This window comes from Streptomyces sp. NPDC002838, from assembly GCF_040295365.1.
Taxonomy (GTDB): domain Bacteria; phylum Actinomycetota; class Actinomycetes; order Streptomycetales; family Streptomycetaceae; genus Streptomyces.
Map to the genome: position 1 here is coordinate 1 of NZ_JBEOVF010000025.1, position 56,159 is coordinate 56,159.

The 56,159-nt window shown below is 72.4% G+C and carries 53 protein-coding genes and 3 pseudogenes (1 of these 56 running past the window's edge); 30 read left to right on the top strand and 26 right to left on the bottom strand.

The window, feature by feature from the left end; genetic code table 11:
* Positions 1-770 precede the first annotated feature (770 nt).
* From ABT063_RS28435 to ABT063_RS28445, 3 genes are all read right to left on the bottom strand, one after another.
* Entirely contained in the window at positions 771-1,532 is a 762-nt protein-coding gene (locus ABT063_RS28435; protein ID WP_351062046.1) for a hypothetical protein, read from the bottom strand.
* A 179-nt stretch (positions 1,533-1,711) separates the two neighbouring features.
* Positions 1,712-2,248 (bottom strand): MarR family winged helix-turn-helix transcriptional regulator, encoded by a 537-nt coding sequence (locus tag ABT063_RS28440; RefSeq protein ID WP_351062048.1) that lies wholly within the window; start codon positions 2,246-2,248, stop codon positions 1,712-1,714.
* Between the two features lie 34 nt (positions 2,249-2,282).
* Entirely contained in the window at positions 2,283-3,371 is a 1,089-nt protein-coding gene (locus ABT063_RS28445) for a PP2C family protein-serine/threonine phosphatase (RefSeq protein ID WP_351062050.1), read from the bottom strand.
* 169 nt (positions 3,372-3,540) lie between these two features.
* Between ABT063_RS28445 and ABT063_RS28450 the strand changes: the two genes are divergently transcribed.
* Both ABT063_RS28450 and ABT063_RS28455 read left to right on the top strand, forming a co-directional pair.
* Entirely contained in the window at positions 3,541-4,062 is a 522-nt protein-coding gene (locus tag ABT063_RS28450) for a nitroreductase family deazaflavin-dependent oxidoreductase (RefSeq protein ID WP_351062052.1), read from the top strand.
* A gap of 848 nt (positions 4,063-4,910) precedes the next feature.
* On the top strand, positions 4,911-5,447 hold the full coding sequence (locus ABT063_RS28455) for a hypothetical protein (RefSeq protein ID WP_351062055.1): 537 nt from the start codon (positions 4,911-4,913) through the stop codon (positions 5,445-5,447).
* Positions 5,448-5,859: 412 nt separating this feature from the next.
* Here ABT063_RS28455 and ABT063_RS28460 read toward each other — a convergent pair whose 3' ends face one another.
* Complete coding sequence (locus ABT063_RS28460) at positions 5,860-6,504, bottom strand: class I SAM-dependent methyltransferase (protein ID WP_351062057.1); 645 nt, start codon at positions 6,502-6,504, stop codon at positions 5,860-5,862.
* Positions 6,505-6,618: 114 nt separating this feature from the next.
* Here ABT063_RS28460 and ABT063_RS28465 point away from each other — a divergent pair, with 114 nt between their 5' ends.
* The 5 genes from ABT063_RS28465 to ABT063_RS28485 are packed head-to-tail and all read left to right on the top strand — an operon-like array spanning position 6,619 to position 12,019.
* Complete coding sequence (locus ABT063_RS28465) at positions 6,619-7,734, top strand: radical SAM protein (RefSeq protein WP_351062059.1); 1,116 nt, start codon at positions 6,619-6,621, stop codon at positions 7,732-7,734.
* Positions 7,727-8,662, top strand: coding sequence for an Rv1678 family membrane protein (locus tag ABT063_RS28470; protein WP_351062061.1), 936 nt, complete (start codon positions 7,727-7,729; stop codon positions 8,660-8,662). Before ABT063_RS28465 ends, ABT063_RS28470 begins: the two co-directional genes overlap by 8 nt.
* A gap of 5 nt (positions 8,663-8,667) precedes the next feature.
* The gene (locus ABT063_RS28475) at positions 8,668-9,561 is read left to right on the top strand and encodes a putative selenate ABC transporter substrate-binding protein (RefSeq protein WP_351062063.1); all 894 of its coding nucleotides are present in this window, start codon (positions 8,668-8,670) and stop codon (positions 9,559-9,561) included.
* On the top strand, positions 9,558-10,304 hold the full coding sequence (locus ABT063_RS28480) for a phosphonate ABC transporter ATP-binding protein (RefSeq protein ID WP_351062064.1): 747 nt from the start codon (positions 9,558-9,560) through the stop codon (positions 10,302-10,304). The genes ABT063_RS28475 and ABT063_RS28480 overlap by 4 nt, the downstream gene beginning before the upstream one ends.
* On the top strand, positions 10,301-12,019 hold the full coding sequence (locus ABT063_RS28485) for a PhnE/PtxC family ABC transporter permease (protein ID WP_351062066.1): 1,719 nt from the start codon (positions 10,301-10,303) through the stop codon (positions 12,017-12,019). Before ABT063_RS28480 ends, ABT063_RS28485 begins: the two co-directional genes overlap by 4 nt.
* Before the next feature lie 114 nt (positions 12,020-12,133).
* On the opposite strand, the gene ABT063_RS28490 is transcribed toward ABT063_RS28485, so the two are convergent.
* Positions 12,134-13,000: a potassium channel family protein gene (locus ABT063_RS28490; protein WP_351062067.1), complete on the bottom strand. Its 867-nt coding sequence runs from the start codon at positions 12,998-13,000 to the stop codon at positions 12,134-12,136.
* 117 nt (positions 13,001-13,117) lie between these two features.
* Entirely contained in the window at positions 13,118-14,017 is a 900-nt protein-coding gene (locus ABT063_RS28495; protein ID WP_351062069.1) for a universal stress protein, read from the bottom strand.
* Positions 14,018-14,163: 146 nt separating this feature from the next.
* Between ABT063_RS28495 and ABT063_RS28500 the strand changes: the two genes are divergently transcribed.
* The 4 genes and pseudogenes from ABT063_RS28500 to ABT063_RS28510 all read left to right on the top strand — a co-directional run.
* Positions 14,164-14,442: a hypothetical protein gene (locus tag ABT063_RS28500; RefSeq protein ID WP_351062071.1), complete on the top strand. Its 279-nt coding sequence runs from the start codon at positions 14,164-14,166 to the stop codon at positions 14,440-14,442.
* Positions 14,443-14,632: 190 nt separating this feature from the next.
* Positions 14,633-15,087 (top strand): annotated as a pseudogene (locus ABT063_RS28505) (hypothetical protein).
* Positions 15,088-15,172: 85 nt separating this feature from the next.
* Positions 15,173-15,628, top strand: a pseudogene (locus ABT063_RS52320) (amidohydrolase family protein); the annotation flags it as partial.
* Positions 15,627-15,777, top strand: a pseudogene (locus tag ABT063_RS28510) (4-hydroxy-2-oxovalerate aldolase family protein); the annotation flags it as partial. The pseudogenes ABT063_RS52320 and ABT063_RS28510, both read left to right, overlap by 2 nt.
* Positions 15,778-15,856: 79 nt before the next feature.
* On the opposite strand, the gene ABT063_RS28515 reads toward ABT063_RS28510, so the two are convergent.
* The 4 genes from ABT063_RS28515 to ABT063_RS28530 form a co-directional block, all read right to left on the bottom strand.
* A complete protein-coding gene (locus ABT063_RS28515; RefSeq protein WP_351062266.1) occupies positions 15,857-15,991 on the bottom strand; it encodes a hypothetical protein in 135 nt (44 codons plus the stop codon).
* Between the two features lie 64 nt (positions 15,992-16,055).
* Positions 16,056-16,670 carry a dihydrofolate reductase family protein gene (locus ABT063_RS28520; protein ID WP_351062073.1) on the bottom strand — a complete coding sequence of 205 codons (615 nt, stop codon included), beginning with the start codon at positions 16,668-16,670 and terminating at the stop codon, positions 16,056-16,058.
* A 126-nt stretch (positions 16,671-16,796) separates the two neighbouring features.
* Complete coding sequence (locus tag ABT063_RS28525; RefSeq protein ID WP_351062074.1) at positions 16,797-17,945, bottom strand: Glu/Leu/Phe/Val family dehydrogenase; 1,149 nt, start codon at positions 17,943-17,945, stop codon at positions 16,797-16,799.
* Positions 17,938-20,856 carry an FAD-binding and (Fe-S)-binding domain-containing protein gene (locus ABT063_RS28530; protein WP_351062075.1) on the bottom strand — a complete coding sequence of 973 codons (2,919 nt, stop codon included), beginning with the start codon at positions 20,854-20,856 and terminating at the stop codon, positions 17,938-17,940. The genes ABT063_RS28525 and ABT063_RS28530 overlap by 8 nt, the downstream gene beginning before the upstream one ends.
* A 153-nt stretch (positions 20,857-21,009) precedes the next feature.
* Between ABT063_RS28530 and ABT063_RS28535 the strand changes: the two genes are divergently transcribed.
* The gene (locus tag ABT063_RS28535) at positions 21,010-21,930 is read left to right on the top strand and encodes a LysR substrate-binding domain-containing protein (protein WP_351062077.1); all 921 of its coding nucleotides are present in this window, start codon (positions 21,010-21,012) and stop codon (positions 21,928-21,930) included.
* Between the two features lie 33 nt (positions 21,931-21,963).
* Here the strand turns inward: ABT063_RS28535 and ABT063_RS28540 are convergent, their stop codons facing one another.
* Positions 21,964-22,878 carry a LysR family transcriptional regulator gene (locus ABT063_RS28540; RefSeq protein WP_351062078.1) on the bottom strand — a complete coding sequence of 305 codons (915 nt, stop codon included), beginning with the start codon at positions 22,876-22,878 and terminating at the stop codon, positions 21,964-21,966.
* Positions 22,879-23,053: 175 nt separating this feature from the next.
* On the opposite strand from ABT063_RS28540, the gene ABT063_RS28545 reads away from it, so the two are divergent.
* From ABT063_RS28545 to ABT063_RS28565, 5 genes are all read left to right on the top strand, one after another.
* Positions 23,054-24,229, top strand: a complete 1,176-nt coding sequence (locus ABT063_RS28545; protein ID WP_351062080.1) for an NAD(P)/FAD-dependent oxidoreductase — start codon at positions 23,054-23,056, stop codon at positions 24,227-24,229.
* Positions 24,230-24,280: 51 nt separating this feature from the next.
* Complete coding sequence (hglS, locus tag ABT063_RS28550) at positions 24,281-25,678, top strand: 2-oxoadipate dioxygenase/decarboxylase (protein ID WP_351062082.1); 1,398 nt, start codon at positions 24,281-24,283, stop codon at positions 25,676-25,678.
* Positions 25,675-27,204 carry an L-piperidine-6-carboxylate dehydrogenase gene (gene amaB, locus ABT063_RS28555; RefSeq protein ID WP_351062084.1) on the top strand — a complete coding sequence of 510 codons (1,530 nt, stop codon included), beginning with the start codon at positions 25,675-25,677 and terminating at the stop codon, positions 27,202-27,204. The genes hglS and amaB overlap by 4 nt, the downstream gene beginning before the upstream one ends.
* A 571-nt stretch (positions 27,205-27,775) precedes the next feature.
* On the top strand, positions 27,776-28,336 hold the full coding sequence (locus ABT063_RS28560) for a hypothetical protein (RefSeq protein WP_351062086.1): 561 nt from the start codon (positions 27,776-27,778) through the stop codon (positions 28,334-28,336).
* A gap of 215 nt (positions 28,337-28,551) precedes the next feature.
* Positions 28,552-29,214 (top strand): protein-L-isoaspartate(D-aspartate) O-methyltransferase, encoded by a 663-nt coding sequence (locus ABT063_RS28565; RefSeq protein ID WP_351062088.1) that lies wholly within the window; start codon positions 28,552-28,554, stop codon positions 29,212-29,214.
* Positions 29,215-29,284: 70 nt separating this feature from the next.
* Here the strand turns inward: ABT063_RS28565 and ABT063_RS28570 are convergent, their stop codons facing one another.
* The 6 genes from ABT063_RS28570 to ABT063_RS28595 all read right to left on the bottom strand — a co-directional run bounded on the left by ABT063_RS28570 (position 29,285) and on the right by ABT063_RS28595 (position 34,488).
* Positions 29,285-30,046 (bottom strand): PP2C family protein-serine/threonine phosphatase, encoded by a 762-nt coding sequence (locus tag ABT063_RS28570; RefSeq protein WP_351062090.1) that lies wholly within the window; start codon positions 30,044-30,046, stop codon positions 29,285-29,287.
* A 135-nt stretch (positions 30,047-30,181) separates the two neighbouring features.
* A complete protein-coding gene (locus ABT063_RS28575) occupies positions 30,182-30,979 on the bottom strand; it encodes a VOC family protein (protein ID WP_351062091.1) in 798 nt (265 codons plus the stop codon).
* Between the two features lie 214 nt (positions 30,980-31,193).
* The gene (locus ABT063_RS28580; protein ID WP_351062092.1) at positions 31,194-31,592 is read right to left on the bottom strand and encodes an SseB family protein; all 399 of its coding nucleotides are present in this window, start codon (positions 31,590-31,592) and stop codon (positions 31,194-31,196) included.
* A gap of 119 nt (positions 31,593-31,711) precedes the next feature.
* On the bottom strand, positions 31,712-32,749 hold the full coding sequence (locus ABT063_RS28585) for an NAD(P)/FAD-dependent oxidoreductase (RefSeq protein WP_351062093.1): 1,038 nt from the start codon (positions 32,747-32,749) through the stop codon (positions 31,712-31,714).
* Positions 32,746-33,261: an isoprenylcysteine carboxyl methyltransferase family protein gene (locus ABT063_RS28590; RefSeq protein WP_351062094.1), complete on the bottom strand. Its 516-nt coding sequence runs from the start codon at positions 33,259-33,261 to the stop codon at positions 32,746-32,748. Before ABT063_RS28590 ends, ABT063_RS28585 begins: the two co-directional genes overlap by 4 nt.
* A gap of 9 nt (positions 33,262-33,270) precedes the next feature.
* Positions 33,271-34,488 (bottom strand): type III polyketide synthase, encoded by a 1,218-nt coding sequence (locus ABT063_RS28595; RefSeq protein WP_351062095.1) that lies wholly within the window; start codon positions 34,486-34,488, stop codon positions 33,271-33,273.
* A 46-nt stretch (positions 34,489-34,534) separates the two neighbouring features.
* Here ABT063_RS28595 and ABT063_RS28600 point away from each other — a divergent pair, with 46 nt between their 5' ends.
* From ABT063_RS28600 to ABT063_RS28610, 3 genes are read left to right on the top strand one after another with little or no spacing between them, the layout of a single operon-like run.
* Positions 34,535-35,395: a UbiA family prenyltransferase gene (locus ABT063_RS28600; RefSeq protein ID WP_351062097.1), complete on the top strand. Its 861-nt coding sequence runs from the start codon at positions 34,535-34,537 to the stop codon at positions 35,393-35,395.
* Between the two features lie 53 nt (positions 35,396-35,448).
* The gene (locus tag ABT063_RS28605) at positions 35,449-35,598 is read left to right on the top strand and encodes a hypothetical protein (RefSeq protein ID WP_351062099.1); all 150 of its coding nucleotides are present in this window, start codon (positions 35,449-35,451) and stop codon (positions 35,596-35,598) included.
* Positions 35,595-36,560 (top strand): D-2-hydroxyacid dehydrogenase family protein, encoded by a 966-nt coding sequence (locus tag ABT063_RS28610; protein WP_351062100.1) that lies wholly within the window; start codon positions 35,595-35,597, stop codon positions 36,558-36,560. Before ABT063_RS28605 ends, ABT063_RS28610 begins: the two co-directional genes overlap by 4 nt.
* Positions 36,561-36,720: 160 nt before the next feature.
* On the opposite strand, the gene ABT063_RS28615 is transcribed toward ABT063_RS28610, so the two are convergent.
* Entirely contained in the window at positions 36,721-37,623 is a 903-nt protein-coding gene (locus tag ABT063_RS28615; RefSeq protein WP_351062102.1) for a LysR family transcriptional regulator, read from the bottom strand.
* Between the two features lie 181 nt (positions 37,624-37,804).
* Between ABT063_RS28615 and ABT063_RS28620 the strand changes: the two genes are divergently transcribed.
* The 6 genes from ABT063_RS28620 to ABT063_RS28645 all read left to right on the top strand — a co-directional run bounded on the left by ABT063_RS28620 (position 37,805) and on the right by ABT063_RS28645 (position 43,355).
* On the top strand, positions 37,805-38,344 hold the full coding sequence (locus ABT063_RS28620; RefSeq protein ID WP_351062104.1) for a nuclear transport factor 2 family protein: 540 nt from the start codon (positions 37,805-37,807) through the stop codon (positions 38,342-38,344).
* Positions 38,345-38,425: 81 nt separating this feature from the next.
* Positions 38,426-39,007, top strand: coding sequence for a TetR/AcrR family transcriptional regulator (locus ABT063_RS28625; protein WP_351062106.1), 582 nt, complete (start codon positions 38,426-38,428; stop codon positions 39,005-39,007).
* A gap of 10 nt (positions 39,008-39,017) precedes the next feature.
* The gene (locus ABT063_RS28630) at positions 39,018-40,220 is read left to right on the top strand and encodes a GDSL-type esterase/lipase family protein (RefSeq protein ID WP_351062108.1); all 1,203 of its coding nucleotides are present in this window, start codon (positions 39,018-39,020) and stop codon (positions 40,218-40,220) included.
* A 251-nt stretch (positions 40,221-40,471) separates the two neighbouring features.
* Positions 40,472-41,545 (top strand): FecCD family ABC transporter permease, encoded by a 1,074-nt coding sequence (locus ABT063_RS28635; protein ID WP_502990903.1) that lies wholly within the window; start codon positions 40,472-40,474, stop codon positions 41,543-41,545.
* A 14-nt stretch (positions 41,546-41,559) separates the two neighbouring features.
* Positions 41,560-42,327 (top strand): ABC transporter ATP-binding protein, encoded by a 768-nt coding sequence (locus ABT063_RS28640; RefSeq protein WP_351062110.1) that lies wholly within the window; start codon positions 41,560-41,562, stop codon positions 42,325-42,327.
* Between the two features lie 32 nt (positions 42,328-42,359).
* Complete coding sequence (locus tag ABT063_RS28645) at positions 42,360-43,355, top strand: ABC transporter substrate-binding protein (RefSeq protein ID WP_351062252.1); 996 nt, start codon at positions 42,360-42,362, stop codon at positions 43,353-43,355.
* 26 nt (positions 43,356-43,381) lie between these two features.
* Here the strand turns inward: ABT063_RS28645 and ABT063_RS28650 are convergent, their stop codons facing one another.
* On the bottom strand, positions 43,382-44,236 hold the full coding sequence (locus ABT063_RS28650; RefSeq protein ID WP_351062111.1) for a LysR family transcriptional regulator: 855 nt from the start codon (positions 44,234-44,236) through the stop codon (positions 43,382-43,384).
* Between the two features lie 68 nt (positions 44,237-44,304).
* On the opposite strand from ABT063_RS28650, the gene ABT063_RS28655 reads away from it, so the two are divergent.
* The 4 genes from ABT063_RS28655 to ABT063_RS28670 all read left to right on the top strand — a co-directional run bounded on the left by ABT063_RS28655 (position 44,305) and on the right by ABT063_RS28670 (position 49,256).
* A complete protein-coding gene (locus ABT063_RS28655; protein WP_351062113.1) occupies positions 44,305-45,213 on the top strand; it encodes an EamA family transporter in 909 nt (302 codons plus the stop codon).
* A gap of 147 nt (positions 45,214-45,360) precedes the next feature.
* Positions 45,361-46,833, top strand: coding sequence for a family 43 glycosylhydrolase (locus tag ABT063_RS28660; protein WP_351062115.1), 1,473 nt, complete (start codon positions 45,361-45,363; stop codon positions 46,831-46,833).
* Between the two features lie 54 nt (positions 46,834-46,887).
* On the top strand, positions 46,888-48,309 hold the full coding sequence (locus tag ABT063_RS28665) for a family 43 glycosylhydrolase (protein WP_351062254.1): 1,422 nt from the start codon (positions 46,888-46,890) through the stop codon (positions 48,307-48,309).
* A 50-nt stretch (positions 48,310-48,359) separates the two neighbouring features.
* Positions 48,360-49,256, top strand: coding sequence for a polysaccharide pyruvyl transferase family protein (locus tag ABT063_RS28670; RefSeq protein WP_351062117.1), 897 nt, complete (start codon positions 48,360-48,362; stop codon positions 49,254-49,256).
* A 215-nt stretch (positions 49,257-49,471) separates the two neighbouring features.
* Here ABT063_RS28670 and ABT063_RS28675 read toward each other — a convergent pair whose 3' ends face one another.
* From ABT063_RS28675 to ABT063_RS28705, 7 genes are all read right to left on the bottom strand, one after another.
* Positions 49,472-50,368, bottom strand: coding sequence for a glycosyltransferase family 2 protein (locus ABT063_RS28675; RefSeq protein WP_351062119.1), 897 nt, complete (start codon positions 50,366-50,368; stop codon positions 49,472-49,474).
* On the bottom strand, positions 50,365-51,231 hold the full coding sequence (locus ABT063_RS28680) for a glycosyltransferase family 2 protein (RefSeq protein WP_351062120.1): 867 nt from the start codon (positions 51,229-51,231) through the stop codon (positions 50,365-50,367). Before ABT063_RS28680 ends, ABT063_RS28675 begins: the two co-directional genes overlap by 4 nt.
* Positions 51,232-51,245: 14 nt before the next feature.
* Positions 51,246-52,247, bottom strand: coding sequence for a glycosyltransferase family 9 protein (locus ABT063_RS28685; protein ID WP_351062122.1), 1,002 nt, complete (start codon positions 52,245-52,247; stop codon positions 51,246-51,248).
* Positions 52,244-53,623 carry a D-glycero-beta-D-manno-heptose 1-phosphate adenylyltransferase gene (rfaE2, locus tag ABT063_RS28690; RefSeq protein WP_351062124.1) on the bottom strand — a complete coding sequence of 460 codons (1,380 nt, stop codon included), beginning with the start codon at positions 53,621-53,623 and terminating at the stop codon, positions 52,244-52,246. Before rfaE2 ends, ABT063_RS28685 begins: the two co-directional genes overlap by 4 nt.
* 128 nt (positions 53,624-53,751) lie before the next feature.
* A complete protein-coding gene (locus tag ABT063_RS28695; RefSeq protein ID WP_351062126.1) occupies positions 53,752-54,333 on the bottom strand; it encodes a D-sedoheptulose-7-phosphate isomerase in 582 nt (193 codons plus the stop codon).
* Positions 54,333-55,550, bottom strand: a complete 1,218-nt coding sequence (locus ABT063_RS28700) for a glycosyltransferase (protein WP_351062128.1) — start codon at positions 55,548-55,550, stop codon at positions 54,333-54,335. The genes ABT063_RS28695 and ABT063_RS28700 overlap by 1 nt, the downstream gene beginning before the upstream one ends.
* Positions 55,547-56,159, bottom strand: the 3' portion of a protein-coding gene (locus ABT063_RS28705; RefSeq protein WP_351062130.1) for a glycosyltransferase. It continues 338 nt past the right edge of the window; only the last 613 of its 951 coding nucleotides appear in the window; its start codon lies off the right edge, out of view; it ends in the stop codon at positions 55,547-55,549. Before ABT063_RS28705 ends, ABT063_RS28700 begins: the two co-directional genes overlap by 4 nt.

A 56,159-nucleotide genomic window follows, 5' to 3' on the forward strand; every position in this document is an offset into this window, starting at 1 on the left:
CGGCCTTCGTCTCGTCCGACATCCCAGGCCGACCCAGTCTCGCCACGCAAACCGTCCTCAACCAGCACTGTTGCTCCGACCGGTTGAATCTAAGCGAGCTGGCTTGAGGTTCGCCTCAACGGCAAGGGACAGCGCCTGCAACGCGCGCAGACTTGACACAGAACGGCGATGTCCAGCAGCCCGTACGCCATCCCTACGAACCGGTCGTCCACGCGGACGCGCCGGCCGCCGTCCTCGGCGGGCGGGTAGATCACGATGGGCTGCGCGCTGGCCATGGCACCAGCGTGCGGCCGGGGGCGCCTGCCCGCATGCGGAGCTGTCGCGCCACCCCCAGCCTGGTGCAGGAACTCACTCCTCGTGACCTAGGCCGGCGCTGCGACCTGCGGCTTCTACGGCTGTGTCACGGCTGGCCGGAGGTTGGCACGTCCTCTGGTGCCGGGCTACGCGTGTCGGCTGACGTTGTAGATCGTCCGGGAGGCGGGAGCCGGGTGCGGGGTGTTGTGCCGGCCGATCTCCTCGGCGCGTTTCCCGATGGCCTCTCGTGCAGCTTGAGCCGCGGCTTCGTCCTCAAGGAAGGCACAAGAAGGCAAAAGGCAGTCCGTTGCCAGTTGCGGGATCGATGAGGTGATACGCACCGTGGACGCCGGGCACGGTAGCGGCGGCCTCCAGCACCCAGTCACGGTCATCGGGCGGCATCGGTTCCCAAACGGCACGACGTCCACTCCCAGCCCGACCGCGGATGATCACCGCAGAGCGGCTCTGCCGCCCTGTCACGGTTCCGCCGGGGAATCCGGGGAGGCAGGAGGGCCGGATGCCGTGTGGGAGATCCGGTAGGAGCGTACGACCGCGACCACACACCCGGCGATGAGTGCCGCAGCCCAGCCGCCCAGACCACGAAGGGGCCCCGACAGGGACATGCCGGCCTCCACGCCGCGCGGCGGCACCCGTCCTTTCGAGTCGTACACGACGGCGAGCGCGTCGCCCGGGCGGGTGGCGTGTCCGCAGCCCCGCCAGATGCGGACTTTCAGGGGTTCGCCGTCACGGTCGGCCACCGAGCAGAGATAGCGGCCGCGGCCGGATACGGCTCCGGGTCCGCCCTCGACCGATGTCACCACCACGGACTCCACGCGCCCCCGCTCCGCCAGCACCAGGCCTGCGGCCGCCTGGGGCGCCTGCAGCGCGAGGCAGACCCCGAGCAGCGCGACGATGCCGACCAGCGCCCGTCCGGCCCGCACCACGCAGAGGTAGAGAGCGAGCGCGGCGGCGCACACCAGACCGCCCTCGCCGTCCGCCAGCCCGGGAACCCCGTACCAGGCACCGGCGACCGCGGCACCCACGATCGCCCCCACTCCCACGCACCCGGCAACGAGTCCTTCCGCGGCCAGCCACCACGGCGGCAGGCCGACGAACTCGGCCGGCCCCCACACCATGGTCCGCAGATGCGCCATCAGGTGCGGTTCCGGCGCGGGCAGGGGTCGACGTCGTCGGCGCATGCGCGTCTTCCCTCCCCGCATCGTTCCGCGTTCGGTCATGGCTCCGCATCCTGACGTGACAGGCGGGTGGTCCGCACTGCTCTCGGCCGGACACGCATGGGCGGCCTGCCTTGCCGGGATCAGGCAGCCAGGCCGCACCCGCACAACTCCCTTGCATTATGCAAAAGGCGCTGGGGGGTGGAGAAGGGCGGTCCGAATCCGACAACGGCCCCGGCGGTTCAGGCGTCGCGGGCCACCGGGAGGTCCACCGCCCAGCCAAGCGGGTGCGGCTCCGCATCGTCCAGCGCCGGCGCGAGGGGCTCTCCTCCGGCCTCGTTGAAGGCAGCGAGGGCCTCGATGAGTGCCAGCCGCTGCAACGGGGTGAGCCGCGCGACGATCGCGGCGATCTCGGCGCGACGCCGGGCGGTGACGTCCTCGACCGTCCGCCGGCCTTCCTCGGTGAGTTGCAGCAGGGTCTCGCGGCGATTGGCGGGATTGAGGTGCCGGTCGGCGAGCCCGGCCGCGATCAGCCGGTCGACCATGCGCATCGCGGTGGACGGCGCGACCTGCAGCAGGTCGGCGAGCGCGACCAGCTTGGTGGCCCCGCGCGTGGCCAGCACCACCAGCATCCGGAACTGCGGCAGCGTCACCCGGTCCTCGACCTCGGCGAGGGAGCGGGCGGAGACCGCCACCAGCAGCCGGGACGCGGTCAGCACCGCACGGGTGACCGCGTCAACATCGTCCATGGCCCCCATGGGGGTCTCGCGCTCCGGCATGTGTCCTTTCTACCGTGCCGAAGTCGCTGCTCACTCACCCGATGGGGCCAGATTTTCCTTCCCCATGACCGTGATAGCGGAGCAGGAGCATCGCGGCGTCGTCGTGGGGCGGTCCGGCGGCGTGCTGGGCGAGGTCTGCGCGCAGGGCTTCCAGGGCGCGGTGCGCGTCGGGATCCTTGAGCAGGTGCGCGCGCTCGCCGACGGGATAGAAGCGGCCTTCCTCGTCGCGGGCCTCGGTGACACCGTCGGTGTACAGCAGGAGCTGCTCACCAGGCGCGAAGTCCACTCGATAGGGCTTCGGGCCCTCGCTTCCGTGGGCACCCAGACCCAGCGGAAGGGCGTGGGCGGGCGGCTCCGGGAAGTCAACGGCGCCGTCATGACGTACGACCATCGGGGCCGGATGGCCGTAGTTCAGGAAGACGGCCTCGTGGCGTGCGCCGATCTCGGCGAGGATCGCCGTGACGAACTTCTCGCCCTCCAGCTCCCGGGCCACACTCCGCTCCAGGCGTTCGCCGAGCCCCACCAGCTCCGGCTCGTCGTGCGCCGCCTCCCGGAAGGCACCGAGCACGACGGCCGCCGTCTCCACCGCGGCCAGACCCTTGCCCTGCACATCCCCGACGATCACCCGGATGCCGTGCGGCGAGGCCACCACCTCGTACAGATCGCCGCCTATACGCGCCTCGGCGACGGCCGAGGTGTACGACACCGCCGCCTGCAGCGGCCCCGCGGTCAACGGCACCGGCCGCAGCAGTACCCGCTGGGCGACCTCCGCGATCGACCGCACGCTGGCCAGTTCTCCCTCGCGGCGCGAGCGCATCACGGCCGCCGCGATGCCCACGCCCGTCACGCCCGCCACCGACGCCATCGCGGTGAACCCCCGACGCTCCTCGAACAACCCGTCGTACAGACCGAGTCCCACGCACAACACCAGCGCCACGAGGCCGATCACCGCCGTACGACGCCACCCCCCGACCAGCCCGGAGAACGCGGGGCCGAGCGAGACGAGCGGGAGGAACCCCACCCCCGGCCCCGCCACGATGTCCATCACCGCGACCACCGCCATCACCACGATCGGCATGCAGGACAGCATCGTCCAGGTCGATGACGGCTTCTGGTCGGTCATGACGTACTCCAGCGGTAGCGCGGCGCTCGAGAGCCGCCCCTGGTCCTTCGCAGGCGCCCCTCCCCCACCTTTAGACTATGCAAAGGTCGCTCTCGTGAGGCGGCTCTCAACCCCGGTCCTTACCCAATCGAGGCCGAGAGCCGACATTCCCGGCCCGCGGAAGGTGATCATGACAGACAGAGACACCGCACCCCACCGCCCCCAACTCCCCACCGGATGGCGGCGCCTGGCCCTGCGGCTGCCGATCCTGCTCTTCCGCGCAGGACTGGGGCCCCTCTTCGGGAAACGGCTACTCCTGCTGCACCACATCGGCCGCGTCAGCAGGCTCGACCGCATGGTGGTCCTGGAAGTGGTGTCCTACGACCCGGCCGCGGGGAGCTGGACCGTCGCCTCCGGCTTCGGGGCGGAGGCCGACTGGTACCAGAACCTGCGCGAACAGCCGAAGACCCTCATCCAGTTCGGCAACCGCCCTCACGCCGTCACCGCCCACTTCCTCCCGGCCGAAGAAGGCGCCGAGATCATGGCCGGCTACGCGCGCCGACACCCGCGCACGGCCCGTCGCCTGTGCGCGTTCATGAGCCTTCCCGTCGACGGCGGCGAGGCGTCGTACCGCGAGGCGGGGCGAGCCATCCCCTTCGTCCGGCTCGACGCCGCCGAGCGACACGCTCGGCACGGGCGCGGACACGCGTGACGCCGCGGACGAGGGCGTCCGGGGCGTCGGGCCGCGGCGGCCGCATTCCCTGCACCGCGGCTGTGCCCTCCATGCCGGATTCGGCGAGGGCGGGCAGTCCGGTGGCCGCGATGCTGCCCCCTGAGAAGCGACGGGGAAGTACGGCGATGCCAACCTCGCCGGTGAGCGTCGGCCTGCCGCGCGGGTCGGCGCGGTAGCCGGTGACGGTGGAGTTTCGGTGCCAGCGCGCAGCGGCTTCGGCCCCTTGGCAGTGATCCGGAAGCTCTGGACTATCCTGACCGCCCGCCTTCATGACGCAGGGCGAGGGTGCCGTGCACCGCGATGAGGTCACCGTGCCGCTGCCCGCCTTGACCGCGTGTAGGAAGACGGCCGTCGCCCTCCAACAGCGGCGGACGGAACCGGAGTCGCCGTGTGACGCGGGTCAGGGCGGATCCACGTCCGCGTCGGAGTCTCGTAAGGTCTGCGGCCCTTCGGTCCCGGGCATGGGGAGGCGACGCACCGTCGGAGCCATGGAGAAAAGTCGCGGAATGCAGCGAGCGGGTCTGGTGATCTCATTTTGCACTGTGCAATGATCGAGCGGGGGGGGCCGAGCCGACGGCCGACCGCCGTTCGGCGCCCAGGAGTGACATCGGCAAAGTTATGCGGCACGGAGCGGGATCCCGGCCGTCGGCGGGCTCCTCCCTTCCGCAGCCCTGCGGTCGCCTGGCCTGAACCCAGTCGCCTCATACTCGATGTCACAGGCCGGGAACTTGACCACAGCAGCCCGTCGATCACGGGTCACACGACACTGCCAGGGACGAGGCGGCGCCGCCCATGGCCCGTGAACAAGAAGGAAGATGAGGGGGACCGTGACCACCGAGGGGCCGGACAGCAAGGGCACGCCCGAAGTGCCGGACGGCACGCCGCCCAGCGCCGAGGATGTGTGGCTCAAGTTCCTCGCGGACAGCGAGCGGGCCATCCGCACGTCAGCCCCCAGGGAACCCTCCGCCCAGGAACGGGCACAGGGGTGGCTTCCCCGGCCCGTCGCCGCGGACAGGGCAGAGCAGCGGAGGCGGCGTCCGCGCGACGAGCCCGCGAAGGGCGGGACAGACGCGGTCGGAGAGCTGTGGCAGCCGGAGGAGCCGTGGGCCGGCCCGGCCTGGCGGGATCTGGACTGCCGAGCCAGACTCCGGCGCGTCGGCCGCGTCATCGCCACCTCCGCCGCGATCGTCCTGGCCCTTGGGGCCTGGTCGATGTTGTCCACACGCGCGGGCACGCCGAGCGACGGACCGGACGACACCACCGTGCAGCAGTTGGAGGAAGCCCCTGGCGAACTGCCCACGGCAACCCATCTCCCGCCCGGATTCACCGCCGGGCCGTCTTCGTCCGCGACCGCCGCGGGGTGAAGCGCCGGCTCGGCGGACAGCACTGTGCTGTCGTCGGCGTTGGCCCAACTCACTGTCAGCGCCACGACGGTGCACACTGCGGCGGGTCCGCGGCGGGAAGAGCCGGCTCTCTTGTCGGTGCTGGTGCTGGGCGGTGCCATCAGGCCCGCGACCGCGACGGCCGCGCCTCCGGCCAGAACCAGCGCGGTCGCGGCGCGGACCGGCACCTTGCGCACCTTCCACGCGGCGGCCGCGAACAGCGCCCGGGCGATGTCGTTCCAGAGCAGGGTGCGGCCGCGGTCCACGAGCATGCCGTCGGTGCGGACGGCGGTGACGACGGATGCGGTGAGCCCGGCGAGGGGAGCGGCGGTGACGGCGGTTCGGATACGGATTCCGACCACCGACTCAATTCCTGAGTGGCCCCTGCACCGGCTCAACGGCGTCGCATCAGTACCGCGGTGAACTGCTGGGAGGTGCCCCACGGGGTGAGGTGGTCCTCACCCGCGGTGTCGACGAGTTCGTAGCCGGGGAACTGGTCGGCGAGTTCGGCGTGGGTGTAGCGGACGATCGGGAGACCGCTGCACGTGGTCGGGCCGTCCGGGCCGAAGGTCGCCACAACGAGCCATCCGCCCGGTCGCAGCGAGCGCTCCAACGAGGCGAGGTAGTCGGCGCGTTCGTCCGGCTCGGTGAGGAAGTGGTAGACCGCCCGGTCGTGCCACAGTGCGTACTGGCGTCCCAGACGCAGGTCGAGCACGTCCGCCACGGTGAGGACGACGTCCGCGCCCGCCGGACCGAGCCGGTCGCGGACGGTCTGCAGGGCGGTGACCGACAGGTCGACCGCCGACAGGTCGCGGTAGCCGCGTTCGACGAGGTGGTCCACGAGCGTCGACCAGCCGGCGCCCACGTCGATGACGGGCTCGTCGAGTCCGAGCCCGGCCTTGTCGACCAATCCAAGGGAGAGTCCCGGGACCGACTGCCACCAGGAGACTCCGTCGGTGTCCTTACTGTGGTGGACCCCTTCCCAGAACTCCGTCCGGGTCTCGGCGTCGTCGGGGCGCGGGATGCCGTTGTCCGTCATGGCGGTGACGGTAGTCCCGGTGGGCCGGGCCCGGCAGTGCGGGCAAGCGGCGTCATGGTTCCGTAAGGAGCGAGCCCCTCCTTGCCGTGCCCGGTCGTGGCTACGGTGACCGCCATGGTCGAACGGACACTTCCCGATCCGGCGCCGACTCCGCTCGGCGAAGTCCAGGCGCTGGTCGACGGCGGCGACATGGACTGCGGCAGCGGTCTGCTGCTGCTGATCACGCGGGCGATGAGGCGGCTGGAACCCGGGCAACTGCTCGGTGTGCGCAGCGCGGAGGCGAGTGTCGTCACCGATCTGCCGGCCTGGGCCGGCCTGGTCGGGCATGACGTCGTCGGCGAGGTCGCCGAGTCGGCCGGTGGTCCGTGGTGGTTCGCCGTGAGCAAGGCGGGCAAGGCGGACAAGGCGGGGAAGCTCGTCGAGGCGGTCACCGTCTTCACCCGGGGCGAGCGGACGCCGGTGGGCCGACGGCTGTGGCTCTACACCAACTTCGACTGCAACCTCGCCTGCGGGTACTGCTGCGCCGAGTCCTCACCCAAGGCCACGGCCCGGCGTTTCGACCCGGACGTGGCGGCCGCGGTGTTCGAGGAGTTCGCGGCCCAGGGCGGCAGGGAGGTGTTCTTCACCGGCGGCGAGCCGTTCATGCACCCGCGGCTCGGTGCCCTGATCGCGGCCGCGGCCGGCCTGGAGCGCACCGTACTCACCAACGGAATGATCTTCGCCAGGGGGACCCGCCGGGAGACCCTGGAGAACCTGGACCGCGACGTGGTGCTCCAGATCAGCCTCGATTCGGCCACGCCCGAGCTGCACGACCGGCAGCGAGGTGCGGGGTCGTGGTCGCGGGCGCTCGACGGGATCACGCTGGCCCGTTCGCTCGGGTTCCGGGTGCGGGTGGCCGCCACGCTCTACGACGAGGACCCGAGGGGTGTGGACGCGCTGCACCGGCGCCTCGACGACGCCGGGATCGCCGTACCGGACCGGGTCATCCGGCCGGTGGCCCAGGAGGGCTTCGCCGACCAGGGAGTACACGTCTCCCTCGACACCCTGGAGCCGGAGCCGACGCTCACCGCGGACGGCGCCTGGTGGCACCCGGTGGCGGTCACCGACCCGCATCTGCGGATCGCCGATGCCCCGCTGCCGCTGGCCGAGGTATTCGGCGTCGTACGAGACACACTCGCCGTCCAGGACGCGGCAGCCCGGTCGGGGCGGGAGGTGTTCCGCTGTGCCTGAGCGAACCGTCTCCAGGAAACGACGGGCACGTTGGCTCCTCGCCCCGGCCACCGACCCCGTCCCTCGTGGGCAGGCGGGCGGCGCGGCCTTCCTCCGGGTGCTGCTCGGCCTGATGTGGCTGCACAACGTGTCGTGGAAGGTTCCCCCGGCCTTCGGGGACGCCGACGGAGGGCTCTACAAGTGGACCGCCTTCGCCGTGAGCCACCCGGTGTTTCCGCCGTACAGCTGGGTCGTGGAGAAGGCCGTCCTGCCGAACATCGAGGTCTTCGGCTGGGGAGTGCTGATCGCCGAGAGCGCCCTGGCCGTGCTGCTGCTGACCGGTGCCTGGGTGCGGGTGGCGGCGGCTCTCGGCGTGGGCATGTCGCTGTCCATCGGTCTGTCGGTCGCCGAGGCCCCGCACGAATGGCCGTGGGCCTACTGGCTGATGATCGGCGCCCATGTGGCGATCCTCTTCTCCTCGGCCGGGCGGGCGTTCGCCGTCGACGCGCTGCGGGCGGGCGTCGGCTCCGCCCGCCGGCTCGGCCTGCTCTGGGGCGTGATCGCGGTGGTCCTCGGCGGCCTCGGCGCACTGGCCTCGGCGGGGGACGATCCCCTCGCCACCAAGGGCCACTACCTGCGGGCCTGGGACCTGATGATCAGTGTCGGCCGGTACAACCTCGTCGGCAGCCTGGTGCTGGTGCTGGCCGGTGGCCTGCTGCTGGCCGCCGCCCGCGGCGGGAGTGCCGTCCTCGGCCGGGCGGCGGCGGCCGTCGCTGCCGGAGCCGCACTGACCCTGCACGCCCAGATCGGCTTCAACGACCCGCTGTTGGGCGGTACGGCGACCTCGGCGGCCTTCCTGCTGTCCGTCGCGCTGGTCGCCGCGGCCGTCGCCTCGAACAGCAACGCCGTCCACAGGAACCACAGGAACAAGGAGGTGTCGGGCCAGTGAGACCGATGACCCGACGTACGCTGCTCCTCGGCACTGGAGCGACGCTCCTGCTCAGTGCCTGCGGGACCGGGGCCGCGTCGGAGACGCGACAGCTCGGGATCTCCGCCATTCCCGACCAGGACCCCGAGTTGCTGAACCGGCTCTACCCCTCCGTGGCCGAGCGGTTCGCCGACGCGACCGGCCTGAAGGTGGCCTACCGGCCCGTCACCGACTACACCGCCGTGGTGCGGGCGTTCGAGATCGGCGACATCCACCTCGCCTGGATGGGCGGGCTGACCGGCGTCCAGGCACGCGCACGGGTGCCGGGTGCCAGGGCCGTCGCTCAGCGGGACATCGACGCCGAGTTCCACAGCCTCTTCATCGCCCACACCGACTCGGGCTTGCGGCCGTTCGCGAAGGTGGACGGGTTGCGCGGCCTCGCCGGGCACACCTTCACCTTCGGCAGCGAGACGTCCACCTCCGGTCGGCTCATGCCGCAGTACTTCATGCGGCAGGCCGGGCTGGGGCAGAGCGAGTTGCGGGGGAAGCCGGGTTTCTCCGGCTCCCACGACGCCACCATCGAGCTCGTCGCGGGCGGCAGCTTCGAGGCCGGGGCCGTCAACAAGCAGGTCTGGGACGCCACAGTCGAGGCGGGCGAGGCCGACCTCAGCAAGGTGGTCCTGTTGTGGCGCACTCCCGGCTACGCCGACTATCACTGGCTGGCCCGCCCGGATCTCGACAAGACCTTCGGTGACGGCACCGAGGAGAAGGTGCTGGACCTGCTCCTGCGTCTCGACGACCAGGACGCCGAGGACGCGAAGCTGCTGAAGCTCTTCGGCGCCAAGTCCTTCGTACGCACGAAGAATTCCGCCTACGACCGGATCGAGGACGTGGCCCGCGACCTGGGGCTGCTGCGGTGAGTGACTCTCCACCGGTGATCCGGCTGCGCGGAGCGGGGCGCCGGTTCGGCGCGCACGAGGCCCTGCGCGAGCTGGACCTCACCGTCCGTGCCGGGGAGCGGGTGGCGGTGCTGGGCACCAGCGGTGCCGGCAAGAGCACGCTGCTGTCTCTGGTCAACGGGTCGTTGGATCCGACCACGGGCAGCGTGGAGGTCTTCGGTGAGAACTCCGCACGCCTGACGGCCCCACGGCGGCGGCTGCTGCAGCGGCGCATCGGCTCGGTGAGCCAGGACCTCGCCCTGATCGAGCAGGTCCGGGTGGTGCACAACGTCAACGCGGGCCGGCTCGGCCGGTGGAGCACCCCCCGCGCGCTGGCCTCGCTGGTCTGGCCGCACTCGCTCGACGTGGTCCGCGACGCGCTCGAGCGGGTCGACCTGGGCTGGGCGCTGTACGAACGCACCGAGCGCCTGTCCGGCGGCGAGCGGCAGCGGGTGGCGATCGCCCGGCTCCTGGTGCAGGAGCCCGAGTTGGTGGTGGCCGACGAGCCCGTCTCCGGTCTCGACCCGGTGCGCGCCGCGAGGGTTCTCGGCCTGCTCGGCGCCTCGCCGACCGTGCGCACGCTCGTGGCCAGCCTGCACCAGCCGGCCCTCGCCCGCGCGCACTGCACCCGCGTGGTGGGCCTGCGCGAGGGCCGGATCGTCCTCGACGTCCCGGCCGCCGACGCGACCGACGAAGCCCTGCACGACCTCTACGAGCTCGTATGACGCTCCAACTCGACGCCCCGCCGACCCCGCCGACCGTACCCGCGCCGGGGCGAAAGCCTGTCAGCGGGCGGCGGATTCTGCTCCGCAGGCTCACGGCACTGGTAACGGTGGCCGGGCTGCTGGCCTGGGCGGCTGATCACGCCGTCCCGTCGGGCGGCGAACTGGTCAACCGAGGCGGCCTGGCCCTCCTCGACGACCTCGCGGCGACCGCGCTGCACCCCTCCCTGGACCCGGGCTTCCTCGGCGTGGTCCTGGAGGCGACGGCGACGACGGTCGCCCTGGCGCTGCTCGGGACGGCGGGGGCACTGGTGATCGGCCTGGTCGGCGGGCTGGTCCTCAGCGACGTGGCGTGGAGCGGCACGCTGCCATGGCCCTTACGTGCGGGGCGGCTTGTGCTGCGCGGCGCGCTGGTGGCCGTCCGCTCGGTGCACGAGCTGGTGTGGGCGCTGCTCTTCGTCAGCGTGCTCGGCCTCGACCCGCTCGTCGCCGTCCTGGCACTCGCCCTGCCCTTCGGCGCGCAGAGCGCCCAGGTCTTCGGGGAGACCTTCGACGCCGTGCCCGACGCGCCGCTGCGTGCGCTGCGCGCCGCCGGCGCCAAGCGTTGCCCGGCTCTGGCCTACGCCCTCCTTCCCGGCACGGCACCCCTGCTGCTGTCGTACTCCTTCTACCGGTTCGAGTGCGCCCTGCGGTCCGCGGTCGTGCTCGGCGTCGCCGGCGTCGGTGGCCTGGGATTCGAGCTCACGGTGAGCCTGCAGTCGCGTAACTGGGGCGAGGTCTGGACGCTGGTCGCGGCACTGCTGGCACTCGCGGGGGCGGTCGAGCTGTGGAGCCACCGCGTCCGCTCCGACGTCGCGGTGGTGACCTGCGCCGACTGGTCGGTCGGACACGAGCGTTCACGCGACGACGGCCGGTCGCCGCGTGGCCTGTCCCGCTCGACCCGCTGGTCCCTGGCCCTGGCGGTACCGGCGATCGCGGTCGCCTGGTGGTGGGTCGGCCTCTCAGCCGCCGGACTCACCTCGTCCCGCACCCAGGACCTCGCCGGTCGGCTGCTGTCCGACCTGTGGCCTCCCGCACTCCCCGAGGGCGGTCTGCGGGTACTGACCGGCGCCGTCCTCGACACCGTGGCCATGGCCGTCCTCGCCATGGTGGTGGCGGTCGTGATCACCCTGGTCGTGGGTCCTTGGGCCGGCCGCCCGCGCGCCGACCGGCGCGGCCCGACGTCCTGGGGCCGATGGGCCGTCTGGTGGACGGCCCGGCTGCTGCTCCTGGTGCTGCGGTCGGTCCCCCCGACGGTGTGGGCCGTCGTCGCGCTCCTGGGTCTCTTCCCGGGCGTCCTGCCCGGAGCCCTGGCACTGGGGCTCTACACCGGCGGCATCCTCGGCCGGCTGGTCGCCGAAGCCTGGGAGACCATGGACCTCGGGCCCCGGGAGTCCTTGCGCAACGCCGGTGTGCCCCGTGCGGTCTCGGCCGTCGTGTCCATGGGACCACCGTCCGCCAACCACCTGGTCACCTACACGCTCTACCGGTTCGAGATCTGCGTACGCGACACCGCCATCGTCGGCGTCGTCGGCGCCGCAGGTCTGGGTCGACTGCTCAGCGAGCGTCTCGCGGCCTTCGACTTCCCCGTGGTCACCGGCATCCTGCTGGCGTCATTGCTGGTCAGCCTCACCGTCGAGGTGCTGGGACGCCGACTGCGACGCGCGCTTCGGGCCTGAGCCAAGGTCGATGTACGTCTTCGTCAAGCGGCGGGCCCGGCTCTGAGAAATCACCGGAAGTGGTGGTCGGCCACTGCCCTCGCCATTGGTCCGCTCGGCCGCCGTAGGGCCGGCTCAGCGGCTGCCGTGGTCGCGGGCGTAGGCGGACAGGATCTGTTCTCGGGTGCCTTCGGTGTGCAGGAAGCGCTCGTCGAGTACGGCGGCGAGGTCGTCGAGTGAGGTGGCGAGCACTGCCGCGGCGAACCGGGCACCGGGGTGCTCCGCCCGTTGTGCCTGTTCGGCGAGATCGGCGGCATAGCCGAGGTTGAGGGCCAGCGAGGTGTCGCTGAGCCTGTCGTGGAAGTAGTAGGACTCGGGGTACTGGAGGAAGTCCACGCAGGCGCGTGCGATGTCGGCGGCGAGTTCGTCGAGCACGGCGGCCCCCGCGTCGGAGTCCGGATGACCGGCCGCCGGGCCGGCGCGGCGCAGCTGGGAGATGCGCAGTGCCAGCGCCCGCCGCCGGGCCAGGGCCGGAAAGATGCCGAGGATCCAGGAGACGGTGGCGGTCAGGAGCGCGAAGCCGACCAGAGCCTCCAGGGGCGCCACGATGCGCAGCCAGTCGGCCGAGGGTGCGATGTCGCCCAGGCCGAGTGTGGCGACGATGACCAGGGAGAGGTACAGGGCGTCCACCAACCCGGAATGCTCGGACGGCTTCAGCGTGCCGGAGAAGACGAACGCTTCCGGCATGTGCGGCCAGTACACCAAAGCCCAGCCCACGGCCATGGCGCAGGCCCACGTGGCCACCACGGCCACCATGCCGACGGGCCCGGCCAGCCCCACGGCCCTTTGGCCCTTGCGCCCCCGGGTGGACAGCCGCCACAGCAGGGTCATGACGAACCTGCTCAGTCCCCCGTGGCTGGTGGGGTGCCAGAGGGTGTGGAACACGTCCCGAAGGATGACCAGCACCACTGCCGCGCCGACCAGCGTGACCAGCCATTCCATGCGACCTCCCGGGGCGTGCCCGTCTCGGGTCCAGCGTGCGGCCGTCCCCGCCCAAGGCGATCAGGCAGGTGCTCGGCCTGTTTGCCCACCGCACCCGCGAAACGCCCAGTCGATGTGTCAGTCGTGGGGAACCAGGACGACCGGCTCCCGCACGTGGTGGATCAGAGCGTGGGCGACCGGTCCGGTGCGCGAACCGACCGCTGCGCGATTCCTGCGGCGGCCCACCACCAGCAGACCCGCTCCGGCCGCGGCACCGACGAGGACGTGGGCAGGGCGCCCTTCGCGCAGTTCTCCCTTGACGACGACAGAGGGGAACTTCTGACGCCACGGCACGAGCAGCTCCACCAGCTCCCGTTCCGCCGCCGTCCTGATCCGCGCGCGTTCGGCGGCGTCCGGGACGCCGTGCGAGAGCGGCGCGTGCCAGGCGTGTACGGCACGCAGCGGCGCGCGGCGCTTCTCGGCGGCGTGGAACGCGAACTCCAGCACCTCGTCGCACGGGCCGTCGATGTCGAGGGCGGCCGCGACGTCGCGGACGGGCCTGTGGGGTGACGGCTCCCTGTCGTCGTCCATCAGGTGTTCGTCCTCGGCCGTCTCACCGGCCCCTACGAGGACGAGCGGCCGCTCGATGCGGGCTGCGGTGGCCATGGCGACCGACCCTGAGAGGAATCCGCCGAGGCCGCTGGGGCCTTGGCTGCCAATGACGAGGAGTTCGGCGTTCTCCGCCTCGGCGACCAGTGCGGGAACGGGCGGCCTGTGCACCTGTTCGGCGGTGATGTGCAGCTGCGGATAGCGTTCGCTCAGCCGGTCGAGCACGCTGTGCAGCACCCGGCGGGCGTGGTACTGAGGGGCCCTGAGCTCGGGCAGAGCCGATTCGGCTTCACCCTCGGGCAGGCCCGCCTCCCAGGCGTGCACGAGCCTGAGCGGCAGTCCTCTCCGCAAGGCCTCCCGGGCCGCCCAGTCGGCCGCCGCCCGGCCCTCACCGGTATCGACCACACCGGTCACAACTGGCCTGATCATGACCGTCACCTCCCTGCCGGCTCCCCGTCTCGGTCTGCTGTCGATACCAGTGTCACGCCGCAGCGCACGCGGAGGCAGGGGCCACCAGGGCACGGCTGGGGGCCATTCGGCCCAGTCCAGGTCGCGCCGAGTCCCTCCGACTTCGCGTGCAGCCGTCGTACGGAGTCGTCCTCGATGCCGACCACCGCCAGTTCCACCCCGTCGGTGTGCCGGCGCAGCCGCAGGCGCTCGTGGCGCAGCAGTACTTCGACGTTCGGATGGCGGTCGGCGCCGTCGCGCAGGACCTGTTCCAGGGCGGGCTGGTGGATGAACATCTGCGGCGGATGACCATGACCGCGCGGGGTGGGGTGCGCGCTGAGGAAGGTGCGGCCGCGCGCGTCGAGTCGAGCGGCCGCTCGGCCGGCATGGCCCGCGCACGGGGGTAGATCTCGGCGTCGCGCTCCAGTACGACGCCCCTGAGGCCCATCGCACCTGCGTGGGTCTCGGCCCTGTCCCGGGGACTTCGCTCGGCTGTGCCCTTGGCACTGATCTCGCTCACCAGGCCACCTCACTGTCGTTGCATCGGCTCTTGCTGTAGCGCTTGTACAGACGCCGCGCGGGAAGCGCGCGAACGGGGTGGCGTCGCGGCAGCGCATCCTCGACGCCACTGTGGAGATCGCGGGCGAGCGCGGGTGCCCGGCGAGGACACCGGGACGCCGGCGGAGCGGGTGACGACGATGGCCGCGAACGTGGCGAAGTCGCTGATCGACGCGCCCGACTTTCTGCGCCTCGGCCTGATGCTCGCCCTGGAGCGGCGGCCCACCGAGCCCCGCGGCCGCACCGTCTTCCTCCAGGTCCGCGAAAGCGCCGGACAGAAGATCGCCGAAGTGGTAGAGGCGCTGTTCCCGGAGCTGGACGAGGCCGCTGTGCACACTCTGACCACCTACGCTGTCGCCGGCGCCGACGGTCTGTTCATCCAGCGGGAGATCAACGGCGACGCCGTCGACCTGGTGGCGTTGCTCGAGCTGCACGCACGACTGGTGTACGAGGCGACGGTCCGCATGGCGGCCGGGAGCGAGGGATGCCCCTGACCGCCGAGCAGCGCGCGAAGGGCGCACGGCTGCTGCGTACGGCCGAGCACGACCTGTTCACCCAAGAAGGCCAAGAGGTCGCCCCATGACCACCGCACCCCGCAGGATCGACGTCCACCAGCACCAAGTCCCACCCGTCTACCGCGACGCCCTCGCCAAGGCCGGGCATCGCCGACGCGGGCGGCCGGGCGCTGCCCGGCTGGAGTCCCGAAGCGGCCCCGGAACTGATGGACCTGCTCGAGACCGCACGGCGATCCTCTCCGTCTCCACCCCCGGCACCGGCTTCCTCGCCGACCCCACGGAGGCCGCCGACCTGGCCCGGCGACTCAACGACTTCTCCGCCGCTCTCGCCGCCGAACACCCCGACCGTTTCGGCTGGTTCGCCACGCTGCCCATGCCCGATGCCAACACGTCGGCCAAGGAGGCCGAGCGGGCCCTGGTCGGGCCTCGGCACCGAGGCCAGGACGCCCTGTGGCGGGTTCTCGACGAGCGCGGTGCCGTGGTGCTCGTGCACCCGGCCGACCTCCCGGCGCCGCCCGTTCCCCTTGATGGACGCCGCCGACGATCTCGTACGACCCCTGCGGGACCGCGAGGTACGGGTGGACCTCTCACGCCGAGACCGCCGCCGCCCGCTACGGGCTGGACACCCGCGGCATCCTGGTCGAGGTCGGCTGTCGCGGCATGGTCGGCGTCGTGCGGAGAGCGCCACCTGATCCGGGACGCCGGGTACCGGTCGCACGACGACGAGCAAGGTGGTGCCCCGTACGGCTCAGTCGTCCCCGTCGGCCATCCGCTGGGCCCGTGCACCGCCCCGGGTGCAGGTGATGTCGTACGCGAGGTCGTCGGCGTCTTCGGCGCTGGGCTCCGCCTCCAGACGGGCAACCCTGGCAGGGCCACGCTCCACGTCCCCAGGACCAGGCTCCTGGTCGATGGCGGGTCCGCCGGGGCCGGGCCTCATCCGTGCCCGGTCACTTCACGAAGCGGTACTTCAGGTGGGTGGCGAGGGGCGTGTCGACCACCCTGACCGGTTCGAGGTTCCGCCGCCCGGCGCCCAGTCCCTCGAAGAGCCGCAGTCCGTCTCCGAGGAGCGCGGGCACCACGTGCAGCTGCAGTTCGTCGATGAGCCCCTCCCTGAGGTACTGCCGCACCGTGCTCGCCCCGCCCGCGATGTCGACGTTCCTGTCCCCGGCGGCGGCCTTCGCCTGGTCGAGGGCGCTGTGGATGCCGTCGGTGACGAAGGTGAAGGTGGTGCCGCCCTCCTTGACCAGGGCCGGGCGGGGGCGGTGGGTGAGCACGAAGACCGGGGCCCTGAACGGTGGATTGTCGCCCCAGAACTCCTCGCCCGTGTCGTACATCATCCGTCCCATGACCACCGCTCCGGTGGCATCGAACCACTCGCGCATCAGCTCGGAGTCGCGGTTCTCCTCCCCGCCGGTCATACCCTGGCGCTGCCGCCAGCTCGCCAGGTCGTGGATCCACTCGAAGAGCGGCTCGGCGCCGTCGCCTCCCGGGTTGTCGAGGGAGACGTCGGTGCCGGCGACGTACCCGTCGAGAGAGATGGCCATATCCGCGGTCACGATCACGATGGGATGCTCCTGAGGTCCAGGGATGTACTGCCTTCACTCTCACGTCGATCGGGAACCGGCGCATTCGACATCCCCAGGGACACGAGACAGTCCCCGGAATGTCGCACACGCGTGAGGGCACAGTCAGTCGCGGGGTACCCGTCCCTTGCTCCGCATCGCGGTGAGGACACGCTGCTCGGCCAGGGAGCGGCCCGCGGCGTGTGGGGTGACGTCTCGGCGTTCGGCCTCTTCGAGGACGGTGACCGTGTTGGTTCGCAGCCTGGTCGAGATCGTCTCGAAGATGGCGACGGTGTCGGGCCGGAAGCCGGAGTGGCGGGCATCCATCGCGAAGGCGGCGGCGACGACGCCTCCGGCGTTGGCGACGAAGTCCGGGAGCACCGTGATGCCGCGCTGGGCGAGGATCGCCTGGGCCCCCGGCGACGTGGGCAAGTTGGCGCCCTCCACCACGAGTTGGGCCTTGATCTTCTGCGCGGTGCTGTGGTCGATGACGTCCTGCAGAGCGGCCGGCACCAGGACGTCACAGTCGACGGTGAGTTCCGCGCCGGAGGCGAGTGTGGCGCCCCGGCCCGGGAGGGTGACGAAGTGGTCGCCGTGCTCCTCGCGGGCGGTCAGGAGGTCGTCGACGTCGAGTCCGCTGGGGTCGTGCAGCGCGCCGTGGGCGGTGGAGACCGCCACCACGGTGGCGCCGAGTTCGGCGAACCGCCGGGCGGCCGCGCTGCCGACGGCGCCGAAGCCCTGGATGGCGACGCGGGCGCCGGACAGGGGCAGGCCAAGGCGCTGGGTCGCGGCATCGGTGGCCTCGGCGACCCCGTAGCCGGTGACGCCGAGCTTGTCGTACGCGACGCCTCCGAGGTGTTCCGGGGTGCCGACGGCGGCCCCGCGGTCGCCCAGCTCGTCCTGGATGATGGCGGCGTCGCTCTCGGTCAGGCCCATGTCGAGCCCCATCACGTACTCGCGGGGCACCTCGTTGTGCAGGGCCCGGGCGAAGGCGCGCAGGACGGCCTCCTTGTCGCGTGCGGCCGGATCGGCGACGATGCCGGCCTTGGCGCCGCCGTAGAAGAGGTCGACACCGGCCCACTTCCACGTCATGACCCGGGCGAGGCGGGCCACCTCGTCGACCGTCACGTGGGGGCTCATGCGGGTGCCGCCCTTGCCGATGCCCCGGGCGGTGTTGTCGATGACCAGCACGCCCTTCATGCCGGTGCGTCGGTGGGAGACGACGACGATCTTCTCGGGGCCCCAGTCGTCGACGAGGGAGAGTGCGTCAGTCACAGTCGTGATCCTTTGGTAGGGCGCGCGCGATGAGCTGGGCGAGGTGGGTGCCGGTACGGTCGGTGAGCTGGGCGATCTGGGTGCGGCAGCTGAATCCGTCGGCGAGGATGTCCGTGTCGAGGCCGGCGGAGCGCACGGCGGGCAGCAGGACCTGTTCGCCCGCGGCGACGGAGACGTCGTAGTGGCCGCGTTCGAAACCGAAGTTGCCGGCCAGGCCGCAACACCCGGATGCGAGCGTGGCGTTGTCGACACCCATGCGGTGCAGCAGGGCACTGTCCGCGCCGAAACCGGAGGTCGCGTGCTGGTGGCAGTGCGTCTGGCTGATCGATCGGGCTTCGACGCGCGGGGGCTGCCAGTCGGTGGCTCGGCGGACGAGGAGTTCGGCGAGGGTGACGGTGGCGTCGGCGAGCGCGCGGGCCTGGTCGCGGTCGTCGCCGTCAGTGTCGAGGAGTTCGGGCAGGTCGGTCCTGAGCGCGGCGGTGCAGCTGGGTTCCAGGCCGACGACCGGCAGACCGGCCTCGATCGCGGGAGTCAGGGCGGTGACGGTGCGCCGCGCGACGCGTCGGGCGACGCCGAGTTGGCCGGTGGTGATCCAGGTCAGTCCGCAGCACTGGGTGCCGTCCGGGACCTGGACGCGAAAGCCGGCGTTCTCCAGCACGGCGACGCCGGCTTGAAGGACCTCTGGTGAGAAGTGGTTGTTGAAGGAGTCGACCCAGAGCATCACCGGGCCGCGTCCGCCGTCGGCCGGCGGTGTGCGGCGGCGGAACCAGGTCAGGAAGGTCTCGTCCGCGAAGCGGGGAATCTCGCGCCGGCCGTCGATACCGCCGAGCCGCTTGACGATCGGCGCCGTCCGGGAGGCGGTGAGAGAGTTGACGAGTCGCGGCATCCTGGCGGCCAGGCGGGACAGCAGCGGCAGCCAGCCCATGGTGTAGTGCGAGGCGGGCCGGACGCGGCCTTTGTAGTGGTGGTGCAGGAACTCCGACTTGTACGTGGCGATGTCCACCCCGACCGGGCAGTCGGCGCTGCATCCCTTGCAGGACAGGCACAGGTCGAGGGCGTCGCGGACCTCGGTGGAACGCCAGCCGTCGGTGATCAGCTCGCCCTGGGTCATCTCGTACAACAGGCGGGCGCGGCCGCGGGTGGAGTCCTTCTCGTCGAGCGTGACCCGGTAGCTGGGGCACATGACGTCGCCACGATGAGCGGCGGTACGGCACTTGCCGACGCCGACGCAGCGGCGGGTGGCCTTGGCGAAGTCGCCGTCGTCGGCGTGGAAGGGGAGGATCGTGGTGAGGGGCAGCGAGGTGCGGTGCGGGCTGACGCGCAGGTTCCCGGCCACGGGCAGCGGCCGCACGATCATGCCGGGGTTGAGGCCGTTGTCAGGGTCCCAGATGTGCTTGAACTCCTCGAACAGGGCGATGATGTCGGGCCCGTACATCAGCGGCAGCAGTTCGGAGCGGGCCTGGCCGTCGCCGTGTTCGCCGGACAGGGAGCCGCCGTGCTCGGCGACCAGCTTCGCGGCGTCGGTGACGAAGGCGCGGAAGACGGCGGTGCCCTGTTCGGTGGTGAAGTCGAAGTCGATGCGCACGTGCAGGCAGCCTTCGCCGAAGTGGCCGTAGACCGGGCCCTGTAGGTCGTACCGCTTGAGCAGTTGGGTGAACCGGCGCAGGTAGGAGCCCAGTTGAGCGGGCGGGACGGCCGCGTCCTCCCAGCCGGGCCAGGCTTCGGAGCCGTCGGGGGTGCGGGTGGCCAGGCCCGCTCCGTCCTCGCGGATCCGCCACAGCCGTCGGGCCCGGGCGGGGTCGGTGATGACCTCGCTGCCGGTGCATCCCGTGGCCTGCCGGGCGGTCTCGGCGAGTTCCTTGCACCTGAGGGGCAACTCCTCTTCCGTGCCGCCGAGTTCGGCGAACAGCCAGGCCCGGGCGGCGGGCAGGGTGTCGATCGCGGTGCGGGTCTCGGGGCGGGTGACGATGTCGGTCAGCGCGTGGTCGAGGCCCTCCAGCGCCAGCGGCCGGTGCTCCAGCAGGGCGGGCACGGCGTCGGCCGCGGCGCCGGCGTCCTGGAAGCCGAGGACGACCAGGGCCCGGGCAGGGGGCGGGGAGATGAGACGGACGGTGGCCGAGAGGACCACGGCCAGCGTGCCTTCGCTGCCGACCAGGGCTCGGGCGAGGTTGAAGCGCCGCTCGGGCAACAGGTGCTCCAGCGCGTAGCCCGACACCTGCCGCGGGAACCGGCCCAGTTTCGTACGCAGCACGGCCAGGTCGCCCTGGGCGAGCCGGTACAGGGACGCGATCAGCCGTCCGCGGTCGTCATCGACGGCGATGGCCTCGTCGATCTCGGGCTGTGTCATCTCGCCGAGCCGGACCACCGTGCCCCGGTAGGTGACCACTTCGAGTTCCAGAACGTTGTCGGCGGTGCGTCCCCAGGCCAGGGAGTGCGATCCGCAGGCGTTGTTGCCGATCATGCCGCCGAGCGTGCAGCGGCTGTGGGTGGACGGGTCGGCGCCGAACAGCAGACCGTGGCCGGAAGCCGCCCTTTGCAGATCGTCCAGCACGATGCCCGGCTGCACCGTGGCCGTCCGCGCCTGGGGGTCCAGGGCGAGCAGCCGGTTGAAGTACCGGGAGAAGTCGAGCACGACGCCGGGTCCGACCGCCTGGCCGGAGGTGCTGGTGCCGGCTCCGCGCGAGGTGACCGGAACGCCCAGGCGGCGGCATTCGGCGAGGGCGTTGAGAACGTGCCGCCGCTCGCGGGGAAAGACCACGGCGAGCGGGATCCGGCGGTAGTTGGAGGCGTCGGCCGAGTACTGTGCCCGGCGGCCGGCGTCAGCGGCGACCTCTCCGCAGTCCCCTCGGCCGAGGGCATCGGCCACCGCTGCCGCGTCGGGGCTGCCGAGGTCCTGGACGGTCGTGGTCACTGTGCCCGCTCCTTCTGTCACGCCAGGCGCTTCGACCTGGCACTCCCACGATGTGGGCCGGGCGAGACCTCTCACAAGGACCAGCAGAACGAGAGAATTGACGCTCCAGGGCCACGAATGCTTATCCTCGCTCTCCCGCCCCAGGAGCCCGCCGTGCTGAAGCCACTGCACCTGCTCACGCTGAAGGCCGTCGTCCGCAGCGGGTCGTTCGCCGTCGCCGCCCGCGATCTCGGCTACACCGCGTCCGCGATCTCCCAGCAGATCTCCGCGCTGGAGAAGGAGACCGGTCTGATCCTGTTCGAGCGGGAAGCCCATGGGATCCGCCCGACGACCGCGGCGCACCGCCTGGTCGACCTCAGCGCGCGTGTACTGGCCGCCCTGGACGATCTGGACCACGAGGTGCGGGAGCTCGCGAGCGGCGCGACCGGCCGTCTGAGACTGGGCAGCTTTCCGACAGCGGGCGTCCGGCTGGTGCCCTCCGCCCTGTCTGCGCTGGTCGAAACCCATCCGCGCGCGCAGGTCCAGTTGGAGGAAGGCGAGCCGGAGGAACTCGTCGCCGCGCTCTGCGGCGGCGACCTGGATGTCGCGCTGGTCTACGAGTACGGGCTCAGCCCTCGCCAGTGGCCCGACGGACTGGCCCGCCATCCCTTGCTGCGTGAGGACCTCGTCCTGTTGCGCGCCCCCGACAGCGGCCCGAGCCCGAAGCTCGCGCAGCTGGCGCAGGCCCGCTGGATCACCAGCCGGGAGGGCACCGCGGGCGCCCGGTCGCTGGTCCGGCTGTGTGCGGCCGCCGGCTTCGACGCCCAGGTCGCCTTCAGGAGCAACAACTACGACGTCGTAAGGGAGCTGGTGTCCGCGAGGCTCGGTGTCGCGGTCGTGCCCGCCCTCGGTCATGTGCCGAGCGCGGGCATCGAGGCGACCCGGCTCACCCAGCGCTCCGCCCACCGCGACGTGATGGCGGTGCATCTGACCGAGAACAGCAATCCTCTGCTCGCCGGACTGCTGGACGCCCTACGACGGGCGGTGCCCGCGCAGGAGCCGTATCTGCACGCGGCCGCGTCGGACGCACGCTGATCTACGCGGGCCGCAGGGCGAGCGGTGCCTGTTCTACGTCGGCGTACCGCGCCGGGTTCCGGCCACCGCCCGCAGGACGTCGACCAGCGCGGCCACCGTGGGACGGTGCTCGGCGGAGGAGCGGAACACCACGACGATGTGCCGCTCGACCGTCTCGCGCAGGCGCACCACGTCGAAGTGCGAGGCGCGCAGCCTGAGCATCAGATCCGTGACGGTGCTGACCCCGATGCCCGCCTCGACCAGCGCCAGCGTGGCCGCGGTGTCCGTCACCTCGTGCTGGACATCGGGTTCGATGCCCGCCCGCCGGCAGGCGGTGCGCACGGCGCGGCCGTAGTAGCTGTCGGGCGACGGCAGGATCCACCCCAGGTTCCGGGTGTCGGACAGGGCGACCTCTTCGCGGCCGTCCAGCCACCCGGTGGGCACCGCCAGGGAGAACCGCTCCCGGTCCAGCTGCATCACCCGCAGGGCCGGATCACGGGGGATGGGCACATCGGGGTAGTCCAGGCCGAGCGCCAGGTCCACCGCGCCGGAGGCGACGGCGTCGTACACCTCGTCCACGTCCATGTCCCGGCTGTGCACGGCGAGTCGCGGGTGGGCCTCGCGCACCCGCCGCAGGGCCAGCGGCAGGATCTCGGCGGCGGCCGTGGCGAACAGACCCACCACCAGCACCCCCGATATCTCGCCCCGGCTGCGCTCCAGCGCCTCGACGGCTTCGGCCTCCGTGGACAGGATCCGCTCGGCATGCCGGGCCAGCGTCATCCCGGCGTCGGTCAGCTCCACCCGCCGCCCCACCCGCCGTAGCAGCTCCATGCCCGTGGTCTTCTCCAGCGCGGCGATCTGCTGGGAGACCCCGCCGGGGGTGTACCCGAGGGCCTGAGCCACCGCGGTGATGGTTCCGCGCCTGGTCAGCTCCACCAGGGAACGCAGCTGGGAACTCGTCCAGTCCATATAGGGACACTAATAGATCAGGTGCAGTAACTGTTCATGGACGTCAAAGGTCGGAGTGCGTCACGATGACGGGCAGACAGCTGATCAGCGTTTCGCCACTTACTGACAGCCCAAGCCGCGCCCCCGGGTCGATGCCTGTTCGGCTCTCGCGTCGGCCTTTGGAAGGGACGGCCTCTTGTCCTCCTCATCCACTCTCCGCTCCGTTCCGCCGACCGCGGATGTCGTGATCATCGGCGGTGGCGTGATGGGTGCCAGTGCCGCGTTCCATCTCGCCGAGGCGGGGGTGACCGACGTCGTCGTGGTCGAGCGCGGCGACCTGGCCTGCGGCAGCTCGGGCAAACCGATCGGCGGGGTACGCGCCCAGTTCTCCGACCCGCTCAACATCGAACTCGGCAGCCGAAGCCTGCGCGCCTACCAGGACTTCCCGCACCGCCCCGGCGCGGACATCCGCCTCGACACCGTCGGCTACCTGTTCCTGCTCACCACCGACCGGCAGGCCGCGGACTTCGAGGCCAGCGTCAGGACCCAGAACGCTCTGGACGTCCCCACCCGCATGGTCACCCCGGACGAGGCCCGCGTGTTGTGTCCTTACCTCGACACCGACGGACTCGTGGCCGCCGCCTACTCCCCCACCGACGGCCACGCCCGCCCCGGCCTGGTCGTCCACGGATACGCCGACGCGGCCGTCCGAGCCGGCGTCACCTTCGCCACGCACACCACCGTGACCGGCATCGACACCGCCGGCGACCGGGTCACCGCCGTCCACACCGACCGCGGCCGCATCGCCTGCTCCACCGTCATCTGTACGGCGGGCGCCTGGTCCGGGCAGATCGGCGACATGGTCGGGATCGACCTCCCGGTCAGGCCGGTGCGCCGCCAACTCGCCTTCACCGAACCGCTTTCGCCCCCGGCGCCCCGCATCCCCTTCACCATCGACTTCGCCTCGTCGGCCTACTTCCACAACAGCGACGACGGCCTCCTGTTCGGCCTCGCCGACCCCGACCAGCCCGACGGCTTCGACACCACCTGGACTCCGGAGTGGCTCGATCTGTTCCGGGACGCCGTACGGCAACGGGCCCCCGAACTCGCCGGCATGAGGACCGTCGACGGCTGGGCCGGCCTGTACGAGGTCACCCCCGACCACAACGCCCTCATCGGACGCTCCGGCGAGCTCGGCAACTTCCTGTACGCCACCGGATTCTCCGGCCACGGCTTCCTGCAGGGCCCCGCCGTCGGCGAGATCCTGCGCGACCTCTGCCTGGACCGAGAACCGTTCGTCGACATCTCCCCGCTCAGCGCCGACCGCTTCGGCGCGGGAGCCGAGATCCGCCCCGAAGCCCACGTGGTGTGAACACCCCGAACTCCCGATACCGAGCCCCCTGTTCGAAAGGCAGGCCCTTCCATGATCAGCCAGTGGCAACTGCGCGCCGCCTTCGCCGCCCGGCTCTCCGACATGTACGGCCGGGAGGTCCCCGCCTACACCACGCTCGTGGACGTCTCGCGCGAGGTCAACGAGGACGTCCTGCGCGCCCAGGGCGCCGATGCCGAGCGGCTCGGCTCCATCAGCCGCGTCACGGCGGAACGGCACGGCGCCATCCGCGTCGGCACCCCCGCCGAACTCCGGCAGGTCGCCCGTGTCTTCGGCGCCCTGGGCATGCACCCGGTCGGCTTCTACGACCTGCGGGAAGCCGCCTCCAGCGCGGTGCCCGTCGTGTCGACCGCGTTCCGTCCCGTCGACGGCGAGGAACTGGCCCGCAACCCCTTCCGGGTCTTCACCTCCCTGCTCACCCCGGCGGACCCGCGGTTCTTCGACGCCGGACTGCGCTCCCGCCTGGAGACGTTCCTCGCCGGCCGCGAGCTGTTCCCGCCGGAGCTGCTCGCGCTGGCCGATCGGGCGGAGGCCGAGCGTGAACTGCCCGAGGAGGACGCCGAACGGTTCCTCCAACTAGCCGTCGCCGCCTTCGAGTTGTCGACCGAGCCGATCGACAGGGCCTGGTACGAGACCCTGGAGCGGGTCTCCGCCGTCGCCGCGGACATCGGCGGCGTGCGCAGCACCCACATCAACCACCTCACCCCGCGCGTCCTGGACATCGACGAGCTCTACCGTCGTATGACCGAGCGCGGCATCGAGATGATCGACACCGTCCAGGGGCCTCCCCGGTGGAAGGGCCCCGACCTGCTGCTGCGCCAGACGTCCTTCCGGGCCCTCGCCGAACCCCGTGCCCTGCGCCTCGCGGACGGCAGCGTCACCCGCGGAGCCCTGCGCGTGCGCTTCGGAGAGGTCGAAGCCCGCGGCATCGCCGTGACCCGTGCGGGCCGCGCGCTCTACGACCGCCTGCTCTCCCTCGTCGACGAGCAGGCGGCGCTCCATCCCGGAGCGGACCGGACCGAACTCGCGCGCACCCTGTGGGCGGAGCACATCCCGGGCACCGAACGCGACCTCGCCGCCCAGGGGCTCGCGTACTTCACCTACCACGTCGCGCCCGACCGGCCGCAGGACGGCAGCCGCCCACCCGCAGCCCTCAGTGACCTGGTGGCACACGGCTGGGTGCGCCCCGAGCCCGTCGTCTACGAGGACTTCCTGCCCCGTTCGGCGGCCGGCATCTTCCAGTCCAACCTCAGCGACGCGGGCTCCCGGGACAACGACCAGCAGGGCACCGCCTACGACAGCGACTGGCTCTCCGGCGCCATCGAGCGAGAAGTCCTGGACCCCTTCGCCCTGTACGAGCGGCAGCAGAACGACTCCCTCGCCCAGGTCGCCAGGGAATTGCACCTCACCACCCTCAAGGGAGCATCATGACCAGCACCACCCTGCCCACCACCGAGGACCTGCGCGCCCGTGCCCGTACGAGCCTCGAACACATCGGCGTGACCCTCCCGGAAGGCACCGGCCTACAGGCCCGTACCCCCATCACCGGCGAGAACCTCTTCGGCCTGACCCCCGCGACCGACGCCGCCGCCGAGGAGGCCGTCGCCGCCACCCACGAGGCGTTCCTCGACTGGCGCACCACGCCCGCGCCCCGCCGCGGCGAACTCGTCCGCCGCCTCGGCGAGTTGCTGCGCGAACACAAGAGCGACCTGGCCGACCTGATCACCATCGAGGCGGGCAAGATCCGCTCGGAGGCGCTCGGCGAGGTCCAGGAGATGATCGACATCTGCGACTTCGCGGTCGGTCTGTCCCGCCAGCTCTACGGCCGCACCATCGCCTCCGAGCGCCCCGGCCACCGCCTGGCCGAGACCTGGCACCCCCTGGGCGTGGTCGGCGTCATCTCCGCGTTCAACTTCCCCGCCGCCGTGTGGTCGTGGAACACCGCCGTGGCCCTGGCCTGCGGCGACACCGTGATCTGGAAGCCTTCGGAGTTCACCCCGCTGATCTCCCTGGCCTGTGACAAGCTGCTGGCCCAGGCGGCCGAGGAGGCCGGCGCGCCCCGCGACGTACACCGACTGCTGCTCGGCGACCGCATCATCGGCGAGAAGCTGGTGGACGACCCCCGCGTCGCGCTCGTCAGCGCCACCGGCTCCACCCGCATGGGCCGCGAGGTCGGCCCCCGGGTCGCGGCCCGCTTCGGCCGCAGCCTGCTGGAGCTCGGCGGCAACAACGCCGCCGTCGTCGCCCCCTCGGCCGACCTCGACCTCGCCGTGCAGGGCATCGTGTTCGCCGCCGCCGGCACGGCGGGACAGCGCTGCACCACGTTGCGGCGCCTCATCGTCCACCGCGACATCGCGGAGACGCTCGTCGCGCGCCTGACGGCCGCGTACGCCAAACTCCCCATCGGCGACCCGTTCGACGAGGGCACCCTGGTCGGCCCCCTCATCTCCACGACCGCTCTCGACGCCATGCACGACGCGGTCGCCCGCTCGCAGGCGCAGGGCGGCAAGGTCCTCGCGGGCGGAAACCGGCGCCTGGCCGACTCGGCACCGCGGGCCGCCTACGCCGAGCCGGTCATCGTCCGCGTCGACGAACAGACCGACGTGGTCCGGGAGGAGACCTTCGCCCCCATCCTCTACGTCCTGACGTACGACACCTTCGAGGAGGCCATCGCCCTGCACAACGACGTCCCGCAGGGCCTGTCCTCCAGCATCTTCACCCGCGACCAGCAGGAGGCCGAGCGCTTCCTCTCGTCCGAGGGCTCCGACTGCGGCATCGCCAACGTCAACATCGGCACCTCCGGCGCGGAGATCGGCGGCGCCTTCGGCGGTGAGAAGGAGACCGGCGGCGGCCGCGAGTCCGGCTCCGACGCCTGGCGCGCCTACATGCGCCCGGCCACCAACACCATCAACTACTCCAGTCGACTCGCCCTCGCCCAGAACGTCAGCTTCCTGTAGGCCGTTCGGCGGGTGTCAGAGGCCGCTGGATCCGGAGGCCGGTCCGTCCTGGGTACACCTCACAGGGGCACCCGGGCACGGACGGTGGCGCCTACGCGCGCAGTCATGGAGCTGGAGAGCCTCGGGACCTCTCTCAAGAGCCGCCGCGACCGGGTCACGCCTGACTCACGCAGGTGCGGAACCGAGCACAAGAAGCCGTGCGAAACGTGTCGCGACCATGGTGGCGGCCGTCCTCGTGGCTCCGACCCTGGTGGCCGGTTGCAGCCTTCGCTGAGTTGGTGAAACAGCCTTGTCTCGCGATCGATGACGAGGACGCTGGGCCTACCAGGCTCAGCATCTTCGTCGAGGCGACGGAGACGCACTACAAGGGCAATCCCACGTCCTGCCAGTGGGGAGCGCGAGGCGGGCTGATGTCCTCGCGCACCTTCCTTAACTGACCGGTCAGCAGCGGGAGGGGTCCCGGCGGACGGCTGGGAAACTGCCGCCTGCGCTCACGCCCGCTCAGAACGCGTCAGACGGAGGTGGTGTCTGTGACCAGGACCCCGGGGGTACCGCCTCCTCGCGTCCGGCCTTGGTGCTGAGCATGATGCTGGCCCTGATCCTGGCCCTGGTGTGGGCCGGTTCCGCGCAGCCGACGGCTGCCGCCGCGATGCCCGCCGCGGCGCCGCAGGCCCTGCCGGATCCGGAGACCACCGAGGAACAGATGCAGGCGGCCAAGGAGTTCGCCGGACCGGACGGGAAGGTCTCCAGGAACAACGTCCTGGTCAAGCACTCGGACGGCGAGTACGAGTGGATCGTCCTGTGCGTGGGCCGGAAACCCGACGGAGCCACCGCGTTGATCGACAGCCACGGCCGCGTCCACGACGGCGGAATCGACGACTTCCGGGCGCACAACGACCTGCTCAGCGAGGACGACGAGATCACTTTCAACCGTGACATCGCATCCAGCACCCCGGGCAACCGCGTCAAGCTGGTCACGCTGTCCGGGCACACGGGCCGGGACTGGACGCCGTGGCTCATCGCGGGGAGCACGGTGGCGGTACTCGCCGGTGGCGCACTGCTTCTCGTACGACGTGCTCGCCGGGCCGCACGGGGCGGGCCGACGTCAACCGCCGGGGAGACGACCTGGTGACGAGGAGAACGCGTTGCCGACCGCGGAGGCCAACCGACGACGAGGTGGCGCGAGGGCCGTCCTCGCTGCGCCGACAAGCGGCACGCGACCTGTGCGGTCGTCGGCCTCGCCCTGCCGCTCCCCACCGTTGGCTGCGCGAGTGACGGTCAGGAGCCCTCCGCGTCTGCGGCATGATCCGCCGGACAGGCCTAGCCTGACAGTGTGGTGAGTCTCCCATGAGCTCCGTACCCAGGGAGCCCGAGGATCTCGTGCGGGCCCTCAGGGCCGCCGGGATCCGGGACGAACGGCTGCTCGAGGCCGTGCGGACGACGCCCCGGGCGCACTTCGTCCCGGCCGGTCAGGTGGCCGCCGCCTACCGGGACGTACCCGTTCCGATCGGGGAGGGGCAGGTCACCACCCAGCCGTCGCTGTCCGCCACGATGATCGAGAGTCTCGGTCTGGAAGGGCGCGAGCACGTCCTCGAGGTCGGTACCGGTCTCGGCTTCCAGACCGCGCTGCTCGCCCGGCTGGCCGCCGACGTGGTCAGCATCGAGATGTGGCCGGACCTCGCCCGGCAGGCACGCGGCAACCTCACGCGGCACGGGGTACGGAACGTGGAGCTGCGGGTCGGCGACGGCAGCGGCGGCGTGCCGGACCGCGCACCGTACGACGCGGTCATCGTGTCAGCCGCCTTCCCGGACGTGCCCGCGCCGCTGATCGCGCAGGTGCGGCCGTCCGGCCGCCTGGTGCAGCCGATCGGGCCGGGCGGGCACGAACAGGTGGTGTGCTTCGTGCGCACCGCGTCGGGGCTGGAGCGGCGGCGGGTGCTGACCGCGGCCCGCTTCGTCCGGCTGCACGGACGGTACGGCTATCCGCACAGCGATGCGGATTCTCTGTAAGGGGCGGCACGGATACGTCCGCACGGATAAGTCCGCACGGACACGTCCGAAGGACCGCAGAGGGCCTCCCCTACTCGTCCCCGGCCTCCTCCCCCACTCGCACGACCGCCAGCGTGATGTTGTCGGGGCCGCCCGCCGCGATGGCGGACTTCCACAGTTCGAAGACCGCACGGCCGTCGTCGTACTCCCGCATCACCTCGTCGAGTACGTCCTCCGTCAGCGGGTCGGTCAGACCATCGGTGCAGATCAGGTAGCGGTCGCCGGGCGCCAGGGATGAGGCCGTCACATGGGGAAGGACGGGGCGGTAGCCGGGGCTGCCGCCCAGGCACTGGGTGACGATGGACGTGGTGCGCTGCCCGGGTGCGAGCGGGGGGCTGTCGTCGACGCTCACCTGGCGCAGCCCGTCGTCGGAGGCCGCGAAGACCCGGCTGTCGCCCACGTTGAACGCCAGCAGCGAGCCGGGCCGTGCGACGACTCCGGCGACCGTCGTCCCCATCGTGGCGAGCTCGCTGCCCTCATCTGCGTCGGCGGCCTGGTACACGGCGCGGTTGCAGGCGTTCAGGGCGTCGCGGACGGCGCCCTCGCTGCTCAGGGCGGGGCCGATCGATGCGAGCCGGCGGACGACCAGGGTGCTGGCCACGTCGCCGCCGGGATGCCCGCCGAGCCCGTCGGCGACGGCGACGACGAGGGGTGTCCCCAGCGGGAAGACCAGGGTCTGCGGATTCTCGGTCACGGTGGCGCACAGGGTCCACGGTCCGATGACGAGGCTGTCCTCGTTCCGGTCGCGGAGCAGCCCGGGATGGCTGAGCGCACTCACAGCGACGTACGGCATGGAGCGCCACCGCCTTCCGCACCGGACACACCGCCGGGCCGGGCCTCCGCTCCCAGTCTAGGAACGGCGGCGACCGGCATACCAGGGGGCGCCGGCGACGGCCGCCTTGCCCGCACCGCCGGCCAGGCGGAGGGCTCAGCTCTCGGTCGGGGTGAGCACCACGAAGTCCGCCTGCGACGGGTCGAGGCAGACGGCCAGGCGGCCGACGCCCTCCGCGTCCTCCGGTCCCATCTGCACGCTGCCGCCGTTCTCGGTGACCTTGGCGACCGCGGCGTCGCAGTCGGTGACGTTGAAGACCGGGTGCCAGTACGGCCGCCCGCCGGCCAGGGCGAGGTTCTCCTTGGGGAGTTCCATGAGGCCGCCCTGCATGCGCTCCTCGGGAAGCCCGGCGGGGGTGATGAGGGTGTACGTGCCCCCGCCGCCCGGCAGCTCCATGTCGCTGTACTGCCAGTCGAAGACACCGCCGTAGAACTCCCTGGCCGCCGCGGCGTCGCTCGTGTACAGCTCGGTCCAGGACAGCGAGCCCGGCTTGTCCGCCAGCTCGAAGCCACTGTTCTTCCCCGGCTGCCAGACGGCGAACTGGCCCCCCGACGGGTCGCTGTACTGCGCCATCCGGCCCCAGTCGTCCAGGTCCCTCGGCGCCACCCGCACCGTGCCGCCCGCGCGCTCCACGGCCTGGGTCGTGGCGTCCGCGTCGGTGACGCTGAAGTAGATCATCCAGGCCGAGCGCGCGCCCTCCTCGGTGAGCTTGCCGAGCCCGGCGACGGTCTTGCCGTCCTTCCGGAACATCCCGCCCTCCATGTCCTCCCCCTCGCCCATGGACTCGTACTCCCAGCCGAGCACCGCGCCGTAGAAGGCCGCGGCGGCCCGGACGTCGGGGGCACCGAGGTCGAGCCAACAGGGGGAGCCGGGAGTGAGGTCAGTGGTGATCACGGCGATTCCCTTTCGCAGATCCTGTGTGACATCAGCGTGACACCCGGCACTGACAATCGCGCGTCGGCCGCTGTCCGTGTGGACCGGCGGTGTGGACCGGCGGTGTGGACTGAGCGGCGACCCGGATTGTCCGTCGCGCGAAGGGATACTCCGACGATCTTGGGGGTGGTACAGGTACTGGCGGCGTCGGTACCGCCTACAGGGGGCTTCGGGATCAGATGTCGTCGCGGTCGAACAGTTCCTTGACGCCGCGGGCCGTGAGCGCCAGCTGCTCCGGCGTGCCGGCATCGATGACCAGCGACAGCTGCTCCGACGGCCAGCCATGGGCGAGCGAACCCAGCACCGCGCTGCGATGACGGCCGACCTGCGGCATTGCCTGTTCCATGCGCGTCTGCGTGGTGAAGACCGGCACCACCTCGGTGCCGTCGTCGAGTTCGTACACGGGCAGGCTCAGCGCCATGGGATCCGGGCCGACCGCGTCCATGTCGGCGGGCAGCAGCACCTCGCTGCCGGCCAGCGTACGCAGTGCCGTCTCGTCCGCTCCCTGCTCGACGACCACGCGCAGGGCCTGCTGGACGGCGGCAGCACCGCTGTCGGATGGGGAGTCAGTCATCGGTCGTCCAATCGCCGTGCGGAACACATGTCTCCTGTCGCAGTCCCGATACCGGGTACCCAGGACTGCGGCCGGCATGTGCCACCCAGGTGGCCCTTGTGGCAGCGGCTGCCCAGGGCTCATGCCAGGGCGTTCACCGCTGCCGCGAAGAGCCGTGGCAGGCGTGCGGCCGTGGGCATGATGTGGGGGGCGAGCACGGGCTGCTGACGGGCTCTCACCAGCAGTTCCGTCAGGAGGCGGTGACGGCGGGTCGCGCGGCTCCAGTCGGTCTCGTAGCGGCTCGGTGTGCCGCGGCGCACGTTGGCGACCAGGGCTTCGGCGCCGGTGAGGGCGAGGGAGACGCCCTCACCGGTCAGCGCGTCGATGTATCCGGCGGCGTCGCCGACGAGCAGGACCCGCCCGTGGGCTCGGGTACGGGCTCTCTGGCGCAGCGGTCCCGCGCCCCGCACCGGGGTGACGGCCGCTTCCGGGGGGAGGCGGGCCGCCAGTTCGGGGAAGCCGTCCAGTTGGGTGGTGAAGGGGGCTCGCCGGGCCGTCAGCAGGGCGACGCCGACGAGGGCGGGGCCGAGCGGGGTGACGTACGCCTCCGCGTGCGCTCCCCAGTGCACCTCGACGTACGGCGACCAGGGGGGCACCGCGTAGTGCCGGCGCAGCCCGTACCGGGGTGCCCCGGCCCCCCGGGTCTTCGTCCCCAGGCCGAGGGAACGGCGCACGGGTGAGTGCAGGCCGTCCGCGGCGACCAGCCACCGGGCGCGCAGTCCGGTGCCGGGGACGGTCACGCCCGTGGTGTCCTGCCGTACGTCCTCCACCCGCAGGGGCACTACCGGCACCCCCGCGTCCTGGACGGCCCGGTGCAGGGCGCCGTGCAGGTCGGTGCGGCGCGCACCGAGCCCGGGGCCGTGCCGGAACGCGGCCTGGACCTGGCGGGGGCCCTGGATGTACCGGATGCCGGTGATGGGGTGGCCGGGGACCTCCAGGCCGAGGGCGGTGAGGGCGCGGACGGCGCCGGGCATCAGGCCCTCACCGCACGCCTTGTCGACCGGCGCCCGGCGTGGCTCGGCGATGACGGTGTCGAGACCGGCGCGCGCGGCGTGCAGGGCGGTCGCGAGGCCGGCGGGTCCGCCTCCGACGATCAGCAGGTCGTGGCCGCCGCTCACGCGGGCGCCGCTTGGGTGAGTGCCGCGTTCTCGCAGCGGATACGGACCGCGAGCAGCACCGCGTTGGCGGCGCTGAACACCGTCGCGGTCAGCCACGCCGAGTGCACCAGGGGCAGGGCGGCGACCTCCACGACGACCGCGACGTAGTTGGGGTGGCGCAGGAAACGGTAGGGTCCGGCGCCGACCAGGCGCGCTCCGGGGACCACGATGACCCGGGTGTTCCAGTACGGCCCGAGTGTGGTGATGCACCACCAGCGCAGGGCCTGGGCCAGCAGGGCGAGCGCCAGCATGGGCCACCCCAGAGCGGGCAGGAACGGTCGGTCGGCGAGCACGGGCTCGAGCAGGCAGCAGGCGAGCAGGCCCGTGTGCAGGGCGACCATGACCGGGTAGTGGCCGCGGCCGTGCTCCACACCGGCGCGGGCGATGGTCCAGGTCGCGTTGCGCCGGGCGACGAGGAGTTCGGCGACGCGTTCGGCGGCGACGGCGAGGACGACAAGCGTGTACCAGGGCATGAGGATCACTCACCAGCGCAACAGGACGAGTTCGGAGCAGAATCCCGGGCCCATCGCCATGAGCAGCCCCCACGTGCCGGGCTCGGGCCGACGGGACTCCCGGATGCTCTGCAGGATGTGCAGGACGGAGACGGAGGACATGTTCCCCACCGTCGCGAGGGAGCGCCGCGCGGTGTCGAGGGCGCCGCCGGGCAGGCCGAGGGCGTCGGTCACGGCGGAGAGGACCCTGGGGCCTCCCGGATGGCACACCCAGGTTCCGATGTCGTCGGTGGTGAGGGCGTGTTCGGCCAGGAAGGCGCGCAGGTGCCGGCCGAAGTGGTCCCGCACGATGCCGGGAATGCCGGCGTCGATCACGACGCGGAATCCGCCGGCGCCGATGTCCCACCCCAGGAGCCGTTCGGTGTCCGGATACAGGCGGCTGCGCGTGGTGACCACCGAGGGTCCGGCCGCGTCCGGCCCGGCGCGACCGCTGTCGCTCCCACCGCCGCCGCTCCCACCGCCGCTTCCGCGTGCGACGAGCGCGGCCGCCCCGTCACCGAACAGGGCGCCGGCGACGAGGTTGGCCCGGGAGTCGTCGCGCTGCTGGAGCGTCAGCGAGCAGAGTTCGACGGTGAGCAGCACAGCGGTGTCGTCGGGGTGCCCACGCAGATAGTCGTGCACCCGGGCGAGGCCCGCGGCGCCCGCCACGCAGCCCAGGCCGAACACCGGAAGTCTCTTGACGTCGGACCGCAGCCCCATGCGCCCGGCCAGCCGGGCGTCGAGCGACGGGGCGGCGACGCCGGTGATGGAGGCGCACACCAGCAGGTCGACGTCGGCCGGCTGGAGCCCCGCCTTCTTCAACGCGCCGGTGAGGGCTTCCTCGCCCAGTTCGAGGCCCGCCGCCATCCACGCGTCATTGCTCCGCCCGAAGTCGCCGAGACCGGCGTACCGCTCGATCGGCAGGGCGAGATGACGTGTGCGCACACCGGCGGACGCGTGCAGTCGGCGCAGCACGGCGCGGTCCGCCCCCGGGGGCAGGCACAGGTCGCCGATAGGCTCGGTGAGGTCGTCCTGGTCGTAACGGTGCGGCGGCAGCGCGGTGTGGACGGCGACGATCGTGGTCGCCGCGGCGGGCACGGGCGTCCGCCGCGGCGCGGTGGGCGGGGACGGGGACGGGGACGGGGACGGGGACGGGGACGGGGACGGGGACGGGGACGGGGCATGATCGACGATGGCGGAGACACGCATGTCGGTAATGTCTTCCTCACCCTGCGTGCCGGATTACCTTGCACACGTGTCTCTCCACCCGTCCGGGGTTCTCTCGCGTACGACACACCGTGTCCCGGCGCTGCTGCGCTCCTGCCACCTGGAGCCGGCGATCGCCGTGACGGTGTTCGTGACCGCCCTGGCCGTGGCGGCGGGCCGCGGGGTGGCGGGGTCGGCGGCGGTGGCCGCGGCCGTGCTGGCCGGCCAGCTCTCGATCGGCTGGTGCAACGACGCGGCCGACGCGCGGCGCGACACGGCCTGCGGGCGCCGCGACAAGCCCGTGGCCACCGGCGACCTCCCGCCCCGAGCGGCGGCTGTCGCGGCCGGCACGGCCCTGGGGCTGTGCGTGCCGCTGTCACTGCTGAGCGGCGCCGTCGCGGGAGCGGCACACCTGGGCATGGTGGCCGCGGGCTGGGCCTACAACCTGCGGTTGAAGCACACGGTGCTCTCACCGCTGCCCTATGCCGTGGCGTTCGGCGCACTGCCGGCCTTCGTCACCCTCGGTCTGCCGTCGCCGTCCTGGCCCGCCTGGTGGGCGGTGACGGCGGGGGCGCTGCTGGGTGTCGGCGCGCACCTGCTGAACGTCCTTCCGGACATCGAGAACGATCTCGCGACCGGCGTGCGCGGGCTGCCGCAGCGGCTGGGCCGTCCGGCCTGCCGGTGGCTGGCTCCGTTCCTGATGCTGGCGGCCGTGGGCGTGGTCGTCGCAGGGCCGCCCGGGGCGGTGGGGATCCCGGACCGGTTCCTGGCGGCGGCGGCCGGGACCGTCGCGGTCGCGGGTACGGCTGTGCCGTCCGGGGACCGGAGCCGGTGGCCGTTCCGGACGGCGATCGTGGTGGCCGGCGCGGCCGTGGCCCAACTCCTGCTGCGGGGCTCGGACATGGCCTGACACCGGGCCCGTACGACGCGGCCATGTCGGGTGTCAGGTCCGCGATGAGGGGGATGATCTTTCCACGTACAGCGGTCATGCTCACCGAGCAGTACACCGCGCCCGTACCCGGAGAGGACCGAAAGCACGTGATCACCGAGACCCCCGCCCCCGAAGCCGCGGCCGGCGGCACCACGCACCGCGAGGGGGGTGAGCCGGTATGACCCTGCGTTGCGCCGTACTCGACGACTACCAGGGCGCCGCCCTCACGCACGCGGACTGGACGCCCCTCGCGGGGAAGGTGGACGTACGTGTCCTCCGGGAGCACGTCACCGACCGGGAGAAGCTGGTCGACGCGCTCGCCGACTGCGACATCGTCGTGGTCATGCGGGAGCGGACGCCCTTCGACGCGGACCTGCTGCGTCGACTGCCGCGGCTGCGGCTGCTCGTCACCACGGGCATGCGCAACGCCTCCATCGATCTCGCGGCAGCCGCTGCCGCGGGGGTGACCGTCTGCGGCACGGCCAGCAGCAGCACCCCGCCGATGGAGCTGTCCTGGGCACTGATCCTTGGTTTGGCACGGCAGTTGACGGTCGAGAACCGGGCCCTGCGGGAGGACGGGCCGTGGCAGTCCACGGTGGGCCAGGACCTGCACGGCCGGACGCTGGGGCTGCTCGGACTCGGCAAGATCGGCAGCCGTATGGCACGCGTCGGCGCGGCCTTCGGCATGGAGGTCCTCGCCTGGAGCCAGCACCTCACCGCCGAGCGCGCCGCCGCCGAGGGAGCCCAACTGGCCGACGGCAAGGAGGACTTGCTGCGGCGCAGCGACTTCGTGTCGGTCCACCTCGTGCTGTCCGAGCGCACCCGCGGTCTGCTCGGCGAGGCGGAACTGCGTGCCATGAAGCCCGGCGCCTATCTGGTCAACACGTCCCGCGCCGGGATCGTCGACCGGGCGGCGCTGCTGCGCGCCCTGCGCGAGGGCTGGATCGCCGGGGCCGGCCTCGACGTCTTCGAGACCGAACCACTGCCCGCCGACGACCCCCTGCGTTCCTTGCCGAACGTCCTGGCCACGCCCCACCTCGGCTACGTCACCGAGTCCAACTACCGCACCTACTACGGCGAGGTGGTGGACGACATCACCGCCTACCTCGCCGGGGAACCGGTCAGGCTGTTGCGAGCGGGCTGATCACGGGGCGGACTTGGCTTGAGCAGCGCGGCGGTCATGGCGGGGGCCAGCAGCAGACCGTTCACGTAGAGCCCGAAGGGTGCCCGCCGAGCCCGCCGTGCCGCCGATGACGAGGGCATCCGGTCCGTGATCCCCGTCCGCCCCACCGGGACCGCGACCCTCACGGCCCATCCGCGAGCGGTCGTCCGAGGTCCTCGACCACGTCCACGAAGTCCCGGACCAAAGGGCTCAGGGGGCCACGCGGGCATGCGACGGCGATGCGGAGCGGCTCGATGTCGGTGACCCGGCGCCAGGTGAGTTCGGGGTGGGTGTAGTAACCCGCCATCGACTCGGCGCCGATACAGACGGCGCTGCCGGCGGCGACGTGTTCGAGCATCTCCTCGACGTTGTCGTTCTCCGGACCCCACAGGGGTGCCGATCCGTCGGGGCGGGGATTGACCGCCCACCAGTCGACCCACTCCCTGGGGGCCTTGCGGGTCCACATCAGGGGCTCGCTCCGCAGATCCATGATGCTCACCGCGTCGGCGGCGGCCAGGGGGTGCGTGACGGACATCGCCACCCATCGCGGCTCCGTCGCGACGACCTCGAAGCGCAGCCCGTCGAGATCCGCCGGCAGCCATACGAAGGCGACGTCGGCCAGCCCCTGCCGCAGTGCCTCCGCCTCGCCGCCCCAGTCGAACCGCTTCGGCTCCACCCTGATCCCCGGGTACCGCGAGGTGAACTCGGCGCGTGCCCGCCGGCCCAGCGCCCCCGCGCCGGTCGCCACGAACCCGATTCTCAACAGCCGGTTGCGCGCCGCTTCCGACGTCCGGACCTCCCGCGCCGCCAACCGCCATTCCCCCACCATCCGGTGGGCCGTGGGCAGCAGGTTCTCGCCGGCCGCCGTGAGCCGCACCTCTCTTCCCGCCCGGTCGAACAGACGGACCCCGAGGTCACTCTCCAGCCGCTGGATCTGCCGGCTCAACGACGGCTGGGAGACGAAGAGTTCCTGTGCGGCACGGGTGAAGCTCAGATGCTCGGCCACGGCCACGAAGTAACGCAGCACCCTCGTGTCGACATCCACGGCCGGCCTCCTCGATCCGCAGGCGGAACATCAGCGTCGGAGCACCATGCCGCATCGGAGCATCCATGCCTCAAACGTATGGACACAGGCATTGGACCGCATCGGGATCCGGCTGATTCCGTGAAAGCACGCCGAGGACGAGGTCCAGGCCGAGTACGAGGATGAAGACGAGGAGTGTGCGGTGGGCGAGTCGTTGAGCAGAAGCAGCGTGTTGCGGGGCGCGGGTCTGGGTGCGGCGGGACTGGCCGCCGCGATGCTGTCAGGAGCGGGGACCGCCGGGGCCAGGACGGCGGCCGGGGCGGGAGAACTCCCGCATGTGCGGCTCATCCGCCGCTATTACGAGGCGTACGCGTCGGGTGATCCCGACGCCCTGAGGCCGTTCTTCACGCCCGACATCCGCTGGACGATTCCGGGCCACCACCCGCTGGCCGGGACGAAGGAAGGCATCGAGGAAGTCCTCGCCTTCTTCCGGGAGTTACGGAAGTCCGGATTCCGGGCGGAGACGCTGTGCATCGCCGCCGACCGGGACTGGGTCGTCGATCTGCACCGGGGGTGGAGCACGACACCCGAGGGGCTCGACACCACATGGGCACTGGCCTTCAGGATCCGGAACGGCAGGATCGCCGAGGCGATCAACTTCGCCGGGGACCAGCACGCGGCCGACGCGTTCTTCTGGCGCGCCCATCCGCTCGCTCCGCTGCCGGATCGCCTCGCACCGTAGTCGGCTTCGTAAACTCGATGGTGTTTTGCCTAAAGGGGTTAGGCAAATGCATAATCGAGTAGGCCGAGCGGGAGGAACGGTATGGCGCGCGCGGGACTCACCACGGAACGCCTGACCAAGGCGGGTGCGGAACTGGCCGACGAGGTCGGCTTCGACCAGGTGACCGTCTCCGCGCTCGCCCGCCGGTTCGACGTCAAGGTCGCGAGCCTGTACTCGCACGTGAAGAACTCCCAGGACCTCAGGACCCGGATCGCCCTGCTGGCCCTGGAGGAGCTCGCCGACCGGGGCGCCGCCGCGCTGGCCGGGCGGGCCGGCAAGGACGCCCTGGCCGCCTTGGCGAACGTCTACCGCGACTACGCCCGGGAGCACCCCGGCCGCTACGCCGCGGCCCAGCTGAGGCTCGACCCGGAGGCCGCGGCCGCCAGTGCCGGCGGCAGACACGCCCGGATGACGCGGGCGATCCTGCGCGGCTACGACCTGACGGAGCCGGACCAGACGCATGCGGTACGGCTCCTGGGCAGCGTCTTCCACGGCTACATCAGCCTGGAGATGGGGGGCGGGTTCAGCCACAGCGCCCCCGACACACAGGAGACCTGGTCACGGATCCTGGACGCCCTCGACGCCTTGTTGCGGAACTGGCCCGCACCCCTCCACAACCCCTGAGGCCGACACCATGCACACCGGCAAGCACGACTGGATCACCACGCCCATCACCGCGGACCTCCTGCGCGGCGCCCTCGACGTGGAGCACACCGAGCACGGCGTACTGCCGCACCGGCTGCCCTCCTGGGCCCGCGCCCAGTACACCGACGGGCAACTGGCCATGGCCGAGTCCCAGCCCGCGGGCGTACGGCTGGCGTTCCGCACCCGGGCCACCGCCGTCGAACTGGACACGCTGCCCACCAAGCGCGACTACGTCGGCGCCCCGCCCCGCCCGGATGGCGTGTACGACCTGCTCGTCGACGGCCGCCTGGCCGGCCAGGCGAGTGTGGCGGGCGGCAACACCCTGACCATCGACATGACCACCGGGACCACCGAGCTTCGGCCCGGCCTGCCCGGCACTCTCCGCTTCACCGACCTGCCCGACGGCACCGAGGACGACGGCATCAAAGACGTCGAGATCTGGCTGCCGCACAACGAGACCACCGAACTCGTCGCCCTGCGCACCGACGCCCCCGTCGAGCCCGCACCGGACAGTGGCCGCAGGGTGTGGCTGCACCACGGCAGCTCGATCAGCCACGGCTCGGACGCCGCCAGTCCCACCACCACCTGGCCCGCGCTCGCCGCCTCACTCGGCGGCGTGGAACTGATCAACCTGGGCCTGGGCGGCAGCGCCCTGCTCGACCCGTTCACCGCCCGCACCCTGCGGGACACGCCCGCCGACCTGATCAGCGTCAAGATCGGAATCAACCTGGTCAACGCCGACCTGATGCGTCTGCGCGCCTTCACCCCGGCCGTCCACGGCTTCCTCGACACCATCCGCGAGGGCCACCCCACCACCCCGTTGTTGGTCGTCTCGCCCGTCCTCTGTCCCATCCACGAGGACACGCCCGGACCGAGTGCCCCGGACTTCAGCTCGCTCAGCACCGGCCGACTCCGGTTCCGGGCCATGGGTGATCCGGCCGAACGCGCGACCGGGAAACTGACCCTGGGTGTCATACGGGAGGAGCTCACCCGGATCGTGGCGCAGCGCGCGGCCGAGGACCCGCACCTGCACTACCTCGACGGCCGCGAGCTCTACGGCGAGGCCGACTCCGCCGAACTGCCGCTGCCCGACCAGCTCCACCCGGACGCCGCCACGCACCGCCACATCGGCGAACGCTTCGCCGAACTGGCCTTCACCGCCGACGGCGCCTTCGCGGACGGCGGTGTCTGAAACACCCCACCCGTTTGCTACGCTCCGGTCGCTGCCCCTGGGGGAAGTCCGGTGAGAGTCCGGCGCTGACCCGCAACGGTGTGCGTGGCGACCCGGTGGTCCGTCGCGTGAGCCCGATCGCCCGTGGGTGGTGCGACCCGTTGACTGCTCGCCGTGGACTGCGAGAGGGGACCGCGCGGCGTACCCGGCCGTACGGACTGCTCCTTGCTTGACGTCCGCCAGGCGGCCTCAGGCGAAGGACCGCCCCGACCGTGCGACGAAGCCCCGACCCGAACGCCAAGTCCAGCCCCAGCCGAATACCCGTCCTGCCACTGGCCCTCGGCCTCGGCGCGCTGCTCCTCGTATCACTCGTGGCCGGCGTCGGACTCGGCGCCGCCGGCATCGGCTGGGCGGAAGTCTTCCGGTTCCTCTGGGCCGGGCTCACCGGCGGGACCGTGCACGCCGGTGACATCGCCTCGTACACCATCGTCTGGGAGATCCGGCTGCCGCGTGTCGTGCTCGGCGCCGTGGTCGGGGCGGGGCTCGCGTCCGTCGGGGTGGCCGTGCAGGCCATGGTGCGCAACGCGCTCGCCGATCCGTTCGTGCTGGGCATCTCCTCGGGCGCGGCGGTGGGCGCCAACGCCGTGATCCTGCTCGGCGTGTTCGCGGGGCTGGGGGTGTGGGCGCTGTCGGTGTCGGCGTTCGGTTCGGCGCTCGCGGCCATGGCGCTGGTGTACGCCGTGGCCCGCACCCCGCACGGGCTCACGCCGCTGCGGCTGATCCTGACCGGTACGGCACTGGCGTACGGCTTCGAGGCGGTCACCACCGTGATGGTGTTCGGCGCGGCCCGCGGGGAGGCGGCGCGGTCGGCGATGATGTGGCTGCTGGGCAGCCTGGGCGGGGCGACCTGGGCCCAACTGCCGCTCGCCGCCGTGACCGTGGCGGCCGGGTGGGTGTGGCTGCGGGTGCGGGCCGAGGCGCTCAACGCGCTCGCCATGGGGGACGAGACCTCCGCCGCGCTCGGCGTGCGACCGGAGCGGCTGCGCCGGGAGTTGTTCCTCGTCACCGCCGCCGTGACCGGGACCGTGGTCGCGGTCAGCGGGGCCATCGGGTTCGTCGGGCTGATGGTGCCGCACCTCGTGCGGATGCTGGTCGGCGCCGATCACCGGCGGGTGCTGGCCGTGGCCCCGCTCGCCGGAGCCGTCCTGCTGGTGTGGGCGGATCTGCTCTCCCGGCTGCTGCTCGCGCCCGCCGAGCTGCCCGTCGGAGTGATCACCGCCGTGGTCGGTGTGCCCGCCTTCCTGCTGCTGATGCGGCGCGGCGGCCCCGCGTTCGGCGGCCGTTGAGGAGGGGGAGCATCATGCGGCTCGACATCGAGGGTGTCACGGTCGAGGCGGCCGGGGCCCGGCTCGTCGACGACGTTCGACTCGCCGTGGACAGCGGGGCGTTCGTCGGTCTCGTCGGCCCGAACGGCAGCGGCAAGTCGACGCTGCTGCGCTGTGTGTACCGGGCGCTGCGCCCGGCCGGGGGCGTGGTGCGGCTCGACGGCGACGACGCGCACGCCATGCCGTCCCGCGCCGCCGCCCGGGTGCTGGCGGCGCTGCCGCAGGAGTCGGCGGCCGAGTTCGACTTCACGGTCGCCGAAGTGGTGGCGATGGGACGGCTGCCCCATCGGGAGCGGACGGCCGCGTCGGACCGGGAGATCTGCGCCAAGGCCATGGAGCGCACCGGCGTCACCCACCTGGCCGACCGGGGGTTCCTCGCACTGTCGGGCGGTGAGAAGCAGCGCGTCCTCATCGCCCGCGCCCTCGCCCAGCAGCCCCGGGTGCTCGTCCTCGACGAACCCACCAACCATCTCGACATCGCCCACCAGTTGGACGTGCTGTCCCTGGTCCGGGCCAGCGGCCTGACGGTGCTCGCCGCCCTGCACGACCTCAATCTGGCCGCCGCGCACTGCGATGTCCTGTACGTGATCGCCGCCGGCCGGATCGTCGCCTCCGGCCCGCCGCACGACGTCCTCCGGCCCGGCCTGCTCGCCGAGGTGTTCGGGGTGCGCGCGCATCCCGTACGGCATCCGGAGACCGGCGCCGTGCAGCTCCTGTTCGACCTCCTCCCGCCCACCACCTAAGGACCCCCATGCGCAAGCACGCAAGGCTCCCCATGCGCACGCTCCTCGCCGCCGCGCTCTGCCTCGTCACGACCGCGACCGCCACCGGGTGCGGCGCGAGCGTCGAATCGACCGGGGGCGCCGAGACCAACGCCGTCACCCTCACCAACTGCGGCCGGAAGGTCACCTACGACAAGGTCCCCGAGCGCGTGGTCACCAACGACGTCGGGATCACCGAGCTGATGTTCGCGCTCGGTCTGGAGGACCGGATGGCCGGGTTCGCCATGCCCGACGACAAGGGCGACCTGAGCGGCGTGCCGTGGAAGGACGGCTACGACAAGGTGAAGTGGATCTCGAAGGACCAGCTCACCAAGGAGAACGTCCTCGACGCCCGCGCCGACCTCGTCTTCGCCGGCTGGAACTACGGCTTCCGCGACGACGGCGGCTTCACGCCCGAGGCCCTGGAGAAGCTCGGCATCCCCTCGTACATCCTCACCGAGTCCTGCCGCAACGGCCGTACGAAGACCTCCCGCGGCATCATGCCGCCGCTGGAGGCCCTGTACGCCGATCTCACCAACCTGGGGAAGCTGTTCGGCGTCGAGAAGCGGGCCGCCGCGCTGATCGCCGACTTCAAGAAGCAGATCGCGGCCGTCCGCAGCGAGGTCCCCGAGAAGCGTCCCAAGGTCTTCCTCTACGACAGCGGGCAGGGCCAGCCCTTCACGTCCGGCCGTTACGCCGCTCCCGAGCAGATCATCAGCGAGGCCGGCGGGCTCAACGTCATGCACGACGTCGAGGACTCCTGGACCACCGTCGGCTGGGAGAGCGTCGTCGAGCGGGACCCGGACGTCATCGTGATCTGCGACTACGGGGACGTCAGCGCCGAGCAGAAGAAGAAGTTCCTGCTGTCCTACGCCCCGCTGCGGAACGTCTCCGCCGTCAAGCACGGGCGGATCTTCGTCCTCGACTACGTCGACCTGGTGGAGAGTCCCCGCAACCCGTCGGCCGTCGCCCGCCTCGGCGCGTACCTGCGGACGGCGGAGAGCCGGTGACACGGCCGTTGAAGTAGCCGGGTCCGTCAGCCGGTGCGGTAGAGGATGGTGAGCAGTTCGATCACGGACTGGGTGGCGGGGTGGGCGTCGTCGCGCCACCAGGCGAGGCGTACGGCGATGGGCTCGGCGTCGCGGACCGGTCGGTAGACGATGCCGGGGCGCGGGTACTGGTGGGCGGTGGACTCCGGGGTCAGGCCGAAGCACCGGCCGGTCGAGATCCGGGTGAGCCAGTCGTCGACGTCGTGCGTCTCCTCGGTCTCGGGGCGGGCGTCCGGCGGCCACAGGTCGGGGGTCGTGGTGCCGGTCCGCCGGTCGATCAGCAGGACGCGTCCGGCGAGGTCGGCGAGCCGCACCGAGCGGCGCCTGGCGAGAGGGTCGTCGGCGGCCAGCGCACACAGCCGCCGTTCCAGCCCGACGATGGCGGAGTCGAACCGCCGCTCGTCCAACGGCCTGCGCACCACCGCGAGGTCGCAGGCGCCCTCCGCGAGGCCGGCGGTGGCGGAGTTGACGCGGACCAGGTGCAGGTCGGTCCCGGGGTGGGCCTGTGCCCAGCCGCGCTGGAAGGCCGGGGTGTGGCGGCCGAGCGCCGACCAGGCGTAGCCGATCCGCAGCCGGGTGTGGCCCGAAGTGGCCTCCCGGACCAGGTCGCCCACCTCGCCGAGCACCCGCCTGGCCTGCGCCACCACCCGCAGGCCGGTCGCGGTGGGCGTCACCTCACGGGAGGTGCGGCGCAACAGCCGTACACCCAGAGCGCGTTCGAGTGAGGCCAGGGTGCGGGAGACGGCCGCCTGGGAGACGCCGAGCGCGATGGCCGCGTCGGTGAAGCTGCCCTCGTCGACGATCGCGACGAGACAGCGCAACTGCCGGAGCTCCACATCCATGAGTCAAGCGTATAGATCGCGGAGCGGACGCATTTTGCGTATGGCCCGGCCGGTCGCACGATCGGCGTATGAGAGCCGCACCCGCCTCGGCACCCGTGAGCGCCACCGCCGCCCCCGCCGCCCCCGTCGGAACCCCGGAGCCCGTCCGCGGGCGTCTCGCCGGTGTGGCCACGATGGTCGGCAGCGGCCTGTCCAACCAGACCGGCGCCGCGATCGGCTCCCTCGCCTTCCCGGTCCTCGGGCCGGTCGGAGTCGTCGCGGTCCGCCAATACGTGGCCGCGATCGTCCTGTTGGCCGTCGGGCGGCCCCGGCTGCGGTCCTTCACCATGGGGCAGTGGCGGCCGGTGCTGCTGCTCGGTGTGGTGTTCGGGACGATGAACCTGTCCCTGTACAGCGCCGTCGACCGCATCGGTCTGGGGCTCGCGGTGACCCTGGAGTTCCTCGGCCCGCTCGCCGTCGCCCTGGCCGCGACGCGCCGCCGGGTGGACCTGTGCTGTGCGCTGATCGCGGCGGCCGGGGTCGTCGCCCTGATGCGTCCGCGCCCCTCGGCGGACTACGTCGGCATGGGCCTTGGCCTGCTCGCCGCCGCCTGCTGGGCGTCGTACATCCTGCTCAACCGCACGGTCGGCCGGCGTGTCCCCGGAGCCCAGGGGTCCGCGGCGGCCGCCGGGCTGTCCGCCCTGATGTTCCTGCCGGTCGGCGCGATCCTCGTGCTGCGGCAGCCGCCGACCGCGGAGGCCGTGGGCTACGCGGTCGCCGCGGGGCTGCTCTCCTCGGCGGTGCCCTACCTGGCGGACCTGTTCACCCTGCGCCGCGTACCGGCCCAGGCCTTCGGCCTGTTCATGAGCGTCAATCCGGTCCTGGCCGCCGTGGTGGGCTGGATCGGCCTCGGTGAGGGCCTGGGGTGGACGGAGTGGGCGAGCATCGGCGCGATCGTCGCCGCGAACACGTTGAGCATCGTCACGCGGCGGACATGATCGGCCGACGCCACACGGCCGCCCGGCCCGACGATGCCGCGCGTGTAAAGCGCATGTGACCAAACCGTTGACGGAGGCATGACCCCCACTTATCTTCTGACCGAATTCACGAACCAAGTTCGAAATTACGGACAGGAGCGGTCTCGTATGCGCCGGATGCTCGTCTGCGTGTTCGCCATACTCCTGGCGTTGGTGTCGACGACCCAGCCGGCCGCCGCGGCCGACGGCCGTCCCTACACCAACCCCCTCAAATCCACCAAGGGCGCCGACCCGTGGCTTGAGTACTACAACGGCGACTACTACCTGATCACCACGACGTTCACCGGCGTCCTCGGCATGCGCAAGTCGCCGACCCTGGCGGGTCTCGCCACCGCGCCCAGCGTGCAGGTGTGGTCGGACACCACATCGACGCGCAACACCAACATCTGGGCGCCGGAGATCCACTTCCTGGACGGCAAGTGGTACCTGTACTACTCGGCCGGCCAGAGCGGCGTCGCCTGCTGCGACTCGCAGCGCACGCACGTCCTGGAGAGCGCCGGCACCGACCCGATGGGCCCGTACACCTACAAGGGCTCGCTGACCGGATCGAACCTCACGCCGGGCGGCTGGCTGATCGACGCGAGCGTGTTGAAGGCGAACGGCCGGCTGTACCTGCTCGGCAGCGGCTTCGTGAACGGCAGCGCGCAGAGCCTGGTCATCGCGCCGATGAGCAATCCCTACACCCTGGCGAGCAGTGATTTCACCGTCATCTCCAGTCCGACGCTGAGCTGGGAACGGTCGGGCTCCCCCGTCAACGAGGCCCCCGAGCCGCTCTACCACGACGGCCGCACCTTCCTGACGTACTCGGCGAGTTCGTGCCAGACGGCCGACTACAAGCTGGGGCAACTGGAGCTCACCGGCTCCGACCCGCTGAACCCGGCGTCCTGGACGAAGAAGCAGACACCGGTCTTCCAGCGCAGTGACGCAAACGGCGTCTACGGCCCCGGCCACAACGGCTTCTTCAGCTCGCCGGACGGCACCGAGAACTGGATCGTCTACCACGCCAACTCCTCGTCGAACGGCGGCTGCGGCAACGCCCGGACCACCCGCGCCCAGGAGTTCACCTGGAACGCCGACGGCACCCCGGACTTCGGCACCCCCATCGCCCTCGGCGGCACGCGTCCCGGCCCGTCCGGAGAGACGGCGGCCACTCCGACGTCGTACACCCTCGTCAACCGCAACAGCGGCAAGTGCCTGGACGTCGAGGGCGGCAACACGGCCAACGGCACCAACGTCTTCCAGTGGACCTGCACCGGCGGCGCCAACCAGAAGTGGCGCGTGGAGGATCTCGGCGACGACACCGGCCGGCTGGTCAACGTCGCCACCGGCGGCGTACTGGACGCGGCGGAGTGCTCCACCGCCGACGGCGCCGACCTGCGCCAGTGGTCCTGGCTCAACAACAAGTGCCAGCGCTACCGGCTCGTCCACACCGCGACCGGCGACCACGTCCGGATCGTCAACGAGAACAGCGGCAAGGTCGCCGACATCGCCAACTGCGGTACCGCGAACGGCACCGACGTACGCCAGTGGTCGTGGCTGAACAACACCTGCCAGCAGTGGCGCCTCGTCCCCACCACCTGATCAACCCCCTCGCTCTGGAGAACTCCCTTGAGACGCAACGCCGTACGGCTCCTCATGGCCGTCCTCGTCGCCCTGGCGGCCTGTCTCGTCGGCCCCGGCACGACCGCTCAGGCCGCCGTGCCGGCCTCCCCCGCCGTGACGTACACCAACCCGATCGCGGAGAAGCGCGCCGACCCGCACATCTTCAAACACACCGACGGCTACTACTACTTCACCGCGACCGTCCCCGAGTACGACCGCATCGTGCTGCGCCGGGCGACCACCATCCAGGGCCTGAAGACCGCCCCCGAGACGACGATCTGGACCAAGCACGCCAGCGGCGTGATGGGCGCGCACATCTGGGCGCCGGAGATCCACTTCATCGACGGCAAGTGGTACGTGTACTTCGCGGCCGGCGCCACCAACGACATCTGGGCGATCCGGATGTACGTCCTGGAGGGCACCGGAGCCAACCCGCTCACCGCGAACTGGACCGAGAAGGGCCAGATCAAGACCACCTGGGAGAGCTTCTCCCTCGACGCCACCACCTTCGTCGTGAACGGCGTCCGCTACCTCTCCTGGGCCCAGCGCAACCCGGCCGAGAACAACAACACCAGCCTGTTCATCGCCAAGATGGCCAACCCCTGGACGATCCAGGGCACTCCGGCGGAGATCTCCCAGCCCACGCTGTCCTGGGAGACGATCGGATTCAAGGTCAACGAGGGCCCGGCGGTCATCCAGCGCGGCGGCAAGGTCTTCATGTCGTACTCCGCCAGCGCCACCGACGCCAACTACTGCCTGGGGCTGCTGACGGCGTCCGCCTCCGCCGACCTGACCAACCCGGCCTCCTGGAGCAAGAGTTCGCAGCCGGTCTTCAAGAGCAGCGACGCGACCTCGCAGTACGGCCCGGGCCACAACTCCTTCACCGTCTCCGAGGACGGAAAGAGCGACATCCTCGTCTACCACGACCGCAGCTACAAGGACATCAGCGGCGACCCGCTCAACGACCCCAACCGCCGCACCCGGGTCCAGAAGCTGTACTGGAAGGCCGACGGCACGCCCGACTTCGGTATCCCGGTGGCCGACGGGGTCACCCCGCAGCGCCTGTCGTCGTACAACTTCCCGGACCGGTTCGTCCGGCACTGGGAGTTCCGCGCCCGGACCGACACCAACGTCTCCCCGCTCGCGGACTCGCAGTTCCGGGTCGTCACCGGTCTGACCGGCAGCGGAACCGTGTCGCTGGAGTCGGCCAACTTCCCCGGCTACTTCCTGCGACACGACAACTTCGAGGTGTGGCTGGAGAGGAACGACGGCACGGCACAGTTCGCGGCCGACGCCACCTTCCACCGGCGCGCGGGGCTGTCGGACTCGGCGGGCGTCTCCTACGAGTCGTACAACTACGCCGGCCGCTACGTCCGCCACTACAACCACCTGCTGTACGTGCAGGCCCCGAGCACGGCGACCGACCGGGCGGACGCCACGTTCTACGGCCAGTGAGTGCGGGCGGGCCGGTGTCCCCGGCCCGCCCCGGGGGAACCCGGCAGCGCATGAGGATCCTGCTGACCGGGTGGTTCAGCTTCCGTGACGGGGAGGCGACCGCCGGTGACGTACTGGCGCTGCGGCGGGTCGAGGACGTGCTGGGGCCGGCCGGGATCCCGTACGAGGTGGTGTGGAGCCCGGGGTTCCGCCCGGGTGCGCCGCACCTGGACCAGGTCCGGCCCGAGGACTACTCGCACCTGGTGTTCGTCTGCGGGCCCCTGCACGGGCCGCAGGTCGAGGAGTTGCACCGGCGGTTCGCGCACTGCGTGCGGATCGCCGTCGGCACCTCGGTGGTGGAAGCCGGTACCGCGGCCGTCACCGGCTTCCACCGCGTGCTGGCGCGCGACGCCCCGGACGCGGAGCCGGGGCGGGATCTGTCGGCCCGTGCCCCGGCCGGCCCCGAACGGCCCGTGGTCGGGGTGATCCTCACGCACGGGCAGCACGAGTACGGGCGGCAGCGGCGGCACGGGCAGGTCGCCGACGAGGTGACCCGCTGGCTGGCCGGCCAGGACTGCGCCCGCCTGGAGCTGGACACCAGGCTCGACACGCACGACTGGCGGCTGAGTGCCACGCCGGAGCAACTGGAGTCGGTGCTGGCCCGGCTGGACCTCGTCGTCACGGACCGGCTGCACGGGCTGGTGCTGGCGCTGCGGGCCGGGATCCCGGCGCTGGCCGTGGACCCGGTCGCGGGCGGCGCGAAGGTGACGGCCCAGGCGCATGCCTGCGGCTGGCCCGCCCTGGTCCCCGCGGAAGGGCTCGACGCCGGCCGGCTGGGGACCTGGTGGGACTGGTGCCTGACCTCTGGCCCGGCCGCCGCCCGGCGGATCCGCGCCGAGTTCCTGGCGGGCACGCAGCCCGACGGCGCGGACGCCCTGCCGGCCGTCCTGGGGTGGACGAAGGGGTGAGGCGTTTGTGGCCGGGAGGGCCACGGGGGCCCGGTCGCCAGGAGGGCGCAAGGACACCGAACGGTCGGGCATCTCCGCCCAGGACGCGAACGCGGCCGCCAACGAGTCCCTGCAAGAGGATCCGGAATGGCGGAGCCGGGGTGCGCGCACAGAACACGGCCGCGGCCCGACGGGCGAACGCCCGGAGAACGCCGACTGAGCTGGATGGACCGGGTTCAGCCCGTGTAGCGGCGGGCGGTCGAGTTCCGCTGGGCGTGCTCCAGTGCGCGCAGGCGTGACTCGACCGTCGCCGGCACCACCCTGCGTTCGCGCAGCACCCACGGCAGGGCGGCCGCCGCCTCGGCGAAGGCGCGCAGGGACGCCGCGTCGCGGGGGACCGTGCGGGCCAGGTGCAGGGTGCGGCGGAGGGCGGGACGGGCCGGGCGGCGCAGCCAGGTGAACCAGAGCGTGTTGCGGATGCCGTGCCTGCGCCTGAGCGTGGAGTTCCGTACCACGGACGGCTGATGATGGATCTCCACGTCTTCCGCGTACGTCAGCCACCAGCCGTCCGCCGCCAGGTCCGCGGCGAGCAGCTCCTCCTCGCCGCCCAGCCACAGCCGCGGATGGAAGCCGCCGGCCGCCCGGAAGGCGTCGGTGCGCAGCACGGTGGCGGCGGCCAGGAAGGACCCCAGCGCCGGGCCGGGCAGCCAATCGGGGCGGGGCACGGGCGAGTTGCGCAGTTCTTCGTTGATCGGGTCGTCGATGCCGTCCGGTTCGACGACGATCCGGGCCGTGACGGAGCCGACCGCGGGATACCGGTCGAGGAGGCCGGCCGCGCCGGACAGCGCGCCGGGTGCCCACCACGAGTCGTCGTCGCAGAAGGCGACGTACGGCGTGCGGACCTGACGTACCGCCAGGTTGCGGCCGACCGCGCCGAGGTTGCGGCCCGGACGCAGCAGCCGTACCTCCGGGTGGTGGCGGGCGACCGCGGAGGCGGTGCCGTCGGTGGAGGCGTTGTCGGTGACGAAGACCGGCGGCTTCTCGGGGAGTTCGGCGAGCCGGTCGAGGGTGCGCAGGAGCTCGGGGCACCGGTTGTGGGTGATGACGACGACGGTCGTGCGGGGGTCGGTCATGCTGTCGCTCCGTCGAGAAGGCGCGCGGCGCGCTCGACGTGCGGGGGCAGGGGCCGGCGGGCGCCCACGGCGGCCGGGAGGCGGGCGAGGGTCTCGCGCAGGGCGCGTCGGGCGTGGGCGTCGTGGCGGGCCTCGGCGGCCAGCTCACGAGTGCGGGCCAGCGCGTACGGCAGGGGGCGGCGCAGCCAGGCGGTGAGCAGTTCGTTGCGGCGGACCACGGCGGGGCGGTGGGGGCGGGGCGTCGGGTCGGGGTGGTGGTGGGCGATCACCTCGGGGCAGTGGGTGACGCCCCAGCCGCGGGCGGCGAGGTCGTAGGCGAGGAGGGTCTCCTCGGCGCCGAAGAAGAGCAGCCGGTGGTAGCCGCCCACGTCGAGGTAGGCGCTGCGGCGGGCGACGGCGGCGCAGCCGAGGAAGCCGAGGACCTGGGTGCCGGGGAGGTCGGGGGCCGGACCGAGGGGCGAGTCGGCGAGCAGGTCGTTGAGCGGGTCGGGGGTCTCGTCGGGGCCGACGAGGATGCGGCCGGCGATCAGGCCGAGCCGGGGATGGGCGTCGAACAGCCGGACCGCCTCGCTCAGCGCGCCCGGCGCCCACCAGGAGTCGTCGTCGCTGAACGCCACGTAGGGGGTGCGCAGGGCGCGGACGCCGTGCGTGCGGGCGAGGGCGCCGCGGTTGAACGGGAGGGAGAGCACCCGGACCTGGGGGAAGTGGCGGGCGACCATGGCGCGGGTGTCGTCGGTGGAGGCGTTGTCGGCGACGAGGACGGACGGGCGTTCGGGGAGGGCGGTGAGGTGACGGAGGGTTTCGGCGAGGGTGGCGGAGCGGTCGCGGGTGGCGATGACGATGCCGAGGGGTGTCTGTTCCATGGGCTTTGGGGCATTCATAGGTGCTCGACAGACACGCGCTGGTCGAGGTTCCGGCTCGTGGGGTCGGCGTCCGGCAGCTGGTCCAGGGCGTCGAGTACGTCGCCGGGGCGGAGGCGCAGCAGGGCCGGGTCGGGGGTGCTGCCGTGCGGGTCGCCCTCCGGGCCCGGGTGCCACAGGGCGCGGTGGCGCGGGTGTGCGGGCGGGCCCCAGCGGCTGGGCGGGACCGGGCCGAAGAGGGTGACCGAGGGTGCGGCCTGGGCGACCGCGAGGTGGGCGATGCCGGTGTCGCCGCTGACCACGGCGTGGGCGTCGGCGACCAGCGCGGAGAGCCGGTCGAAGGGGAGGCCGTCGCCGAAGACGTCCGTGTCGGGCAGGTCGGCGCGCCGGGCGAGGTCGGCCACGAGGGCGGACTCGCCCGCTCCCCCGGTGACCACGACACGCCGGCCGCGGGCGCGCAGGGGCGCCGCGACGGTCGCGTACCGCTCCACCGGCCAGCAGCGGGAGGGCGCGCCGGCGCCGGGGTGCAGGACGACGGCGCCGGGGGCCGGGGACGGCACGGGAGGGCGGGGCAGGCGCAGGTCGGTGGGGTCGGCGTCGATGCCGTACCACCGCAGGAGCCGGCACCAGCGGACCCGCTCGTGTTCCTCCGGGCGCCACTGAGGGCCGTCGACCTCGGGGGTCGCGGGGTGCGCGAAGGCGAGGAGCCGGATCGGGCGCAGGTCCATGAGCAGGTGGTGGCTGGGCGGGCCGTTGCCGTGCAGGTCGACGGCGACGTCCGGGGGCGGGCCGGTCCAGTCCAGACTGCGGGGTACGGCCCGGCCGGGCGCCGACGCGGGCAGCAGCAGGTCGACGGCGCCCGTGGCCGCCGCGACCGGCGCGAGCTCGGCGGGCGCGGCCAGCACGAGTTCGTGGCCGGGAAAGGCGCGGCGCAGCGCGCGCAGCGCCGGAACGCCGGCGAGGAGATCACCGAGCCCGAGGGCGCGGAGGACGAGGAGCCGGGGGCGGGGGGCGGTCATCGTGCCCCACCCGTCACTCGGGTCAGCAGGGCCGTGGAGGAGCGGCCGTCGAGGTACGGGAGAAGGACCGCCTGGCCGCCCCATTTCTCCAGCAGTGTCGCCTCGGGGAGGTCGGCGCCGGCGTAGTCGCCGCCCTTGACCCAGATGTGGGGGCGCAGTTCCGTGAGGAGACGCTCGGGGGTGTCCTCGTCGAAGACGGCGACCGCGTCGACGCAGCTGAGCGCGCGCAGCACGCGGACCCGGTCGGCGAGCGGGTTGACCGGGCGGCCCTCGCCCTTGCGCCGCCGTACCGACGCGTCCGAGTTGACGCAGACGACCAGGCAGTCGCCGAGCCGCCGGGCGGCCTGGAGGAGTCCGACGTGGCCGGCGTGCAGGAGGTCGAAGCAGCCGCCCGCCGCGACGACGGTGCCGTGCGCGGCACGGACGCGGGCGGCCAGGGCGTACGGGTCGCCGTCGCCGTGGTCCCCGTCGGCGGGCGGAAAGCCCTCGGCCGCTTCCCCGCCCGGCAGCGCCCCCGCGCCGCCCGCGCCGACGAACCCGCTCGCGGCGGCCACCGCACCCTCGACGGCCTCGCCGACCAGCGCGCCGTCCGCGAGCAGCCCGGCCGCCGTCGCGGCGAACCGGTCCCCCGCGCCGCACGGGTCGCCCGGGTGCACCGTCGGCGCGGGCACGAGCAGCGGATGCTCCCCGTACGACAGGAGGGCGCCCCGCGCGCCGAGGGTCACCGCGACGGCGGCGACCTGCCAGCGCCGGACGAGTTCGGCGGCCCCGTGGGCGGCGAGGCGCAGGTCCCCTTCCCGCCCGGCCCTGACCTCCGTGAGGCCGTACGCCTCCTGCTCCGAGGGCGAGACCAGCCGCGTACCCCGCACCGGCGGGCCCCCGCGCGGGTGCGGGTCCCAGACCAGGGGCGGGCATGCGGTCAGGACGTCCCGGAGGGCGTCGGCGGTGCCGCGGCCGTAGTCGGAGACCAGGACGGCGGGCGCCCGGCGGATCGCCTCGCGCGCCGTGCCGGTGGCCTCCGCCACCCGGCCGTCGCCCCGGTCCAGGCGGACGACGGGGCGGTCCTGGGCGAGGACGCGGGTCTTCTCGGACAGCGGTCCGGTCAGCGGGAGCGGGATCAGTGTCAGCCAGGGTTCGAGGAGCCGCCGCAGCTCGCGGCTGGCGGGGTCGTCGCCCAGCCCGGTGACGAGCGTGACGTCGTGGCCGTCGCGCGCGGCGAGGTACGCGGCGAGAGCGGCGCCGCCCGGCCGCAGCCGCTGCCCGCAGTCGGCGACGACCGGCACGGGCGCGTCGGGCGCGAGCCGCTCGGCGTGCCCGGCCAGGTCGCGGTCCAGCAGCGCGTCACCGACGACGAGCAGCGGGGCCCGCCCGCGCACGCCCCTTTGTGTGCCACCGCGCACCGCGCGCCTCGCGCCGTTTCGCGGCGTTCCCGTCCGGCCGCCGCGCGGGCCGCCCCTCTCGCCGTCGCCGGAGGCTCCCGCCGGGCTCTCTCCCCACACGCCCGTCATGCCGCCTCCCGTTCCACCGCGGCGTCGAAGGCCGCGCACACCATGTGCACCGCCACCAGGTGCAGTTCCTGGACCGTCGCCGCGGAGGAGGCCGTCACGCACAGGGCCTCGTCGCTGCCCGCGACGAGCGGGTTGGGGGCCGGGCCGGTCAGCGCCCACACGCGCAGGCCGGCCGAGCGGGCGGCGTCGGCGGCGGACAGCAGGTTGGCGCTGGCGCCGCTGGTGGACAGCAGCATCAGCACGTCGCCGGGGCGGCCGTGGGCGCGGACCTGGCGGGCGAACACCTGGTCGACGCCGTAGTCGTTGGCGATGGCCGTGGTGCTGGAGGTGTCGGCGTGCAGCGCGAGCGCGGAGAACGCCGGCCGGTCGTGCTGGTAGCGGCCGACGAGTTCGGCGGTGAGGTGCTGGGCCTGCGCGGCGCTGCCGCCGTTGCCCGCGGCCAGCAGCCGGCCGCCCCCGGTGAGGACGGCGGCCAGCCGCTCGCCCCACCGTTCGGTGATGTGGGCCGAGGCGCGGAACGCGCCCATGGCCTCGAGGAGTTCGTCGCAGTGCCCGACGACGGGCGGGTGCACGGTCATCACGCCACCTCCCTCGGCAGTGCGTGTCCGACCGCCACCTGGCGGTAGACCTGTTCGGTACCGTCCGCGACCCGTTGCCAGGTGAAGCGGGCCAGGACGCGGGCGCGGCCGGCCGTGCCGTAGCGGCGGCGGGTGCTCTCCTCGGCGAGGAGGTCGCGCGCGGCGGCGGCGATCGCCCCGGAGTCGCCGGCCGGTACCAGCCGGCCGGTGTCGCCGTCGGCGACGGTGTCCCGGTGCCCGCCGACGTCGGTGGCGACGACGGGGACGGCGCACGCCATCGCCTCCAGCGGCACGATGCCGAACGGTTCGTACACCGGCGTGCACAGGACGAGGTCGGCGCTGCGCATCAGTGCGGGCATGTCGGCCGGGTCGACCGCGCCGAGCAGCCGTACCCGGTCGGCCACGCCGGTGCGCCGGGCGAGCCGCCGCAGCCGTTGTGCCTCGGGGTCGGCGTCCAGCAGGCCGGGCGCGGGGCCGCCGGCGACGAGGAGTTCGGCGTCCGGGATCCGGGCCAGTGCGCGGATCGCCTGGTCGTAGCCCTTGCGGCGGACCAGCCGGCCGCAGGAGAGCAGCCGGTACCGCTGCTGCCGGGCGGGGGCGGCGCCGGGGCCCGCGCCGGGGTGGAAGTGCTCGACGTCCACTCCGCAGGGCACGACGGACACCTGCCGTGGGGGCACTCCCATCTCGGCCAGTTCGTCCACCTCGTCGGTGCAGGTCGCCAGGACCCGCTCGCAGCCGCGGCCGATCTGCCGCTCGATGCCGATGCGCTCGGACGGGCTGGTGTCCCGCCGGCCCTGGTGGCGCCGCTTGACGGTGCCCAGGGCGTGGAAGGTCTGCACGACCGGGATGCCGTGGGCGTGCGCGCCGATCTGGGAGGCCATGCCGGACATCCAGAAGTGGGCGTGCACGACGTCGGGCCGGTCGTGGTTCCAGGCGCGCGCGAGGTGGGCGCCGAACCCGGGCATGTAGGGGAACAGCTCGTCCTTCAGGACGGGTTCGGGCGGTCCGGCCGGCACGTGCTCGACGACGGCGCCGCCGGGCAGCGGCACCCGGTCGGGCAGGTCGGTGGAGTCACGGCGGGTGTAGACCGTGACGTCGTGGCCGCGGCGGGCCAACTCCTCGGTGAGGCGGGCCACGTAGACGTTCTGGCCCCCGGCGTCGACTCCGCCGAGCGCGGCGAGCGGGCTCGCGTGCTCGGACACCATGGCGATCCTCATCGGGTCACCTCCTTCAGCAGCCGCTCCCAGTCGTCCAGGAAGCGGGACAGCCCGAAGCGGGCGAGCGCCGCCGCCCGCGCCCCCTCGCCGATCACGCGAGCGTGCAGGGGGTCGGTCATGAAGTCCCGTACGGCATCGGTCAGTACGTCGATGCGGTTGGAGACCACTCCGGCGCCGACGGGCACGGCCTCGGTCACCTCGGTGGTCGCCAGCGCGACCACGGGTATGCCCAGGTGCATCGCCTCCAGCAGGGACAGTCCGAGGGAGGTCCACCGGACGGGGTGGACGTAGACGCGCCGCCGTGCCATCGCCGCGTGCAGGTCGCGCTGGACGAGTTCGTGGGAGCGGCAGCGGTCGGGCGGCAGGCCGAGATGGCCGGCGAGGCCTTCGGTGCCCATGCCGAAGACGTCCAGCGGGGCCGCGTCGGCGAACGCCGGCAGCAGGTCGGTTCCGGTCGTACGGCCGCGCCGCACGGGCTCGTTGACGACGACGGCCGCGCGGTCCAGCTCGCCGGTCCACCGGTGCCCGGGGTCGACCACGCCGTGCTCGACGACGGTCGTCGGGGTGGCACCCGCGTCCCACATCAGCCGGTTGAAGTGGGTGACGTGG

Coding starts and splice junctions, on each gene's coding strand:
- ABT063_RS28435 (WP_351062046.1), bottom strand. CDS start 1,532: ATGACCGAACGCGGAACGATGCGGGGAGGGAAGACGCGCATGCGCCGA.
- ABT063_RS28440 (WP_351062048.1), bottom strand. CDS start 2,248: ATGCCGGAGCGCGAGACCCCCATGGGGGCCATGGACGATGTTGACGCG.
- ABT063_RS28445 (WP_351062050.1), bottom strand. CDS start 3,371: ATGACCGACCAGAAGCCGTCATCGACCTGGACGATGCTGTCCTGCATG.
- ABT063_RS28450 (WP_351062052.1), top strand. CDS start 3,541: ATGACAGACAGAGACACCGCACCCCACCGCCCCCAACTCCCCACCGGA.
- ABT063_RS28460 (WP_351062057.1), bottom strand. CDS start 6,504: ATGACGGACAACGGCATCCCGCGCCCCGACGACGCCGAGACCCGGACG.
- ABT063_RS28465 (WP_351062059.1), top strand. CDS start 6,619: ATGGTCGAACGGACACTTCCCGATCCGGCGCCGACTCCGCTCGGCGAA.
- ABT063_RS28475 (WP_351062063.1), top strand. CDS start 8,668: ATGACCCGACGTACGCTGCTCCTCGGCACTGGAGCGACGCTCCTGCTC.
- ABT063_RS28485 (WP_351062066.1), top strand. CDS start 10,301: ATGACGCTCCAACTCGACGCCCCGCCGACCCCGCCGACCGTACCCGCG.
- ABT063_RS28490 (WP_351062067.1), bottom strand. CDS start 13,000: ATGGAATGGCTGGTCACGCTGGTCGGCGCGGCAGTGGTGCTGGTCATC.
- ABT063_RS28495 (WP_351062069.1), bottom strand. CDS start 14,017: ATGATCAGGCCAGTTGTGACCGGTGTGGTCGATACCGGTGAGGGCCGG.
- ABT063_RS28540 (WP_351062078.1), bottom strand. CDS start 22,878: ATGGACTGGACGAGTTCCCAGCTGCGTTCCCTGGTGGAGCTGACCAGG.
- hglS (WP_351062082.1), top strand. CDS start 24,281: ATGATCAGCCAGTGGCAACTGCGCGCCGCCTTCGCCGCCCGGCTCTCC.
- amaB (WP_351062084.1), top strand. CDS start 25,675: ATGACCAGCACCACCCTGCCCACCACCGAGGACCTGCGCGCCCGTGCC.
- ABT063_RS28565 (WP_351062088.1), top strand. CDS start 28,552: ATGAGCTCCGTACCCAGGGAGCCCGAGGATCTCGTGCGGGCCCTCAGG.
- ABT063_RS28570 (WP_351062090.1), bottom strand. CDS start 30,046: ATGCCGTACGTCGCTGTGAGTGCGCTCAGCCATCCCGGGCTGCTCCGC.
- ABT063_RS28580 (WP_351062092.1), bottom strand. CDS start 31,592: ATGACTGACTCCCCATCCGACAGCGGTGCTGCCGCCGTCCAGCAGGCC.
- ABT063_RS28590 (WP_351062094.1), bottom strand. CDS start 33,261: ATGCCCTGGTACACGCTTGTCGTCCTCGCCGTCGCCGCCGAACGCGTC.
- ABT063_RS28595 (WP_351062095.1), bottom strand. CDS start 34,488: ATGCGTGTCTCCGCCATCGTCGATCATGCCCCGTCCCCGTCCCCGTCC.
- ABT063_RS28605 (WP_351062099.1), top strand. CDS start 35,449: ATGATCTTTCCACGTACAGCGGTCATGCTCACCGAGCAGTACACCGCG.
- ABT063_RS28610 (WP_351062100.1), top strand. CDS start 35,595: ATGACCCTGCGTTGCGCCGTACTCGACGACTACCAGGGCGCCGCCCTC.
- ABT063_RS28625 (WP_351062106.1), top strand. CDS start 38,426: ATGGCGCGCGCGGGACTCACCACGGAACGCCTGACCAAGGCGGGTGCG.
- ABT063_RS28630 (WP_351062108.1), top strand. CDS start 39,018: ATGCACACCGGCAAGCACGACTGGATCACCACGCCCATCACCGCGGAC.
- ABT063_RS28640 (WP_351062110.1), top strand. CDS start 41,560: ATGCGGCTCGACATCGAGGGTGTCACGGTCGAGGCGGCCGGGGCCCGG.
- ABT063_RS28645 (WP_351062252.1), top strand. CDS start 42,360: ATGCGCACGCTCCTCGCCGCCGCGCTCTGCCTCGTCACGACCGCGACC.
- ABT063_RS28650 (WP_351062111.1), bottom strand. CDS start 44,236: ATGGATGTGGAGCTCCGGCAGTTGCGCTGTCTCGTCGCGATCGTCGAC.
- ABT063_RS28655 (WP_351062113.1), top strand. CDS start 44,305: ATGAGAGCCGCACCCGCCTCGGCACCCGTGAGCGCCACCGCCGCCCCC.
- ABT063_RS28660 (WP_351062115.1), top strand. CDS start 45,361: ATGCGCCGGATGCTCGTCTGCGTGTTCGCCATACTCCTGGCGTTGGTG.
- ABT063_RS28665 (WP_351062254.1), top strand. CDS start 46,888: ATGGCCGTCCTCGTCGCCCTGGCGGCCTGTCTCGTCGGCCCCGGCACG.
- ABT063_RS28670 (WP_351062117.1), top strand. CDS start 48,360: ATGAGGATCCTGCTGACCGGGTGGTTCAGCTTCCGTGACGGGGAGGCG.
- ABT063_RS28675 (WP_351062119.1), bottom strand. CDS start 50,368: ATGACCGACCCCCGCACGACCGTCGTCGTCATCACCCACAACCGGTGC.
- ABT063_RS28680 (WP_351062120.1), bottom strand. CDS start 51,231: ATGGAACAGACACCCCTCGGCATCGTCATCGCCACCCGCGACCGCTCC.
- ABT063_RS28685 (WP_351062122.1), bottom strand. CDS start 52,247: ATGACCGCCCCCCGCCCCCGGCTCCTCGTCCTCCGCGCCCTCGGGCTC.
- ABT063_RS28695 (WP_351062126.1), bottom strand. CDS start 54,333: ATGACCGTGCACCCGCCCGTCGTCGGGCACTGCGACGAACTCCTCGAG.
- ABT063_RS28700 (WP_351062128.1), bottom strand. CDS start 55,550: ATGAGGATCGCCATGGTGTCCGAGCACGCGAGCCCGCTCGCCGCGCTC.